This is a genomic window from Streptosporangium sp. NPDC002721, from assembly GCF_042888905.1.
Lineage (GTDB): Bacteria > Actinomycetota > Actinomycetes > Streptosporangiales > Streptosporangiaceae > Streptosporangium.
Genome location: NZ_JBIAQI010000032.1, coordinates 57,672 through 113,833 on the forward strand (window position 1 = coordinate 57,672; position 56,162 = coordinate 113,833).

The following is a 56,162-nucleotide window of genomic DNA, read 5'->3' on the forward strand; positions in this document are numbered from 1 at the left end:
CGTTGGTGAGAGGGACGAGACGCCGTGACGACCACGCTGTTCCTGGCGGGCGCGATCGTGGTGCTCCTCGCCGTCTACATCTCCTGGCGGGCCGGGCGGCTCGACCGGATGCACATCCGGCTGGAGCTGGCCCGCGAGTCCCTGGACGCCGCCCTGGTGCGGCGCACCGCCGTCAGCCTGGAGCTGGCGGCCTCCCGGCTGCTGGACCCGGCCACGAGCCTGGTGCTGGCCGCGGCCGCCCACGAGGCCCGTACCGCGGGGCCCGAGGAGCGCGAGCACGCCGAGAGCGACCTGTCGCGCGCCCTGCGCGCCGTCGTCGACCAGGAGCGCTTCCGCGACCGGCTGGCCGACACCCCGGCCGGGTCCGACCTGCTGGAGGAGCTGGACGCGGCGGTGGCCAAGGTCCTGTACTCCCGCCGGTTCTACAACAACGCGGTGGGCGTGACCCGGACGGCGCAGCGCCGCTGGCTGGCCCGCACGCTGCGGCTGGCCGGGCACACCGAGTACCCGGCCTTCTTCGAGATCGACGACGTCCCGCCGAAGGCTTTGGCCGCTGAATAAGGATGATTAAGGCGTATATGAAGCGGAGTATCTGACAAGTCGGACACCGGTAAGCTCTTGGCGATTCATGACTGAGTGGCCGAGTGACCGAGTGGCCGACTTGAGGAGATGAGCCGTGCGGGTGTCCCGGATGATCGCCGTCACGCTGGCGGGAGCCGCGATCCTGGCGCCCGCCGCCGCCTGCTCCTCCGACGACCCGGCCGCGCCGGGCAACCCCGCGGGCGCGGCCGGCGAGCCCAGCCTCGCCCCGACCCCCACGCCCGAGCCGACCCACCCCTTCACCGGCCTGCCCGGCGCGGCCCGCAAGGCGGTGCTCGCGGTGAAGATCGAGAACACCTCGGCCGGCAAGCCGCAGCTGGGCCTGAAGAGCGCCGACGTCGTCTACGTCGAGCAGGTCGAGGCGGGCCTGACCCGCCTGATGGCGATCTTCTCCTCGAAGATCCCGGCCAAGGTCGGCCCGGTCCGCAGCGCCCGCATCTCCGACCTGCACATCGTCCCGCAGTTCGGCAGGCCCGCCTTCGCCTACTCGGGCGCGCAGACCAAGATGCTCCCCTTCATCGCCGAGGCGCCACTCTACGACGTCTCCGACAGCAGGGAGCCGGGCGCGTACTTCCGCCAGCCGGGCCGTTTCGCCCCCTACAACCTGTTCGCCAACACCAGGCAGCTGCTGGCCGGGGCGCCCAAGGCGAGCAGGGCCAAGGACATCGGGTTCACCTTCGGCGACGCGCCCGCCGAGGGCGGCGTGCCGCGCAAGATGTACAGCGTGAAGTACCCGGCGGCGAGGTTCAGCTTCGGCTGGTCGGAGACCGCGGGCAAGTGGCTGATCTGGCAGGACGGCAAGAAGGACATGGCGGCCGAGGGCGGCCAGCTCGGCGCGCCCACGATCGTCGTGCAGTACACCAAGACCGAGCGCTCGCAGTTCCACGACAAGAACCAGAGCTACACCCCGTTGGTGCACAGCACCGGCAAGGGCAGGGCGATCGTGCTCCGCGACGGCCAGGCCTTCAAGGCCCGCTGGTCGCGCCCCAAGGAGAAGGACGGCACCGTCTTCACCACGGAGGCGGGGGAGCCGATGAACTTCGCCCCCGGGCAGGTCTGGGTCGTGCTCGCCTCCGCCAAGCCCGTCATCCCCTGACCCGCGACCCGTACATCCTGTCCAAGAAGATCGCCCGAGAGCGACAATGCGTCGTGCAAGGGGGCAGGCCGCCAGCGCCTACGATGGAAGCGTAGTGGCCGTCCCCCGGACGGCCCGTTGACCCGCAGCCAGCCGTCGTGAGGTAGAGACCGTGTCCAGCAGCACGCCCGAAGTCAGCGAGACGACCGTCACCGGAACCGCCCGGGTCAAGCGCGGCATGGCAGAGATGCTCAAGGGCGGCGTCATCATGGACGTCGTCAACGCCGAGCAGGCCAAGATCGCCGAAGACGCCGGCGCCGTCGCCGTCATGGCCCTTGAGCGAGTGCCCGCCGACATCCGCGCCCAGGGCGGCGTCTCCCGGATGAGCGACCCCGACATGATCGACGGCATCATCTCCGCCGTCTCGATCCCGGTCATGGCCAAGGCCCGCATCGGCCACTTCGTCGAGGCCCAGGTGCTCCAGTCGCTCGGCGTCGACTACATCGACGAGTCCGAGGTGCTCACCCCGGCCGACTACGCCAACCACATCGACAAGTGGAAGTTCACGGTGCCCTTCGTCTGCGGCGCGACCAACCTGGGTGAGGCGCTGCGCCGCCTCACCGAGGGCGCGGCGATGATCCGCTCCAAGGGCGAGGCCGGCACCGGCGACGTCTCCAACGCCACCACCCACATGCGCAAGATCAGGGGCGAGATCAAGCGCCTGGGCTCGCTGCCCGAGGACGAGCTCTACGTCGCGGCCAAGGAGCTCCAGGCGCCGTACGAGCTGGTCGCCGAGGTCGCCAGGACCGGCAAGCTGCCGGTCGTGCTGTTCACCGCCGGCGGCATCGCCACCCCTGCCGACGCGGCGATGATGATGCAGCTCGGCGCCGAGGGCGTGTTCGTCGGCTCGGGCATCTTCAAGTCCGGCAACCCGGCCGAGCGCGCCTCCGCGATCGTCAAGGCCACCACCTTCTACGATGACCCCGACGTCATCGCGAAGGTCTCCCGCGGTCTGGGTGAGGCCATGGTCGGCATCAACGTCGACGACATCCCGGCCCCGCACCGGCTGGCCGAGCGCGGCTGGTAGGGCGGACGGGCCCGCGAGGCCGGGCACAGGGCGATCTCCGTCACGGAGATCGCCTTTTTCCTGACAGGGGGAGTTAACTCCGCGGTCATGGTGCTCCGCGAGGCTGACGGGCGTTCGTGCCCGATCACCCGGGAGGTTTCCCTTGTCGAAGTTCACCCGCCGGTCCTTCCTCGTCACCGGTATCGCGGCCGGCGCGGCGGCGGGCATCCCCGCCACCGCCGCGTACGCCGGTCCCGAGCCGGCCCAGGAGAGCGCCGCCTCCCTGGCCTCCCGGGGCCTGCGCTCGGACCCCTTCACGCTCGGCGTCGCCTGCGGGGACCCCGACTCCGACGGCTTCGTGATCTGGACCCGCCTGGCGCCACAGCCGCTCGCCGAGGACGGCCTGGGCGGCATGCCCGCCCGCCCCTTCCCCGTGGAGTGGCACGTCTACGGCGACGAGAGGGGCCGCCGCGTGCTGCGCCGGGGCGTGGCCGTGGCCACCCCCGAGTGGGGCCACAGCGTCCACGTCGAGCTGAACGGGCTGCCCTCCGACAGGGACTACTGGTACCGCTTCAAGGTCGGCCCCTACCTCTCGCCGATCGGCAGGGCCAGGACGGCCCCGCACGCGTTCTCCTACGGCTCGGCCCTGGCGATGGCCTTCGTCTCCTGCGCCCAGTACGAGCACGGCTACTTCACCGCCTACCGCCGCCTGGCCGAGGAGCGGCCCGACCTGGTCCTGCACCTGGGCGACTACCAGTACGAGTACCGGCGCGACACCTACACCATCCCCGGCGGCAACATCCGCCACCACGAGGGGCCCGAGACCGAGAGCCTGGCCAACTACCGCCAGCGGCACGCCCAGTACAAGACCGACCCCGACCTGCAGGCCGCGCACGCCGCCGCCCCCTGGCTGGTCGTCTGGGACGACCACGAGCTGGACAACAACTGGGCCGACGAGGTGCCCGAGAAGCCCGAGGTGCCCCAGCCGAACTTCCTCGCCCGGCGTGAGGCGGCCTTCCGGGCCTACTACGAGAACATGCCGCTGCGGCGCGCCTCCATCCCCCGGGGCGTCGACATGCAGCTCTACCGGCGCGTCCGGTGGGGGAGGATGGCCACCTTCCACATGCTCGACACCCGCCAGTACCGCAGCGACCAGGGCTGCGGCGACGGCTACGACGACTGCCCGGCGGCGGTCGACCCCGCCCGCTCGATCACCGGAGACGCCCAGGAGCGCTGGCTGCTGGAGGGCATGCGCCACTCCGGGGCGCGCTGGGACGTGATCGGCCAGCAGGTCTTCTTCGCCCAGCGCGACAACAACGCCGGGCCCGCGAAGATCACCAGCCAGGACGCCTGGGACGGCTACGTCGCCTCGCGGCAGCGCATCACCCAGGGCTGGGTGGACGCCGAGGTGCGCAACCCCGTGGTGCTCACCGGCGACGTGCACGCCCACTGGGCGAGCGACCTCAAGCTCGACTACGACGACCCCACCACCCGCACGGTCGGCTCCGAGCTGGTCGCCTCGTCCATCACCACGGGCGGCGACGGCCTCGACTCGGACCCGGCGACCCACCCGTACCTGACGATCAACCCGCACCTGAAGTTCTACAACAACCAGCGCGGCTACGTGATGACCCGGATCGAGCGCGACCTGCTCACCGCCGACTTCAAGGTGCTGCCGCAGGTGACGCAGCCGGGCGCGGCGGCGCACACCAAGGCGACCTTCGTGGTCGAGGACCGGGTTCCCGGCGTGCAGCGGACCTACCTGCGCCCGGTCGACCCCTCGGCCGCCAGGACCCCGGCCGTCGACTGGATCCAGGAGACCGTGGACCTGGAGACCAAGCGCCCCTGACCCTCGCCCACCGCCACGGGCGCCCCGGCGGATCCTCGCCGGGGCGCCCGTGCCGCGTCCGGCCGGGATTTTGGGCCCCGCGAGCGGTGGCCATACGCTGAAGGGGCAATTCACCCGCACGGAAGGACCATCGGTGACCAGCGTCCCCACGATCGGAGTCTTCGCGCTGCAAGGAGACGTGCGCGAGCACGTGCGCTGCCTGGAGGCGGTGGGTGCCAGAGCGGTCACCGTACGGCGCCCCCGCGAGCTGGAGGCGGTCGACGGCCTCGTCGTCCCGGGCGGGGAGTCCACCACGATGTGGAAGCTCGCCGAGACCTTCGAGCTGCTCGAACCGCTCCGGATGCGGATCAAGGCGGGCATGCCCGCCTACGGCTCCTGCGCCGGGATGATCATGCTGGCCGACCGGATCGAGGGCGGGATCGAGGGCCAGCAGACGATCGGCGGCATCGACATGGTCGTGCGCCGAAACGCCTTCGGCCGCCAGGTCGACTCCTTCGAGGCCGACATCGACTTCGCCGGCCGCGGCGACATGCGGGCCGTGTTCATCCGCGCCCCCTGGGTCGAATCCGTGGGTTCGGACGTCGAAGTGCTGGCGCTGGCCGAACCTGGGGATAGGATCGTCGCGGTCCGCCAAGGACCGTTGCTCGCCACGTCCTTCCACCCGGAACTTACCGGGGATGTCGGTGTGCATTCATATTTCGCTGAGATGGTGAGGGAGCTCTAGGCGATGTCCGGCCACTCCAAATGGGCGACGACGAAGCACAAGAAGGCCGCGCTCGACTCCAAGCGCGGCAAGCTGTTCGCCAAGCTCATCAAGAACATCGAGGTCGCGGCCCGGACGGGCGGCCCCGATCCGGACGGCAACCCGACGCTGTACGACGCCATCACCAAGGCGCGCAAGAGCTCGGTCCCGATCGACAACATCGAGCGCGCCCGCAAGCGCGGCGGCGGCCTGGAGGCCGGCGGCGCCGACTGGCAGACGATCATGTACGAGGGGTACGCCCCCGGCGGCGTCGCGGTGCTGATCGAGTGCCTCACCGACAACCGCAACCGCGCGGCCTCCGAGGTCCGCGTCGCGCTGACCCGCAACGGCGGCTCGCTCGCCGACCCCGGCTCGGTGTCCTACATGTTCAACCGCAAGGGCGTCGTGCTCGTCCCCAAGGGTGAGCTGGGCGAGGACGACGTGCTGACCGCGGTCCTCGACGCGGGCGCCGAGGAGGTCAACGACCTGGGCGACCAGTTCGAGGTCGTCTCCGAGGCCACCGACCTCGTCCCGGTCCGCAAGGCCCTGCAGGAGGCCGGGATCGACTACGACTCGGCCGAGTCCAGCTTCATGCCGACGATGAACGTCCCGCTCGACGAGGACGGCGCGCGCAAGGTCTTCAGGCTGATCGACGCCCTGGAGGACAGCGACGACGTGCAGAACGTCTGGGCCAACTTCGACGTCTCCGACGAGGTCATGGAGAAGCTCGACGCCTGACCCAGGTGGTTACGGTGTGATCTCGTATTGTCCGCGAGGTTTGTCCGTGTGGTCACGGGCATATCACGCGGACAATGGGCAATCCTGACCTGATCTTTGCCGTGGCGGGCGTCGCCGCGCTGCTCGCGGCCACGCTGCCCCGGCTTCTCAACCGGCGTCCCTTCTCGCTCCCGCTGGCCTGCCTGCTGGGCGGCCTCCTCCTCTACGCGCTGCCCCTGGAGCTGCCGGACCCCGATCCGGTGGCCCACCGGGCGCTGATCGAGCACGCCACCGAGATCTGCGTGCTGATCTCGCTCATGGGCGCGGGGCTGGCCATCAACCGGCCCTTCGGGCGGCGCGACTGGTCCTCGACCTGGCGCCTGCTGGGCTGGACGCTCCCGCTGACCGTCCTCGCCGTGGCCGCCGCCGCGTACGGCCTGCTGGGCTGGCCCCTGGCGGCGGCGCTGCTGCTGGGCGCGGTGCTCGCGCCCACCGACCCGGTGCTCGCCTCCGACGTGCAGGTCGGCGAGCCCGTCGACTCGGAGAAGGCCGACGACGAGGTCCGCTTCACCCTCACCTCCGAGGCCGGTCTCAACGACGGCCTGGCCTTCCCCCTGGTGTACGCCGCGATCGCGCTCGCCGTCAGCGGGGGCGTCGGCTGGATCGCCGAGTGGACGCTGGTGGACCTGCTCTACCGGTGCGCCGCGGGCGTGGTGTGCGGCCTGCTGATCGGCAAGGGCCTGGGGCGGCTGTTCTTCCGCGCCCAGAAGTCCGACCTGCGGCTGGCCGAGCACCGCGACGGCTTCGTGGCGCTGGCCGCGACGTTCCTGGCCTACGGCCTCACCGAGCTGGTGCACGGGTACGGCTTCATCGCGGTGTTCGTGACCGCCTGCACCATCAGGGCCGCCGAGCGCAGCCACGGCTACAACGGGGTGCTGCACGGCTTCATCGAGCAGATCGAGCGGTTGTTCACCGCCTGGCTGATCGTGCTGCTCGGCGGCTTCGTCGCGGTGGGCGGCCTGTCCGCGCTCACCTGGCAGGGCGCCGCGGTCGGCCTGTTGCTGCTGCTGGTCATCCGGCCGCTGACCGGGTGGCTCGCCGAGCTGGGCGGCAGGGCGGGGCCGCGCGAGCGCGTCGCGACGGCGTTCTTCGGCATCCGCGGCATCGGCTCGCTGTTCTATCTCGCCTACGCCCTCGGCCAGGCCGACTTCGGCGTACCGGCCGAGGAGCTGTGGGCCGTGGTCGCCTTCACCGTGCTGGCCTCGCTGGCGATCCACGGCATCTCGGCCTCGCCGGTGATGAACCGCCTGGACCGGCTGCGGGACAGGAAGAGCGACGAGGACACCGAACCCGCCGCCCAGCACCTGTGACCCGGGAACCCGCCCCGGCCTGTCGAAGTGCCCGTCGGCGAGCCCGTCGAACGGGCCCTTCGACGGGCCGGGGGGAGAGCCGTGCGCGGGCCGCTCCCAAGCGGTAGAGTCTGCCACCGAACAGGTGTTCGGCGAGCGGAGGCGTGTCGGTGCGGTTGCCCGAGTTGCGGGTGATGGGGGTCGATCCCGGGCTTACCCGGTGCGGGCTCGGCGCCGTCGAGGGGCGGCCCGGCGCGCCGCTGAGCCTGGTCAAGGTCGGGGTCGTCCGCACCCCCGCCGACGACGAGATCGGCGCCCGGCTGGTGGCGATCGAGGCCGGCATCGAGCAGTGGCTCGACGAGGTCCGGCCCGACGCGGTGGCCGTGGAGCGGGTCTTCGCCCAGCACAACCTCAGGACCGTGATGGGCACCGCGCAGGCCTCCGCCGTGGCGATCCTGTGCGCGTCCCGCAGGGGCCTGCCGGTCGCGCTGCACACGCCCTCCGAGGTCAAGGCCGCGATCACCGGCAGCGGCACGGCCGACAAGCAGCAGGTCGGCACGATGGTGACCCGCCTGCTGCGGCTGGACGCCATGCCCAAGCCCGCCGACGCGGCCGACGCGCTCGCCCTCGCGATCTGCCACGTGTGGCGGGGCGGGGCCCAGAGCAGGCTGGCCGAGGCCGCCGCGAAGGCGGCGGGCGCCACCACGACCCCCGCCGCCTACTTCCGCGACCGCGGCAGGGCCGGACACCCGAGAGGAGGCGCCAGGTGATCGCCTCGGTGCGAGGACAGGTGACCGCGCTCACGCCCGGCGGGGCGGTCGTCGAGGTCGGCGGGGTGGGAGTCCTCGTGCACTGCACGCCGGGCACGCTGGCGACGCTCAGGACGGGCGAGGAGGCCAGGCTGGCCACCTCGCTGGTGGTCCGCGAGGAGTCGCTGACCCTGTTCGGCTTCTCCACCGACGACGAGCGCGGCATCTTCGAGATGCTGCAGACGGCCAGCGGGGTCGGCCCCAAGGTCGCCCTGGCGATGCTGGCCGTGCACACCCCCAACGCGCTCCGGGTGGCGGTGGCCTCCGCCGACGTCAAGGCGCTGACCAGGGTCCCCGGGGTGGGCCCGAAGGGCGCCCAGCGGATCATCGTCGACCTCAAGAACAAGCTCGGCACGCCCGAGGAGGCCGTCAGCGCCGCGCTCGACGGCCGCGCCGTCGCGCCCGCCTGGCGCACCCAGGTCCACTCCGGGCTCGTCGGCCTGGGCTACTCGGGGCGAGACGCCGACGAGGCGGTCGCCGCCGTCGAGCCGCAGGCCGACGCCGAGCTGGCCGAGGGCCGCACCCCGCAGGTGGGGGCCCTGCTCAAGGCCGCGCTGCGCGCGCTGAGCGTGCGATGAGGGGCCCTGCTCAAGGCCGCGCTGCGCGCGCCGAGCGTGCGATGAGGGACGAACGCGCCGCAGGGGGACGTACGCCGGGAGATGCCGGAAGGAGCCGTCGCGCGGTGCCCGAAGGGCTCGGGCGGTTCCGCGACGCGGCGAGCAGGGGAGGGGCGGCGTGAGTTCCGACCGTGATCTGGTGTCGCCGGACGCCGAGGGCGACGAGAGATACATCGAGGCGGCCCTGCGGCCCAAGCGGCTGGAGGAGTTCATCGGCCAGGCGCGGGTGCGCGAGCAGCTGTCGCTGGTGCTGCAGAGCGCGCTGCGGCGCGACCGGCCGCCGGACCACGTGCTGATGAGCGGCGGCCCCGGGCTGGGCAAGACCACCCTCGCGATGATCATCGCGACCGAGCTCTCGGTGCCCCTCCGGATCACCTCCGGGCCCGCGCTGGAGCGGGCCGGCGACCTCGCGGCGATCCTGTCGACCCTCTCCGAGGGCGAGGTCCTGTTCATCGACGAGATCCACCGGATGGCCAGGCCCGCCGAGGAGATGCTCTACCTCGCGATGGAGGACTTCCGCGTCGACATCGTGGTGGGCAAGGGGCCGGGGGCGACCGCCATCCCCCTGGAGATCGCCCCGTTCACCCTGGTCGGGGCCACCACCCGGGCCGGCATGCTCCCCGCGCCGCTGCGCGACCGCTTCGGTTTCGTCGCGCACATGGAGTTCTACGGGGTCGACGAGCTGGAGAAGGTGCTGCACCGCTCCTCGCGCCTGCTGGGCGTCACGCTCCCCGGCGACGCCGCCCGCGAGATCGCCGGCCGCTCCCGCGGCACCCCCCGCATCGCCAACCGGCTGCTGCGCCGGGTCCGCGACTTCGCCGAGGTACGCGCCGAGGGCGTCGTCACCAGGGACGTCGCCTCCGCGGCGCTCAACCTCTACGAGGTCGACGCCGAAGGGCTCGACCGGCTCGACCGGGCGGTGCTCGGGGCGCTGCTGCGCAAGTTCGGCGGCGGTCCGGTGGGCCTGTCGACGCTGGCGGTCGCGGTGGGGGAGGAGCCGGAGACGGTCGAGGTGGTCGCCGAGCCGTTCCTGGTGCGGCAGGGGCTGCTGGCCCGCACCCCCCGCGGCCGGGTGGCGACCGCGGCGGCCTGGACCCATCTGGGGCTGGTGCCCCCGCCGGACGCCTTCGGCGCCTCGTTCCTCATCGATCTTGAGGATGATCCCGGGCGCGTCTAACGTTGGGAGTCGGTAGGGAAGTCGTACAGGATTGATCACAGATCGATGACAACTGTATCGAAATGGGAACTTCCCTGCGCGCCTGAACGTGACTTCGTTGCCGCGCTCTTAACAGCTCGCCTAAACTCCCAGCCTTGGATGGCTGTGTAGGCTGACGTGCTGAGCGGCGTGGCCGTATGTGACGTCCGGCTTCCGCCGGTCAATCTCAAGAGAGGGAGCGGCCCTGTGGGCGGCAACTATTCGAGCCTGATCATGATCGCTCTCATGGTCGTGGTGTTCTACTTCCTGCTCATCCGGCCGCAGCGCAAGCGGCAGCAGGAGCAGGTCAAGATGCAGAACAGTCTCACGCCGGGCACCGGCGTCATGACCACGACGGGTCTCTTCGCGACCGTGGTGGCCATCGACGCCGACGACGTGATCCTGGAGATCGCCCCCGGCGTGGAGACCCGCTGGGTCAAGGCGGCCATCGGCCGTGTCCTGGTTCCGGTTGACGACGCGGAGGAGGAGAATGTCAAGGCTGTCGACCACGATGTCGTGGTGACGGCGGAACAGCAGGGTGCAGACCACGACACGACGAGCAAGAAGCCGTGAGTGGCCTCACCTCCAACCCCCTATAACCGAAAGAACTGACGACCAGTGGCCCGACCGACCAGCGGCCAGAGCAGACCGGGGCGCATGCTCCTGGTGCTTCTGGCGATCATTCTCGCCATGGGCGGGGCGATGCTCCTCAACAAGGCGTACACGCCGGAGTATGGCCTCGACCTCGCCGGCGGCACGACCGTGACGCTGCAGCCCGTCACGCCGAACGGGAGCGCTCCCTCGCAGGAGAGCCTCGACCTCGCCGTGAACATCATCCGTGAGCGGGTGAACGGCAGCGGCATCTCCGACGCCGAGGTCGCCAAATCCGGCGACAACATCGTCATCTCCGTTCCCGGAGCCGGCCAGGAGGAAGTCGTCAAGCTGGTCGGCACCACCGCGGAGCTGAGGTTCCGCCAAGTGCTGGCGATCGGGGCCGGGTCGCCTCCGCCCCCGGGGCAGCTCTCCACCCAGGCGCCGACGCCGACTCCCACGCCCAGCGCCTCCGGGCGCAAGGGGAACAAGGAGTCCAAGCCCGCCGGGTCGGAGACCCCGAGGCCGGACGCGACCGCCGCGCCCGACACGGGTGCCACCCCGGCCGGGCGCGCCCTGTCGTCGGCGCTCACCAACCCGAGCCCCGGCGCCACCACCGCGCCCTCCGCCGAGCCGAGCGGCGACAAGTCCGCCAAGCCGGGCAGCAGCGCGGCCCCCGACGCCAGCGCCCCGCCGACGGCCCCGCCCGCGGCGCCCGAGGACCCCATGGCGGGCGTCGACACCGCCGGGATCGACCCCGCGGCGCTCAAGCGGTTCGAGACGCTCGACTGCGCCAAGGACGCCGGCGTGGGTGCCCAGGACGCGCCCGACAAGCAGTACGTCGGCTGCAGCCAGGACGGCAGCACCAAGTTCGTGCTGGACAAGGCGGCCGTGACCGGCACCTCGATCGACAGCGCGTCCTCCGGCGTCGACCAGACCACCGGTGAGTGGCTCGTCCAGCTCGCCTTCAAGGGCCAGGGCCCCGACCAGTGGTCGAAGGTCACCACCACCGCCTTCAACTCGCAGGCCCCCCGCAACCAGGTCGCCATGGTCCTCGACGGCGTGGTCATCTCCGCGCCCGTCATCCAGGAGCCCATCACCGGCGGCCGGGCGCAGATCTCCGGCAGCTTCACCCAGGTGACGGCCGACGAGCTGGCCAACCAGCTCAAGTACGGCGCGCTGCCGCTGAAGTTCGAGAAGAGCTCCATCGAGGAGGTCTCCTCCACGCTGGGCGCCGACCAGCTGCGCGGCGGCCTCATCGCGGGTGCGATCGGCCTGCTGCTGGTCGTCATCTACTCGATGCTCTACTACCGCGGCCTGGGCGTCGTGTCGGTGCTGAGCCTCGTGGTGGCCACGATCGTCACCTACCAGTCCGTCGTGCTGCTCGGCGCGTTCGCGGGCTTCCGCCTCTCGCTGCCGCACATCATCGGACTGATCGTCTCGATCGGTATCACCGCGGACTCGTTCATCGTCTACTTCGAACGGATCCGCGACGAGATGAAGGAGGGCCGGCGCTCGCTGCGCACGGCCATCGAGGTCGCCTGGGTCCGCGCCCGGCGGACGATCCTCATCGCCGACGCCGTCATGTTCATCGCCGCCGTGGTCCTCTACTTCCTGGCGGTCGGCGGTGTGGCCGGGTTCGCCTTCGCCATGGGCCTGACCACGCTCATCGACATCGCGGTGGTCTTCATGTTCACCAAGCCGTTCGTCGCGATGCTGGCCAGGCTGAAGTTCTTCGCCAAGGGGCACAAGCTCTCCGGGCTCGACGCCGAGCGCATGAGCGAGGCCCCCGTCGCGTCCAAGACCGTTCCGCAGGAGGCCTGATGTCCGGCATCGCGCGCCGGCTGTACCGGGGCGAGGTCGACGTCGACTTCGTCGGCCGCAAGAAGCTCTGGTACTCCCTTTCCGCAGTTCTGCTGGTGATCTCCATCGCCGGTCTGGTCTTCAACGGCCTCAACCTGGGCGTGGAGTTCAAGGGCGGGTCCGTCTTCTCCTTCAAGGCGCCGACCGCCAACATCGAGCAGGTGCGCGCCACGTTCACCGACGCCGGTGCGCACCAGGTCATCGCGCAGACGACCCAGAACGGCTGGCGGGTGACCACGGAGAGCCTCCCGGCCGACCAGGTCACCGCGGTCCAGAAGGCGGTCGCCACCGAGTTCAAGCTGCCGGCCGACCAGGTCAACCTGCAGGTCATCGGCGCCTCGTGGGGCGGTCAGGTGGCCAACAAGGCCGTCATCGGACTGATCGTCTTCATGCTGGCGATCATCCTGTACCTGACGATGGCCTTCGAGTGGAAGATGGCGCTCGCCGCCGTCGTGGCGCTGCTGCACGACCTGGTGATCACCGCCGGCGTCTACGCCTGGTCCGGCTTCGAGGTCACCCCGGCCACCCTGCTGGGCTTCCTGACGATCCTCGGATACTCGCTGTACGACGCCGTCGTCGTCTTCGACATGATCAAGGAGGTCACCGCCAAGCTCGGCACGACCTCCAAGCTCACCTACACCGAGGCCGCCAACAACGCGCTGAACCACACGCTGATCCGGTCGCTGAACACCACCCTGGTGGCGATCCTGCCGGTCGCGGCGATCCTGTTCATCGGTACCACGCTGTTCGGCGCGGGAACGCTGAAGGACCTGTCGCTGTCGCTGTTCGTCGGCATGATCGTCGGCACCTACTCCTCGCTGTGCGTCGCGACGCCGCTGCTGGTCACGCTCAAGGAGCGCGAGCCGCGCTACCAGGCGCTCGCCCGCAGGCTCGCCGCCCACGGGGGGAGTTCCGGGGTCAAGACGGTGCGCCAGCCGGTCACCGCGGGAGCCTCCAACGGCGCCGCCACGGCCACGGCCGCCTCCGCCGGTGACAAACGGAAGAAGAAGTAAGCACGGGCACATCCGCGCCTCCGCTCCCCGTACCCGGGAGCGGAGGCGTTTTCCGTACCTCCCGGTTCCCTGCGCCTCCCGGTTCCCTGCGCCCTCCCCAGCCCTCCCCGGCCCTTCCCCCTCCCCAGCCCCTCCGCCGTCCCCAGACCTCCACAGGAGCGCCGACCATGACCGACCTGAGCAGCCTGATCCTCGACCGCATCCGCGACGTGCCCGACTACCCGCAGCCCGGGGTGCTGTTCAAGGACATCACCCCCCTGCTCGCCGACCCGGTGGCGTTCACCGCGGTGACCGAGGAACTGGCCGGGCTGCACCGGGTGGACAAGATCGTGGGAATCGAGGCGCGGGGCTTCATCCTGGCCGCCCCGGTCGCGATCCGGGCGGGCGCGGGCTTCGTCCCGGTACGGAAGAAAGGCAAACTGCCCTCTGAGACGCTTGAGGCGTCCTACGATCTGGAGTACGGCTCCGCCACCATCGAGGTTCACCGGGACGCCTTCACCCCCGGGGAGCGCGTCCTCATCGTCGACGACGTGCTCGCCACGGGAGGCACGGCACGCGCGGCGGTGGAGCTGGTCCGCAGGGCGGGCGCCGACGTCGTCGCGATCGCCGTGCTCATGGAGCTGGCCTTCCTCAAGGGCCGCGAGCGTCTGACCGACGTGGAGCTGCACACTCTCGTCGTCGTCTGATCGACCCCGCGGACAAAAGCACACAACCCCGTCTGGATACACTGAGGGATCTGGACTCGAACGTAGGGAGTCTGAGTGCCCCGTGATGTGGTCGTCCCCGACACGACCGTCGGCGGTGGCGGTCCCGAGACGGCCGTCCCAGCAGGCGACGCCGGTTCCGCCATGTCCGGAACCGCCGAGGAGAAGCCGGCGGTAAGGCGAAGGCTCGCACGTTTTGGGGGGCAATGGGGTGGCGGCATGAATCCGGTCCTGGAGCCGCTGTTCCGGACGGTCCGCGCGACCCATCCGAAGGCGGACCTCCGGCTCATCGAGCGCTCCTACGACGTGGCCGCCTACCACCACCGCGACCAGAAGCGTAAGAGCGGCGACCCGTACATCACCCACCCGCTGGCGGTGGCCACGATCCTGGCCGAGCTCGGCACCGACGACGAGACGCTGTGCGCGGCGCTGCTGCACGACACCGTCGAGGACACCGCCTACGGCCTCGACGAGCTGCGCTCGGACTTCGGCGACAACATCGCGCTGCTGGTCGACGGCGTCACCAAGCTCGACAAGGTCAAGTTCGGCGCCGCGGCCGAGGCCGAGACCGTGCGCAAGATGGTCGTGGCGATGTCCCGCGACATCCGGGTGCTGGTGATCAAGCTCGCCGACCGGCTGCACAACATGCGCACCATGCGCTACCTGCCCGAGCACAAGCGGCACCAGAAGTCGCGCGAGACGCTGGAGATCTTCGCGCCGCTCGCCCACCGGCTGGGCATGAACACCATCAAGTGGGAGCTGGAGGACCTCGCGTTCGCCATGCTCTACCCCAAGCGGTACGACGAGATCGCCCGGATGGTGTCGGAGCGGGCCCCGCGCAGGGACCTGTTCCTGCAGGAGGTCATCGAGAAGGTCTCCGGCGACCTGCGCGACGCCAAGATCCGCGCGGCCGTCAAGGGCCGTCCCAAGCACTACTACTCCGTCTACCAGAAGATGATCGCCCGCGACGTCGCCTTCGACGACATCTACGACCTGGTCGGCATCCGGGTGCTCGTCGACTCGGTCCGCGACTGCTACGCGGCGCTCGGCACGATCCACGCGCGATGGAACCCGGTCCCCGGCCGGTTCAAGGACTACATCGCGATGCCCAAGTTCAACATGTACCAGTCGCTGCACACCACGGTCATCGGCCCCGAGGGCAAGCCGGTGGAGCTGCAGATCCGCACCCACGGCATGCACCACAGGGCCGAGTACGGCGTGGCGGCGCACTGGAAGTACAAGGAGGACATGACCGTCGCGGGTCCTCCCGGGGCGAAGCTGAAGCCCGCCAGCGACATGGCGTGGCTGCGCCAGCTCCTCGACTGGCAGAAGGAGACCGCAGACCCGGGCGAGTTCCTGGAGTCGCTCAGGTTCGACCTGTCGGTCTCGGAGGTCTACGTCTTCACCCCCAGGGGCCAGGTCATCGCCCTGCCGGAGAACGCGACGCCCGTCGACTTCGCCTACGCCGTGCACACCGAGGTCGGCCACCGCTGCATCGGGGCGAGGGTGAACGGCCGCCTGGTGCCCCTGGAGTCGCGCCTGGGCAACGGCGACACCGTGGAGATCTTCACCTCCAAGTCGCCCGACGCGGGCCCCTCGCGCGACTGGCTGAAGTTCGTCAAGTCCGGCCGGGCCCGCAACAAGATCCGGCAGTGGTTCTCCAAGGAGCGCCGCGAGACCGCGATCGAGGCGGGCAAGGAGGCGATCGGCCGCGCCATGCGCAAGCAGGGCCTGCCGCTGCAGCGCCTGATGTCCGGAGAGTCCCTCCTGGCCCTCGCCAGGGACCTGCGCTACCCGGACGTCTCCGCGCTCTACGCGGCCGTCGGCGAGGGCCACGTGGCCGCGCAGACGGTCGTGCAGAAGCTCGTGACGTCCATCGGGGGCGTCGAGGGCGCCGAGGACGACATCGCCGAGACCTCCGTGCCGACCAAGCTGCGCGGGCGCCCCCGGGGCAGCGGCGGCGCGGGAGTGGTCGTCGCGGGCGACTCCGACGTCTGGGTGCGCCTGTCGCGATGTTGCACCCCGGTGCCCGGCGACGAGATCGTCGGCTTCGTCACCCGCGGGCACGGCGTGTCGGTGCACCGCACCAACTGTCCCAACATGGACCAGCTCCAGTCGGAGCCCGACCGCCTGGTCGAGGTCGCCTGGTCCGCCGCCGACGACTCGGTGTTCCTGGTCGCGCTGCAGGTCGAGGCGCTCGACCGGCCCCGGCTGCTCTCCGACGTGACCCGTACCCTCTCCGACCAGCACGTCAACATCCTGTCGGCGTCGGTGACGACGTCCAGGGACAGGGTGGCGATCAGCAAGTTCACCTTCGAGATGGGCGACCCCAAGCACCTGGGCCACGTCCTGAAGGCCGTCCGCAACATCCAGGGCGTCTACGACGTCTACCGGGTCAGCGGCGCCGGTTCCTGAGGCGTCCCCTCCCGCGGCCCCGTACGACCCTCTGGGATCTCCGCCACGAACGGCAGGGCCGCGGGGAGCACCGGGTGCTCCCCGCGGCCCTGAAGGCGCGTCAGCCGGGGGTCAGGAGAACTCGGCGAGCGTGCGCTCCGCCTCCTCCAGCCAGGAACGACGGGCGGCCAGGGCCTCCTCGGCGTCCTTGACGTCCTTGTCCTTGCCGGCGTCCCTGGCCTTGGCCAGGCGGCCCTCCAGCTGCGCGATCGACTTGAGCAGCTGGTCGACCGTGTTCTGGGCGCGGGCGCGGGCCTCGGGGTTGGAGCGCTTCCACTCCGTCTCCTCGGCCTTGCGGACCGCATCGTCGATCTTGCGCAGGCCACCTTCCAGGCGGTCACGCTGCTCGCGCGGGACCGGGCCCGCGGCCTCCCAGCGCTCCAGGAGATTGCGCAGGGCACTCCTGGCGGCGCGGGCGTCGGTGACCGGAAGGATCTTCTCCGCCTCGACCAGGAGCTGCTCCTTGATCTCGGCGTTGGCCGCCAGCGAGGCGTCGCGCTCGGCGAAGACGGCGGAGCGCGCCTGGAAGAACTGGTCCTGGGCGCCCTTGAAACGGCCCCAGAGCTCGTCCTCGACCTCGCGTGAGGCCCTGCCCGCCGTCTTCCACTCCTGCATCAGCTCGCGGTAGGCCGACGCGGTGGCGCCCCAGTCGGTGGACGAGGCCAGCGTCTCGGCCTCGGCCACGATGCGCTCCTTGGTGGAACGCACGCCCTCGCGCTGCTCGTCCAGGCCCGCGAAGTAGGCCTTGCGCCGCTTGGCGAAGGCCGTACGGGCCGCCGAGAGGCGCTTCCACAGCGCCGCCTCGGTCACCCGGTCGATGCGCTCGGCCGCCTTCCACTCCTCGATCAGCTGCCGCAACCGCTCGCCGCCGGTCTTCCAGTGGGTCGTGTCGTCGGCGATGCGCTCGGCCTCGGCGACGATCCGCTCCTTGACGCCCTTGGCCTCGGCCCTGGCCACGTCGCGGGCGGCCTTGACCTCCTCGCGGCGCTGGGCGACCAGCTCCGTGAGGGCGTTGAGGCGGCCCAGCAGCGCGTCGAGATCGCCGACCGCGTGCGCGTCGGTGATCGCCTCGCGCAGCTTGACGATCGTCGCCTCGGCCTGGGCGGGTGGCAGGTCGGTGCCACGAACCCGCTGTTCCAGCAGGGCGACCTGCCCGGCCAGCTCGTCGAACTTGCGATGGAAGTAGGCAAGCGCCTCCTCCGGTTCGCCGGCCTTCCAGGACCCGACGGCCCGCTCTCCCTCAGCCGTACGTACGTAGACGGTGCCGTCGTCGTCTACCCGGCCCCACGGGTCGGTGCTCACCGTGTCCTCCCGCACTTTCATCAGCCTTTCGGGACTTACCGCCCCTTGTATGTATTACGTCAGCTCTAACTGGACATTGTCACGTCTTTGATTTCGACGGTTTCCTTCGGTGCCCCCGTGCCGTCGGGGCCCGGGGTGATGACGCCGGCCTTGTTCACCTTGTCGAGGATCTCCAGACCCTTGGTGACCGTACCGAACGGTGTGTAGTCCGGGGTCAGCGGGGCGTCGCCGAAGACGATGAAGAACTGGCTGCCGTTGGTGTCGGGGCCGCTGTTGGCCATGGCCACGACACCGCGCGTGTATTTGGCGCCCTCCAGGTTCTCGTTCACGAAACGGTAGCCGGGACCACCCTGGCCGTCGGTCTGGCTCTTGCCGTCGGCCTTGGCCAGCGGGTCGCCGCACTGCAGCATCGGGAACTGGTCGGAACCCAGCCGGTGGCACTTGGAACCGTCGAAGTACTTCTTCTGCGCCAGGAAGGCGAAGGAGTTGACCGTGCACGGCGTCTTCTCGGCCGACACCTCGATGACGATGTCGCCCTGGTTGGTCTTCAGGGTCATCTTCTTGGGGGTCTTGTCGACCTTCTCCGGGGGCAGGCCCACGTTCTTGGCCGGGCCGCCACCGGCCTCCGCGGCGTAGCCGCAGGTGCCGCTCGCCGGGTCGAAGGCCTTCGGCTGCGGTCCGGCCGCCGCCGACGCGGCCGGGGAGGCGTTGTCGGACGGGGCCGGGTCGGTGGTCGCGGTCGCCGTCGTGTCGGAGCCCCCGAACATGGTCGTCGCGGCGATCACACCCGCCACCACGACCACACCGGCCACGGTGCTGCCGATGATCGCGTTGCGCTTGGCCTTGGCCTCGCGTTCGACGCGTCGCTGCGTCTGCCGCTCGTAGTGCTCGCGCGCCAACTGCTTCTGACGCTCCTTGCCGCTCACCGCTTCGCCCTCCCGAGTGCCGAGTAGTACTTAATGAGGTGGGCGAATCGTATCGGCCAATGGGTAATGGTTCGCAGCCCGCCGACCCGCACCGGTACCCTTCGGTTACATTCCCATCCGCATTCTTGACGAGATCAGCTGAGGCAGATGCTCATCGCCGGCTTTCCCGCAGGGTCCTTCCAGACCAACTGTTACGTCGTCGCTCCCGCCGCGGGCGAGGAGTGCGTGGTCGTCGATCCCGGTCAGAACGCCGTCGGCGACCTCGACGACCTGCTGCGCGAGCACCGGCTCAAGCCGGTCGCGGTGCTGGTCACCCACGGGCACATCGATCACATGTGGTCGGTCGCCCCGGTCTGCGGCGCGCGTGACGTTCCCGCGTGGATCCACCCGGAGGACCGCGACCTGCTCTCCGATCCCGGCAAGGGGCTGTCGCTGTCGACGAAACAGCAGATGTTCGGGGGGCTCACCTTCACCGAGCCCGACGACGTGCGCGAGCTCGCCGACGGCGAGGTGCTGCGGCTGGCGGGCCTGGAGCTCACCGTCGACCACACCCCCGGCCATACCAGGGGGTCGGTGACGTTCAGGCTGCCCAGCACCCCGGAGATCCCGGACGTGCTGTTCTCGGGCGACCTGCTGTTCGCCGGCTCCATCGGCCGCACAGACCTTCCGGGCGGCGACTACCCGACCATCCTGCGCAGCCTGGCGGCCAAGTGCCTGCCGCTGCCGGAGGACACGGTGGTCCTGCCCGGCCACGGACCACAGACCACGATCGGTCACGAGCGTGCCACCAACCCGTATCTCGCGGAGGCGAGGGCGGCCGCGAATCCCGTGGATCCCGCGGGCCCCGCGGGCGCCGGGCACGACCGCGGCCCCGGCAGGGGACTTTAGACAATGACTTTGCAGGCGCCCAAGGGCACCTTCGACTGGCTTCCGCCGCGCTCGGAGCGGGCGCTCGCCGTGCGCGAGGCCCTCACCGGACCCGCCCGCCGCGCGGGCTACGGCTACATCGAGACCCCGGTCTTCGAGGACACCGCGCTGTTCGTCCGCGGTGTCGGCGAGTCGACCGACATCGTCTCCAAGGAGATGTACACCTTCGAGGACAAGGGCGGGCGCTCCATCACGCTGCGCCCCGAGGGCACCGCGTCGGTGGTGCGGGCGGTCCTGCAGCACGGCCTGCACAACGGGCCGCTCCCGGTGAAGCTCTGGTACTCGGGAAGCCAGTTCCGCTACGAGCGGGCCCAGAAGGGCCGCTACCGCCACTTCTGGCAGGTCGGCGCCGAGGCGCTGGGCTCGGAGGACCCGGCGCTCGACGCCGAGCTGATCCTGCTCGCCGTCGACGGCTACGCCGCCCTGGGGCTCACCGGGGTCCGGCTGCTGATCAACACGCTGGGCGACAAGGAGTGCCGTCCCGTCTACCGGGCCGCGCTCCAGGACTTCCTGCGCGGCCTCGACCTCGACGAGGCCACCCGCGCGCGAATCGAGATCAATCCGTTGCGCGTGCTCGACGACAAGCGCCCCGAGGTGCAGGCTCAGCTGGCCGGCGCGCCGCTGGTCGTCGACCACCTGTGCGAGGCGTGCAAGGCCTACCACGAGGAGGTCCGCTCGCTGCTGACCGCCTCCGGCGTGGCCTACACCGACGACCCCCGGCTGGTACGCGGCCTCGACTACTACACGCGCACCACGTTCGAGTTCGTCCACGACGGGCTCGGCTCGCAGTCCGCGGTGGGCGGCGGCGGCCGCTACGACGGGCTGAGCGAGATGCTCGGCGGGCCCGCCCTGCCCAGCGTCGGCTGGGCGCTGGGCGTCGACCGCACGGTCCTGGCGATGGAGGCCGAGGGCCTGTTCGGGGACGAGAGCGACGAGGCACGCGTGCGGGTGTACGGTGTGCCGCTGGGCGAGGAGGCGCGCCGCCGGATGTTCCTGCTCGTCACCGAGCTGCGCCGGGCCGGCCTCGCCGCCGACATGGCGTTCGGCGGCAAGGGCGTCAAGGGCGCGATGAAGGGCGCCGACCGCTCGGGCGCGAGCCACGCGGTGATCCTCGGCGAGCGGGACATCGCCGCCGGGGTCGCCCAGGTCAAGGACCTGGCCAGCGGGGAGCAGACCGCCGTACCGCTCGACGGGATCGTCACGATGTTGAAGGAGAGACTGGACAAATGATCCGCACGCACGAAGCGGGATCACTGCGCGAGGAGCACGCCGGGCAGCGGGTGACGCTCGCCGGGTGGGTGGCGCGGCGCCGCGACCACGGCGGCGTGGTCTTCATCGACCTGCGTGACGCCTCGGGCTCGGCCCAGGTGGTCTTCCGCGAGGAGGACGACGCCCACGGCCTGCGCGCCGAATACTGCGTCAAGGTCGTCGGAGAGGTGCGGGTCCGCCCCGAGGGCAACGAGAACCCCGAGCTGCCGACCGGCGCGATCGAGGTCGTCGCCTCCGAGGTCGAGGTGCTCAGCGAGTCCGCGCCGCTGCCGTTCCCCATCGAGGGCACCGCGGGCATCTCGGAGGAGGCGCGGCTGAAGTACCGCTACCTCGACATCCGCCGCCAGCAGGTCGCGCACGCCATGCGCATCCGCTCCCGGGCCACCTACCTCGCCCACGAGGTGATGAACGAGCAGGGGTTCACCTACGTCGAGACCCCGACGCTGACCCGCTCGACCCCGGAGGGCGCCCGCGACTTCCTGGTCCCGGTCCGGCTCCAGCCCGGCAGCTGGTACGCCCTGCCCCAGTCGCCCCAGCTGTTCAAGCAGCTCCTCCAGGTCGCCGGCCTGGAGCGCTACTACCAGCTCGCCAAGTGCTACCGCGACGAGGACCTGCGCGCCGACCGGCAGCCGGAGTTCACCCAGATCGACGTCGAGATGTCCTTCGTGGACCAGGACGACGTCATCGCGCTGGGCGAGAGGCTCATCGGCCGCATCTGGAAGGAGACGGTCGGCTACGACCTGCCTGTGCCCCTGCCCCGGATGACCTACCGGGACGCCATGGCGCGCTACGGCTCCGACAAGCCCGACCTGCGCTTCGGCCAGGAGCTCGTCGAGATGACCGCCTTCTTCGCCGACACCACCTTCCGCGTGTTCCAGGCGCCGTACGTGGGTGCCGTGGTCATGCCGGGCGGCGCCTCGCAGACCCGCAAGGAGCTGGACGCCTGGCAGGAGTGGGCCAAGTCGCGCGGCGCCAGGGGCCTGGCCTACGTGCTGGTGGGCGAGGACGGCGCGCTCGGCGGGCCGGTCGCCAAGAACCTGTCGGAGACCGAGTCGGCCGGCCTGGCCGCCGAGGTCGGCGCGGCGCCCGGTGACGCGATCTTCTTCGCGGCCGGCGCGGCCTCCGCCTCCCGCGACCTGCTCGGCGCGGCCCGTCTGGAGATCGGCCGTCGCTGCGGCCTGATCGACGAGTCGGCCTGGAACTTCCTGTGGGTCGTCGACGCCCCCATGTTCGAGGAGGACGGCGAGGGCGGCTGGACCGCGGTCCACCACCCCTTCACCGGCCCCAAGCCCGAGTGGGCCGACACCTTCCAGGACCACCCCGGCGAGGCCCTGGCCTACGCCTACGACATGGTCTGCAACGGCATGGAGATCGGCGGCGGCTCGATCCGTATCCACCGGGCCGAGATGCAGCAGCGCGTCTTCGACGTGCTGGGCATCTCCAAGGAGGACGCGGAGAGCAAGTTCGGCTTCCTGCTGGAGGCGTTCAAGTACGGCCCGCCGCCGCACGGCGGCATCGCCTACGGCTGGGACCGGATCTGCATGCTCCTGGCGGGCACAGACTCCATCCGCGACGTCATCGCCTTCCCGAAGACGGCCTCCGGGTTCGACCCGCTGACCGGCGCACCCACCCCGATCACGGGGGAGCAGCGCAAGGAGGCCGGCGTCGACGCCAAGCCCAAGGCCGACGCCTGATCCCGGGGCCCGCTCCCGGGAACACGAGACAGAGGTGACGAGGGCCCCCGGACGGTGTTCCGGGGGCCCTCGCCGCGTTCCGGACCGGAGATCGCGGTGAGCCCGGCCCGTGACGCGCCCTCCGCGCGCCTCACGGGCCTCCTGCGCGGCCGGCGGGGGCTGCCGGGACTCGGGGGGGCGGGAAGGGCTCACGGCTCGCGTACGGCCATGCTGGGGTCCGTGGTGACCGCGCACCGGCCGCGAGACTTCCGGGGCGGGTGCGCGAGGTGCGGACATGGAAACGCCCCGGCGGTCGTGAGACCGGCGGGGCGTCCTGTGGCGGTTCTGTGGCGGTTCTGTTGCGGCGGGCCCGGCTAGGAGAGCCGCACGTTCTTGATGATCACCGGGATCTTGGGGGCGTTGGAGCCGCCGTCGCCGCTGATGTCCTCGGGGTTGGTGATCCACCCGCCCTTGGCGATCTTCTCCAGGATCTCCATGCCCTGGGAGACGACGCCGAAGGGCGTGTAGGCCGCCTCCACCTGCTGGGTCTCGTCGCCCAGCGAGATCCAGAACTGGCTGCCGTTCTGGTTCACGGCTTCGACCGCCTGGGCCACCGCGACCGTGCCCTTGCTGTACGGGATCCCGCCGAGGTTCTCGCTGTCGTAGACGTAGCCCGAGCTGCCCTGGCCGTCGGTGCGGTTCTTGCCGTCGGCCTTGGCCTGCGGGTCGCCGCACTGCAGCAGGCTCACGCCGGAGTTCTCGGGGGTGGCCAGGCGGTGGCATTTGGTGTTGTCGAAGAAGTTCTTCCTGGCCAGGAAGGCGAAGGAGTTGACCGTGCAGGGGGCCTGCGCGGTCGCCAGGTCGATCACGACGTTGCCGTGGTTGGTGGTGATCGTCATGGTCTTCAGCTTCAGGTTGGGCCTGCTCGGCGGCATGCCCACGTTCTTCTCGGGGCTGCCGCTGGTGTCCTTGCGGTAGGAGCATTTCGTGGTGACCGGATCGGCGGTGAAGGTCGGCTGGGGTGTCACGGCGGCGGTCTCGGAGGGGGCCGGTGAACTGGTGGCGGCGGCGTTGATCTTCGCGTCGTCACCGTTGTTCCCGAGAAGGGTGACCCCGGCGAACAGTCCTCCCGCGACGACGACCAGCGCGGCGACGGCTCCGATGACGACGTTGCGCTTGGACGCGGTCGTCTGCTCGGCACGCTTCGCCTGCCGCTCCTTGTGTTCCCGAGCCAGCTGGCTCTGGCGGTCCTCGGCGCTCACCGCTATGTCCTCCAAGATTGATGTTCCATGGTTACGGGCTGGCGAAAAGAGTACCGGCCCCTCCATGTGTTGTACGTAAGTGGAGGAATTCATCAGATGGGGACAGAGGGGAAGACGGTATCTCTTCACACTCCCCATAACCCGCTCATGGTGGGATTCGTACTTGCTGATGATGAACCACGCGCCACCGGAGTGCCCCCATGTTCGACGAGATCCTCGGTCTGCCCCTCCACCCCCTGATCGTTCACGCGGCCGTGGTCCTTACGCCGCTCCTCGCGCTCCTCGCGGCCGTGTACGCCCTGGCGCCCCGCACGCGGCCGGTGCTCACCTGGGCGGTGGTCGGTCTCGCCCCGGTCGTGCCGGTGAGCGTCTTCGCGGCACGGCAGAGCGGGGAGGCGCTGGAGGAGGGCCGCTTCTCCTCCGCCAGCGGGCAGCTCGGTGAGCGCATCGCCGAGCACGCGAGCTTCGGCACCCCCCTGATGCTCGTCACCTTCGCCCTCGGGGTGGTGTCGGCGGCCCTCGTCTACGTCACCCGCGGCGACAGGTTCGGCCGCCCGGCCGGGCTCGCGGTCTCGGCGCTGACCGTGGTCCTGGCCGTCGTGGCGCTCTACTACGTGGTGCGGACCGGGCACAGCGGGGCCGTCGCGGTCTGGGGGAACTGAGCCCGCGGGTCCCCCGGGCTCCATGGGCGTCCGGGAGGGCTGAGGCCCCCGCCGGGCGGCGGTACTGTCTCAGGCGTGGACAGCCTGTTCGATTCGGCGGCGGAGGAGGCCCATCGCGGCCAGGAGCCCCTGGCGGTGCGGATGCGCCCCCGGAGCCTGGACGAGGTGATCGGCCAGCGGCACCTGCTGGGCCCCGGCACGCCGCTGCGCCGCCTCGTCGAGGCCGAGGCGCCGATGTCGCTGTTCCTGTGGGGCCCTCCGGGCACCGGCAAGACCACCCTCGCCTACGTGGTGGCGGGTGTCACCAAGCGCCGGTTCGTGGAGGTCTCCGCGGTGTCGGCGGGCGTCAAGGAGGTTCGCGCGGCCATCGAGCAGGCCCGGCGCGAGCTGGGCATGTCCGGCCGCCAGACCGTCCTGTTCGTCGACGAGGTGCACCGCTTCAACAAGGCGCAGCAGGACGCCCTGCTGCCCGCCGTGGAGAACCGCTGGGTCACCTTCATCGGCGCCACCACCGAGAACCCCTTCTTCTCCGTCATCTCGCCCCTGCTGTCGCGCTCGCTGCTGCTGACACTGGAGTCGCTGGGCGAGGACGACATCCGGGTGGTGCTGGAGCGCGCCGTCACCGACCCGCGCGGCCTGGACGGCAGGGTGGGCCTGGCGCCGGAGGCCGCCGAGCACCTGGTGCGGCTGGCCGGCGGCGACGCCCGCAGGTCGCTCACCTACCTGGAGGCCGCCGCGCTGATCGCCGACGGCGAGGTCACCGTCGAGGTGGTGGAGCGGGCGGTGGACAAGGCGGCCGTGCGCTACGACCGCCAGGGCGACCAGCACTACGACGTGATCAGCGGTTTCATCAAGAGCATGCGGGGCTCCGACGCCGACGCCGCGCTGCACTACCTCGCCCGGATGATCGAGGCGGGGGAGGACCCCCGGTTCATCGCCCGCCGGATCGTCATCTTCGCCTCCGAGGACGTCGGCATGGCCGACCCCACCTGCCTGCAGATCGCGGTGGCCGCCGCCCAGGCGGTGGAGTTCATCGGCCTGCCCGAGGGACGGCTCAACCTGGCCCAGGCCGTCATCCACTGCGCGCTCGCCCCCAAGTCGAACGCGGTGATCAACGCCATCGGCGCGGCCTCCGAGGACGTGCGGCGCGGCAACATCGGCCACGTCCCCAACCATCTGCGCGACTCCCACTACGCCGGGGCCAAGCAGCTCGGCCATGGCAAGGGCTACAGGTATCCACACGAGTTCGAGCACGGCCTGGTGCGCCAGGAGTACGCCCCCGAGGAGCTCAGGGACCGGCGCTACTACCAGCCCACCCGCCACGGCGCCGAGGCGGGCTTCGCCGACCGCTGGTCCAGGATCCGCGCCTTCCTGCGCGGGGAGTGACGCGCCCGCCCCAGGTCCCGGTTTCGGAAGGCTCACCCCTCCGCGGGGCGCTGCTGTGGGGGGCGCTCTCCGTCCTGGTGGCGCCCAGGGCGCCGCTGCCGCTGACGGCCGCCGCGCCGGCCCGGCTGGACCTGGCGGTGATGCCGCTGGGCGAGCCCGTCGTCGTCCTCGGCGAGCACTGGCTCGCGGGCGAGGCCGTGGCGATCGCGGTGTGCCTGGTGCCGGGGCTGCCGCTCGGGGTGGCCGCGGCGCGCGAGTTCGCGGTCTCCGGGCGCGGCACGCCCCTGCCGTACGACCCCCCGACAAGGCTGGTGACCACGGGGCCCTACGGCTACGTGCGCAATCCCATGCAGGTCTCGATGGCCGGCGCCTATCTCGTCCTCGGCACGCTCGACGCGCGGTTCCTCGCCGCGGTGCCGGTCGTCGTCGCCTACGGCGCCGGCCTGGCGGCCTGGCACGAGGGGGAGCAGCCGGCCGGGCGGTTCGGCGCGGGGTGGGCGGACTACCGGCGGGCGGTGCGGCCCTGGGGGCCGCGCCTGCGGCCCGTCATGCCACCGGCCTCGGTGTACGTGGACGCCGGCTGCTCCACCTGCTCGGAGGTGGGGCGGTGGATCGCCGCCAGGAACCCCTCGGGGCTGCGCGTCCTGGAGGCCGGGGACCACCCGGGGGGACCCCGCAGGATCACCTACGAGCGCGCGGACGGGCAGGCGTTCCAGGGCATGGCCGCGGTCGCGCACGTCCTGACCCACATCCACCTCGGCCGGGCGCTGGCCGGATGGTTCCTCCTGATCCCCGGGATCACCCGGTTCGCGCAGCTGTGCGCGGACGCCTTCGGGTACGGCCCGCGCGCCGTACCGGCCGGGCCCGATCGTCCAGGTCCCGGGCAGGCCCGCGCCCCGGCGGAGCGCGGTAAGCGGGGATGAGTGGTATCGGGCACGGTAGGGTTTTGCAATCCGCCCGACCATGGCCGGGGTCACCTATGAACCTATGAGGGGAGCGGGTCCGCAGATGCTTACCGCAGGAGAGGTCGCGGGGCTGATCGCCGCGATGGCCTGGGCGATCCTGGTCTCCTTCACGGCCGTCGTCATGGTCAGGCTGGCCCGGCTGCTCACCGAGACCACCAAGATGGTCTCCCAGCTGGGCGACCGCGTCGTGCCGCTGCTGGAGGACGTGTCGGCCGCCGTCGGCGAGACCAACCGGCAACTGGTCGCCATCGAGGCCATCACCAAGGACGTCAAGCAGGTCAGCGGGCACGTGGCCAAGGTCAGCGACGTCACCCAGAACCTGGTCACCGGGCCGATGATCAAAGTCGCGGCCCTCACCCACGGCGTCCGCAGGGCGCTGGGCGCCCGCGGGCGTCCCAGGCCCGCCGCGCCGGAGCTGGAGAGGCGCCCGCGATGATCCGCAGGCTTTTCTACATGGGCCTGGGCGCGTTCGGCGCCGTGTGGGTCATGCGTAAGCTTCAGGCACTGCACCCGAACCATCTGGCCAGGAGGGCCGCGCACAACGCCGCCGGCGCCCTGGGACAGGCACGCGACCTCGCCTCCGACGCCCTGCGGGGCGCGGCCGAGCGGGAAATCGAGTTGCGGTCCAGGTTCGGGCTCGACACCGTTGAAAACACCTATCACTCCAACGTAAAGGATGGCCGCTGACATGGAGTCGGCAGAGATCGCCCGCCGCTTCCTGCGCTTCTTCGAGGAGCGTGGGCACACCGTCGTGCCCTCGGCCAGCCTCATCGCCGAGGACCCGACGCTGCTTCTGGTCAACGCGGGCATGGTCCCCTTCAAGCCCTACTTCCTGGGCCAGCAGAAGCCGCCCTACAAGCGGGCCGCCAGCGCGCAGAAGGTCGTACGGACCCTCGACATCGACGAGGTCGGCAAGACGACCAGGCACGCCAGCTTCTTCCAGATGCTCGGCAACTTCTCCTTCGGCGACTACTTCAAGGAGCAGGCGATCCCGTTCGCCTGGGAGCTGCTGACCAGGCCCGAGTCCGAGGGCGGGTTCGGCTTCCCCGAGGAGCGCCTCTGGGCCACCGTCTACCTCGACGACGACGAGGCCGCCGACATCTGGCGCAAGGCCGGGGTCCCGCAGGAGCGCATCCAGCGCCGCGACCTGGCCGACAACTACTGGCACATGGGCGTGCCGGGCCCCGGCGGCCCCTGCAGCGAGATCTACTACGACCGCGGCCCCGAGTACGGACGCGACGGCGGCCCGGTCGTCGACGAGAACCGCTACCTCGAGGTGTGGAACAACGTCTTCATGCAGTACCAGCTCAGCGCGGTACGCACCAAGATCGACTTCGACATCGCCGGCGAGCTGCCCGCCAAGAGCGTCGACACGGGCATGGGCCTGGAGCGCATGGCGGCGATCCTGCAGGGCGTCGACAACATCTACGAGATCGACACCACGTACAAGATCCTCGACCGGGCCGCCGACCTCACCAAGACGCGCTACGGCCGCGACGGGCGCGCCGACGTGTCGCTGCGGGTGGTCGCCGACCACGTCAGGACCGGCGTCATGCTCGTCGCCGACGGGGTGCTGCCCTCCAACGAGGGCAGGGGCTACGTGCTGCGCCGCATCCTGCGCCGCGCCATCCGCAACCTGCGCCTGCTGGGCGCGGGCGAGGAGCGCTACATGCACGAGCTCACCGCCGTGACCGTCGAGGTCATGGGCGAGCAGTACGCCGAGCTCAAGGCCGACGCCCCGCAGATCCACGGCGTCATCGACGCCGAGGAGGAGTCCTTCCTGCGCACCCTCCGCACCGGCAGTGCGATCTTCGACGTGGCGGCCGAGGAGACCAAGCGCAAGGGGCAGGCCACGCTCGCCGCGGCCCAGGCCTTCCAGCTCCACGACACCTACGGCTTCCCGATCGACCTCACCCTGGAGATGGCCTCCGAGCAGGGGCTGCAGGTCGACGAGGAGGGCTTCCGCCGGCTGATGAAGGAGCAGAAGGACCTCGCCAAGGCCGACGCCGCCTCCAAGAAGACCGGCAACGCCGACATCTCGATCTTCGGCACGCTCCTGGAGAAGACCGGCAAGGTCGAGTTCCTCGGCTACGACCACGTGACGGCCGAGGCCGAGGTGGTCGGCCTCCTCGTCGACGGCGCCTCCGTGCCCGCCGCGGGCGCGGGCACGCCGGTCGAGGTCGTGCTGGGCCGCACCCCCTTCTACGCCGAGGGCGGCGGCCAGCTCTCCGACCAGGGCGTCATCCGCACCGGCGGGGCCGAGGTGGAGATCGTGGACGTGCAGTCCCCGGTCTCCGGCGTCGTCGTGCACCGGGGCAAGGTCCGCTCCGGGGAGATCAGGGTGGGCGACCAGGCCCAGGCCGAGATCGACGTCGAGCGGCGCCGGGCCATCTCCCGCAGCCACACCGCCACCCACCTGGTGCACCGCGGCTTCCGCAACGCGCTGGGCGAGACCGCGGCGCAGGCCGGTTCGGAGAACTCGCCGGGACGCTTCCGGTTCGACTTCACCGCCGCCGGAGCCGTGCCGCCCAGCGTGCTGCGCGACGTCGAGGACGAGGTCAACGCCGTCCTCATCAACGACCTGCGGGTCAACGCCTTCCACACCTCCCAGGCGGAGGCCCGCGCGATGGGCGCGCTGGCCCTGTTCGGCGAGAAGTACGGCGACACCGTCCGCATCGTCGAGGTCGGCGAATACTCCCGCGAGCTCTGCGGCGGCACCCACGTCGCCAGCTCCGGGCAGCTGGGCCTGGTCAAGGTGCTCGGCGAGGCCTCGATCGGCGCCGGCGTGCGCCGGGTGGAGGCCCTGGTCGGCCTCGACGCCTTCCGCTTCCTGGCCAGGGAGAGCGTGCTCGTCGCCCAGCTGTCGGAGCAGCTCAAGGCCCGCAGGGAGGAGCTGCCCGAGCGCATCGAGGGCATCGTCTCCCGGCTGCGCGCCGCGGAGAAGGAGCTGGGCGCGCTGCGCTCGGCCCAGGTGCTCGCCGGTGCGGGGCAGATGGCGGAAAGCGCCGTCGACCTGCACGGGGTGTCCGTCGTGACACACCGCGCGCCTGATGGCACCTCCCCCGACGACCTGCGTAAGCTCGCGCTTGACGTGCGCGGCCGGTTCCCGGGTGATCGCGCCGCGGTGGTCGTCGTCGCCGGTGTCCCCGGCGACCGGCCGGTCGTGGTGGCCGCGGTCAACGAGGCGGGACGCGGCCGCGGCCTGAAGGCGGGCCGCCTGGTCGGTGTCGCCGCGAAGGCGCTCGGAGGTGGCGGTGGCGGCAAGGATGACGTCGCTCAGGGAGGCGGTGTGCGTCCCGAGGCGATCGGCGAGGCCCTCGCCGCCGTCGAGCAGGCGATCGCGCAGACGCTCACCTGACGACGAACGACGCCCGCGCGCCGCGTCCGGCGCGCCGGCGGAGACGGGAACGATGAGAAACGGCATTCGGCTCGGCGTCGACGTCGGCTCGGTCCGCATCGGTGTGGCCCGCAGCGACCCCTCGGGGCTGCTGGCCACACCGGTGGAGACCGTCCGGCGCGGCAAGGGCGACCTCGACCGGCTCGCGGAGATCGCGGCCGAGTACGAGGTCGTCGAGGTGGTGGTCGGCCTGCCGACCTCGCTCTCCGGGCGCGAGGGGCAGGCGGCGGAGATCGCCCGCGACTTCGCGAACCGGATCTCGCTGCGGCTGGCACCCGTCCCGGTGCGGCTGTTCGACGAGCGGCTGACGACCGTCACCGCCCAGCAGGGCCTGAGGGCCAGCGGGGTGAAGGCGAAGAACCAGCGCGGCGTGGTGGACCAGGCCGCGGCGATCGTGCTGCTGCAGGCCGCGCTGGACGCCGAGCGCGCCACCGGCAGGCCTCCCGGCGTTCCCGCCGGGCCTCCCCCGGGCGGAGGGACCGCGGAGAGGCCGGGTGGCGGGACCGTTCGGTGAGCCGCCCGCGGCCTATACGGCTGCCGGTGACCGGGATGGCCGGGCTCGTCGTGGTCCGTCCCCACCTCGTGCCCGCCCCGCTCGTCGCGGCGGTGGAACGTTACAGGCGGGTGACCGCCCGGCCAAACCTTGAGGAACCGGCCGCGAAGACGCGAAGAAAGGGCCGCCGTCCCCGGGGGCCGTCACGGTGCTGATCGCGGCACTCCAGCCAGACCAAGGTGATTGGTTCGGGTTTGTCACTACCGGCTCGGAGCATAGAATCACGAAATTCACTGACAAAGAGAGTGAGTTTGTGAAAAACCGGGAAGAGCTGAACAGATACCTCGGGAAGCGTTGATGCCCGGCGGAATACCTCCCGTTCCGCCGCAGGCGGCGACCCGCACCCGTGGTTCGGACGACGGCTCCCGGAGCACCGGGACGTCCGGCCGGGTGTCCTTCTTCGGTTCGGCACACCCGCTTGACGCCAGGCCGTCTCTAGCGGGAGATTGGCCAGCGACGCTATGAACGATCTCGATATGGACTTCCTGGTCGGTTCCGACGACGAAGGTCGGTCGCGCCGAGGATCCAACACGTCCCCGGGCCGCGACTCCGGCGGCCGGCGCGGCCGCCGCAGGAAGCGCCGCCGCAACCGGGGCGGCTTCCTCGCCCCCATGCTCGCGATCATCGTCCTGATCGGCGGCGTCGGCGCCGCCGGCTTCTACGGCTACACCTGGGTCCAGGACGTGATGACCCCCGACGACTACACCGGCCAGGGGTCCGGCGAGATCGTCGTGGAGATCAAGAACGGCCAGAGCGCCTCCGACATCGCGCAGACCCTGCAGGAGCAGGACGTGGTGAAGAGCGTCAAGGCCTTCGTCAACGCCGTCGGCGCGGCGGGCAAGAGCGCCTCCCTGCAGCCGGGCGAGTACGCCATGCGCAAGCAGATGTCGGCCGCGGAGGCCGTCAAGCTCCTCGACCCGGGCAAGCGGCTGCACGAGAAGGTCACCCTCAAGGAGGGGCTGCGCCTGGCCGACACCCTCAAGCAGCTCGCCAAGCAGACAGGCAAGCCGCTGCGGGAGTTCCAGCAGGCCGCCAGGGACGTCCGGGAGCTCGGCCTGCCTCCCTACGCCAGGGGCAGGCTGGAGGGGTACGCCTTCCCGGCCACCTACGAGATCACGCCCAAGATGACGGCCGGGGAGATCCTGACCAAGATGGTCGACCGCTTCAACCAGACCGCCGACAAGGATGATCTCCAGAGCAAGGCCAAGGCGCTCGGGCACAGCCCGCACGAGATCATGACGATCGCCAGCATCGTCCAAGCCGAGTCGGGCACCGAGGAGGACATGGGCAAGGTGGCCCGCGTCATCTACAACCGGCTCGACGGCAACCCGCCTCGCGAGCTGGCGATGGACAGCACGGTGATGTACGCGCTGAACAAGTACGGCATCGAGGCCTCCCACAAGGACCTCGAGAGCAAGTCGCCCTACAACACCTACGAGCACATGGGGCTGCCCCCGGGGCCGATCGCCAACCCGGGCGACGACGCCATCCAGGCGGCGCTCAACCCCACCAAGGGTGACTGGATCTGGTTCGTGACCACCTGCCCGGAGAAGCGCATCACCAAGTTCGCCTCGGTGGAGTCCGACTTCCTCACGCTCAAGGCCGAGTACGAGAGGAACAAGGTGAACGGGTGCTGAGGGCGGCGGTCCTGGGATCGCCGATCGTCCACTCGCTCTCCCCGCACCTGCACCGCGCCGCCCACCGGGCGATGGGGCTGCACGACTGGAACTACGAGGCGATCGAGTGCGACGAGGCCGGTCTCCCCGGCCTCCTCGCCGGGCTGGACGGCGACTGGGCGGGCCTGTCGCTCACGATGCCGCTCAAGCGGGCGGTGATGCCGCTGCTCGACACCGTCTCCGAGCTCGCGGTCCAGGTGGGCGGGGTCAACACGGTGATCCTGCGCGACGGCGCCCGGCACGGGCACAACACCGACGTGTACGGCGTCGTCCAGGCGCTCGCCGAGGCGGGCGTGCCCCCGCCGCGGGCGGCGACCGTCCTCGGCGGAGGCGCGACGGCGGCCTCCGCGCTGGCCGCCCTGCGTGAGCTCGGCCTCCGCGAGGCGATCCTCGTGGTCCGCGACCCCGCCAGGGCGGGGGAGACCGCGGAGGTCGCCGAGCGGCTGGGCATGGACCTGTCGCTGCGGACCCTCGACAAGCTCGACACCGCGCTGGAGGTCGACCTGGTCGTCTCGACCCTGCCCTCCGGGGCGGCCGACGACCACGCCGGGACGCTGGCGGGCGTGCCCGCCCTCTTCGACGTGGTCTACGCGCCCTGGCCCACCCGGCCGGCCATGGCCGTGGCCGAGCGGGGCGGGATCGTCGTCGGCGGCTTCCCGATGCTCCTGCACCAGGCGGTCCGGCAGGTCGAGATGATGACCGGCCGCGCGGACGTGCCGGTGGAGGCGATGCGCGCGGCGGGAAAGGCCGAGATCGTCAGGCGTGCCGCCCCGGCGGGATGATTCTGCGTGAGTGAGCCGTTGTGGTAGAGTAACGACTCGATCGGTCCGGCGTGCCTGCTGGACGCGCAAGCGGAGGTCGTCCTCCCACCTCGTCGGCCGCAAGGCTGACAGGTCAGGATCACAACCGGGGGTAAGTCCCCGGAGAGCTTACGGCGTCAAGCCTTCGAGTTCTTGTGGCCCCGCATGCGTGACGTGCGGGGCATCTTGCGTTCGAACGCCCTCGAAGGGTGTGCGTTCTACGACCTCCCGGCACGATCGAGCATGTTGCGGCCCCCTCCCGGGATGGCCGCGGATCGCAACCTAGGAGGCCCCATCAGCGCCGAGCCCCGCATCAATGACCGCATTCGCGTGCCCGAGGTCCGCCTCGTCGGCCCGAACGGCGAGCAGGTGGGCATCGTCTCCATCGGCGATGCCTTGAAGCTGGCTCAAGAATCCGACCTCGACCTGGTCGAGGTCGCGGCAACGGCCCGCCCGCCGGTGTGCAAGCTCATGGACTACGGCAAGTTCAAGTACGAGTCCGCGATGAAGGCACGCGAGGCGCGCCGTAACCAGGCGTACACCATCATCAAGGAGATCAAGCTTCGGCCGAAGATCGACCCGCACGACTACGAGACCAAGAAGGGTCACGTGGTGCGGTTCCTCAAGGCCGGCGACAAGGTCAAGGTCACCATCATGTTCCGCGGCCGGGAGCAGTCCCGGCCCGAGCTGGGCTTCCGGCTCCTGCAGCGGCTGGCGGAGGACGTGACGGAGCTCGGCTTCGTCGAGTCCCAGCCCAAGCAGGACGGCCGAAACATGATCATGGTGATCGGCCCGCACAAGAAGAAGGCCGAGGCCAAGGCCGAGAAGGCGGCGGCCAAGGCGCGGCATGACGAGAACGCTCCTGGTGAAGGGTCACCGGCCGCGGGCGAGACGCGCGTCGACGACGAGGTGTCCGTCAGCGGAGCGGTGGCGGCTCCGCAGGAGTAACTCGCATAGCCTGGATCGTCAGGTAGTCGCGAGATCAGTCCGAGACCGGGTCCGGTCTCGTAGTCAGGCACGCCCTTGACTTGGGTTACCGGCCCGGGACATCGGCACGATTGAGGGAGAGACGGCTGAGATGCCGAAGATGAAGACGCACAGCGGTGCGAAGAAGCGGTTCAGGCTCACGGGTTCCGGCAAGCTTGTGCGCCGTCGCGCCAACCGTGCGCACTACAACGAGCACAAGCCGTCCACCTTGACGCGTCGTCTCAAGCCCGAGGTCGTGCTCTCCGACGCCGACTCCAAGAAGATCAAGAAGCTGCTCGCTAAGTAACCGCCCCCGGGGAGATAGATACACATGGCACGCGTGAAGCGGGCGATCAACGCCAAGAAGAAGCGCAAGGTCGTTCTCGAGCGGGCGAAGGGCTACCGGGGTCAGCGATCCAGGCTGTACCGCAAGGCCAAGGAGCAGATGCTCCACTCGATGACGTACGCCTACCGCGACCGCAAGGACCGCAAGGGCACCTTCCGCCGTCTCTGGATCCAGCGCATCAACGCCGCTGCCCGCCAGAACGGCATCACCTACAACAGGCTCATCCAGGGCCTGCGGCTCGCCTCCATCGAGGTCGACCGCAAGATCCTCGCCGACCTCGCGGTCAACGACGCCGCCACGTTCGCGACGCTGGTCGAGGCCGCCAAGAAGGCGCTCCCGGCCGACGTGAACGCGCCGGTCGCCGGCTGAGCGAGGCACTGACGACCGTGCGGCCCGCAGCGATCACGCTGCGGGCCGCATTCGCATTCTTGGGGTTCTTGGGGGACGGGCATGGCCGGGTCTGAGCTGACCAACATCAAGTCGCCGCGGGTCAAGGCCGCGCGCAGGCTGACGAAGCGGGCCTTCAGGGACCGCGACCGTTCCTTCCTGGCGGAGGGGCCGCAGGCGGTCCGCGAGGCGCTGGCGCTGGAGGGCGTCGTGGTCGAGTTGTTCGCCACGGCCGAGGCCGAGCTGCGCCACGCCGACGTCGTCACCGCCGCCACCGCCGCGGGGGTGCCGCTCTTCCGGGCCAGCGGCGAGGTCATGTCCGAGCTGGCCCAGACCGTCACCCCCCAGGGGCTGCTGGCCGTGTGCCGCTTCGTGCACGTGCCGCTGGACGCCTCCGTCGTCCCCGGCTCCAGGCTGGTGGCGGTGCTGGCCCACGTCCGCGATCCCGGAAACGCGGGCACCGTGCTGCGTACGGCCGACGCCGCGGGCGCCGACTCCGTCGTCTTCACCGACGCCTCGGTCGACCCCTACAACGGCAAGTGCGTGCGGGCCAGCGCCGGCAGCCTGTTCCACCTCCCGGTCACCACCGGCGTCCCGGTGGCGCGGGCCGTGGAGCACATCAAGGGGGCGGGGCTGCGGGTGCTCGCCGCCGACGGCGCGGGCAGGCAGACCCTGGACGACGTGGACCTGTCCGGGCCGACGGCCTGGATCTTCGGCAACGAGGCGTGGGGGCTCCCCGAGGAGATCCTCAAGCTCGCCGACGAGGTCGTCCGGGTCCCCATCCACGGGCGGGCCGAGAGCCTGAACCTCGCGACCGCCGCCGCGGTCTGTCTGTACGCATCTGCCCGGTCTCAGCGCACCGGCGCCGGCTCCAGGTGAGGCTCCCCGCCCGGCGAGGCTGCCGTACGGTGCGGGAAACCCGCTATTGTCGGCCATGTAGCGTCTAGGAGGCGGGGTCGTGCACGGCGAACACACCGGCGAGCGGAGCACCGATTCCGTTTCCGTGATCGACGTCGACGAGCTTCCCGACGGCCTCGTGGTGACCGACGGCGACGGCCATGTGCTCACCGTCAACCGGGCCGCCGCCCTCCTGACCGGCGTCACCCGTGAGCGGGCCGCGGGGCGGCACCTACGTGACGTGTTCTCCTTCCACGACCACGACGGGCGCGACTGGTGGAAGTGGCTCGACACCTACGGCGGGCTCTCCAGCCGCGCCCGCCAGCCCGAGCTGCCGCTGCGCACCCCCGGCGGCCAGGAGCTGCTGGTGGCCGCCCGGCTGGTGCGCGAGCCCCGGCGGGGCGGGGAGGTCGTCCGGGTGGTCATCACGCTGCGTGACGCCGGGGCCCGCGCCCGCCTGGAACGCAGCCGCGCCGACCTGGTCTCCACCGTCGCCCACGAACTCCGCTCCCCGCTCACCAGCGTCAAGGGGTTCACCGCGACCCTGCTGGCCAAGTGGACCCGCTTCACCGACGACCAGAAGCTCGTCATGCTGGAGACCGTCAACGCCGACGCCGACCGGGTGACCCGGCTGATCACCGAGCTGCTCGACGTCTCGCGCATCGAGTCGGGGCGGCTGGAGATCCACCGCCAGGTGGTCGACATCCCGGCCAGGATCGCAAGGATCATCGCGGGACGGATGGCGGCGGGCGAGCCGGAGGGCCGCTTCGTGCTCCAGGTGCGCGGCGAGCTGCCCGAGACCTGGCTCGACCAGGACAAGATCGACCAGGTGCTCGCCAATCTGATGGAAAACGCGGTGCGTCACGGGCGCGGTACGGTGACAATAGTCGTCGAGCCGAGCGAATGGGGAGTGACCGTGTCCGTCCGCGACCAGGGGGAGGGCATCCCGCCCGAGCTGGTCACGCGCGTCTTCCGGCAGTTCTGGCGGGGCAACGCCCGCCGCCGCGGCGGCACCGGGCTCGGCCTGTTCATCGTCAAGGGGCTGATCGAGGCGCATGGCGGCACCATCTCCGTGCAGCGCGGGCCCGAGGGCGGCGCCGAGTTTCGATTTATGGTGCCCACCGGCACCCCCGACTTCGCCTGATCGCGAATGTCGGCCCGGTGGGCTCATCCGACTAGACTCATGGCCGCTCAAGCCCTGGATTCGGAGCTCTCTCTTGTCAAACTACGACCCGGTCGAGGTGACCCCGCTGCACGCCGACGAGATGGCGCGCATGCAGGCCGACGCGCTCGACGCCGTCAAGGCGGCGCGCGACCTCGAAGAACTCAAGCAGGTGCGCCTCGCGCACGCCGGTGACCGCTCACCGATCGCCCTGGCCAACCGCGAGATCGGCGCCCTGCCCCCGGCGGCCCGTTCCGAGGCGGGCAAGCGCATCGGCGGCGCCCGCAAGGCGGTCGCCGACGCCCTCGCCGAGCGGCAGGCGCAGCTGGAGGCCGAGCGCGACGAGAGGGTCCTCGTCGAGGAGACCGTCGACGTCACGCTGCCCTCCGCCCGCGCCCCCCGCGGCGCCAGGCACCCCCTGACCACCCTCCAGGAGCGCATCGCCGACGCCTTCGTCGCGATGGGCTACGAGGTGGCCGAGGGTCCCGAGCTGGAGGGGGAGTGGTTCAACTTCGACGCGCTGAACATCTCCGCCGACCACCCGGCGCGCTCGGAGCACGACACCTTCTTCGTGGAGTCCGTCGACTCCGGCAAGGTGCTGCGCACCCAGACCTCTCCGGTCCAGATCCGGGCGCTGCTCGGCAGGGAGCTCCCGGTCTACGTGATCTCGCCGGGCAAGGTGTTCCGCACCGACGAGCTCGACGCCACCCACACCCCCGTCTTCCACCAGGTCGAGGGGCTCGCGATCGACGAGGGCCTGACCATGGCCCACCTCAAGGGCACCCTCGACCGGTTCGCCGAGGTCATGTTCGGCGAGGGGATCACCACCCGTTTCCGGCCCAACTACTTCCCCTTCACCGAGCCCTCCGCCGAGATGGACCTGAAGTGCTTCGTCTGCCGGGGCGCCTCCGCGGTGCCCGGCAACCCGCCCTGCCGTACCTGCAAGTCCGAGGGCTGGATCGAGTGGGGCGGCTGCGGCATGGTCAACCCGCGGGTGCTCATCGCCTGCGGCGTCGACCCCGCCCGCTACAGCGGCTTCGCCTTCGGCATGGGCGTCGAGCGCACCCTGATGTTCCGCCACAACGCCGAGGACATGCGCGACATGGTCGAGGGAGACGTCCGCTTCACCCTTCCGTTCGGAATGGAGGTCTGATGAAGGTCCCGCTTTCATGGCTGCGGGAGTACGTCGATCTCCCCGCCGTCACGGCGCACGAGATCGCCGAGAAGCTCACCGCCGCCGGGCTCAAGCTCGAGTCCGTCATCTCCTACGGCCACGACATCAAGAACGTCGTCGTGGGCGAGGTGCTCTCCATCGAGACGCTGGAGGGGTTCAAGAAGCCCATCCGCCACTGCCAGGTCGAGGTGGGGGAGGCCGCGCCGCGCGAGATCGTCTGCGGCGCGACCAACTTCGAGGCCGGTGACCGCGTCCCGGTCGCGCTGCCCGGCGCCGTGCTGCCCGGCGGGTTCGAGATCGCCTCGCGCAAGACCTACGGGCGGCTGTCCGACGGCATGATCTGCTCGGAGGCGGAGCTCGGCGTGGCCGACTCCTCGCCCGGCATCCTCGTGTTGCCCGCCGGCACCCCGATCGGCGCCGACGTGGTCGAGCTGCTCGGCCTGCGCGACGACGTGATCGAGCTGGAGATCACCCCCGACATCGGCTACGCCCTCTCCATCCGGGGCGTGGCCCGCGAGGCGGCCACCGCCTTCGACTCGGCGTTCATCGACCCCTCCGACGTCTCCCCGCCCGCCCCGGCGGGCCCGTCCTACCCGGCCTCGATCGCCGACCCGTCGGCCTGCGACCGCTTCGTGCTCCGCGAGGTCCGCGGGTTCGACCCGTCGGCGCCGAGTCCGCTGTGGATGCGCGCGCGGCTCGCCCGTGCCGGCATGCGCCCGGTCTCGCTCGCCGTCGACGTCACCAACTACGTCATGCTGGAGCTGGGCCAGCCGCTGCACGCCTTCGACGCGGCCAAGCTGACCGGCGAGATCGTGGTGCGCAGGGCCGAGCCGGGCGAGACGCTGGAGACGCTGGACCACGTGGTCCGCAAGCTCCACCCGGACGACATCCTGATCACCGACGGGTCGGGCGCGATCTCGATGGCCGGCACCATGGGCGGCCTGCACACCGAGATCTCCGACGCCTCCGCCGACATCGTGATCGAGGCGGCCCACTTCTCCGCCAGCGGCACCGCGCGCATGTCGCGCCGGCACAACCTGGTCAGCGAGGCCTCCAAGCGCTTCGAGCGGGGCGTCGACAGGGAGCTTCCGCTGTACGCCTCCTGGCGCGCGGCCCGCCTGCTGGCCGAGCTCGGCGGCGGCACGATCCAGCCGGGCGTCACCCACGCCGAGGTGGAGGTCGCACCGGTTCACATCGCCATCCCGAGTGACTACCCCGGCCGGGTCGCGGGCACCGCCTACGACCGCGAGACGGTGATCCGCCGCCTGGAGCAGGTCGGCTGCGCGGTGGAGGCGGCCACCGGCGCGACCGCCCCGGCCACGGGCGGCACGGTGGCCGGCACCGCGGCCACCGGCGACCCCGCCTCCGCCGGGATCGCCGCGAGGCTCGCGGTCACCGGTGACGACATGCTGGCGGTCACCCCGCCCTCGTGGCGGCCCGACCTGACCGACCCGAACGACCTCGCCGAGGAGGTCATCAGGCTGGAGGGCTACGAGAACCTGCCCTCGATCCTGCCCGCCGCCCCGGCGGGCGCCGGTCTCAGCGAGAGCCAGCGCCTGCGCCGCCGGGTCGGCCGCGCCCTCGCCGCCGCGGGCTACGTCGAGATCCTCGCCTACCCGTTCAACGGGGAGCGCGACTTCGACAACCTGCAGCTGCCCGCCAGCGACGCGCGCCGCCTGGCCGTGCGGCTGGCCAACCCGCTCAGCGAGGACGAGCCGCTGATGCGGACGACCCTGCTGCCCGGCCTGCTCAAGACGCTGGTCCGCAACGTGGGCCGGGGCTTCGGCGACGTGGCGCTGTTCGAGGCGGGCCTGGTCTACCGGCCCTCGTCCGACGCGCCCGCCGTCGCTCCCGTACTGGGTGTCGACCGCAGGCCGAGCCCGGAGGAGCTCGCCTCGATCGAGTCCGCGCTGCCGGCCCAGCCGCTCCGGGTCGGGGCGGTGCTGGCCGGGGAGTTCGAGCCGTCCGGCTGGTGGGGCAGGGGCCGCGCGGCCGGTTGGGCGGACGCCGTCGAAGCGGCCCGGGTGGTGGCCGCCGAGGCCGGGGTCACCCTCGACGTCCGCGCCGACCGGCACGAGCCCTGGCACCCGGGCCGCTGCGCCGCGCTGTACGCCGGTGACGTGCTCGTCGGTCACGCCGGTGAGCTGCACCCGCGTGTCGTCGAGGCGTACGGCCTGCCGCCACGCACCTGCGCGATGGAGCTGGAGCTGACCCGGCTGGAGCCGCTGACCGCGGGTCCGCCGCAGGCCCCGGCCATCTCCGCGTACCCCGTCGCGGGTCAGGATGTCGCGCTCATCGTCGACGCGGCGACCCCGGTGGCCACCGTGGAGGCGGCGCTGCGCGAGGGCGCGGGCCCGCTGCTGGAGTCGATCCGGCTGTTCGACGTCTACACCGGCGCCCAGGCGGGCGAGGGCAAGAAGTCCCTCGCCTACTCGCTGCGCTTCCGGGCGCCCGACCGGACGCTCACCGTGGAGGAGACCACCGCGGCCCGCGACGCGGCCGTGGCCCTCGCCGGGGAGCGCGCCGGGGCGCGGCTGCGCGGCGTCTGACCGGTTCACGAGGGGCCCGGGGCGTGTCCCGGGCCCCTTCTCCCTGTCCCGGGCCGGGGTGATCCGGGTCCCGGGTGGGTTCTCCTTCAGGAGGCGACGATGACGTACCCGCCGCTCGCTCAGGGCGGATCGAAGCCCTTCCCCGGGAGGGGGCGATGAGGCATCTGCTGGTGTTCGCCGAGCGCGACGCCGCCGAGGAGGTCGCCGAGACCGTGGCCGGGGAGTTTCCGGTGGTCGGCGTGCCCACGGTGGTCAGGGAGACCCTCGCGGGCGAGGACGACGCCGAGGACGCCCAGTGGCTGGTGGTGGTCGAGGACCCCTCCGGGGCACTGCCGCCGGAGGGTGTGGCCCGCCTGGAGGCACTGGCCGAGGAGTACGAGGGCTGGCGCGAGAACGGGTGAGGCAGGACCCCGTCCGGGGACTCCCGTGCGAAGAGGCGGGGCACGTGCCGGTCGACGGGACGTCCGGACGGAGCGGTGGACGGGATGCTCGGGCGATGTGACGGAGCCCGCCCCGGGCGGTGAACACACCGGGGCCGGATCCTAGAGCCGGTCGATCCCCGTCAGGTCGATGTCGATGTCGAACGGCGCCGAGATCTTGAGCCGGTCGTGGTGGATGCCGGTGAGAACATACGACCTGGCGACCGGGTCGAGCTCATAGACGTAGATCGTGGGTCTCCCCGACTGGTTCTCGACCAGCCAGAAGTGCGCGATGCCCGCCTCGGCGTACAACACCGGCTTGCGGTCGCGGTCGCGCGCCCTGGAGTCGGGGGAGATGACCTCCACGGCCAGCACGACGTCCTCGGCCCGGTAGAAGGTCTGCTCCGGGCTGTGCTCGGCGGAGGCGTGGATGACGCTGACGTCGGGCTCGGGCCGCTGCCGTTCGCCCAGGATGACGCTCATCTCCCGACGCGCTCGAAGATCGGTGGGCGCGGCGTGGCGAAGGGCGTCGACCAGCAGATCCACCGCTCGCATGTGAAAAGAAGCCTGAGGACTCACGAAGACAAGGCTTCCATCGATTAACTCTGTGTGTGCGGGCAATTGCGGAATGCGATCGAGGTCCTCCGCGACGAACCCCTCCGGCGGGGGGAAGGCCCAGTCGGGCAGCGAGGACTCCGTCATCTCGGGGCTCCGTACGTCGACCGTCATAATCTCACAGTAGCAAGGAGGTTCCGTTCCGTGAGGATACTTGCCGGTGCCCGCCGTCAAGTGCGGGCGGCCTCCTCGCGACGGATGCGCTCCCTGATCGCGTGCTCGTCGACGCGGGCGTCGTAGGTGCGGAAGCTCGGCAGCAGCGCGGCCATCGCCGCCACCGCGCCGACGCACAGCAGGCCGCCGACGCCCAGGGAGAAGCGGGTGCCGCCGATGCCGGCCATCAGGCCGGCCCTGGCGTTGCCGAGCATCGGGCCGCTGGTGTAGGAGAGCAGCTCGATGCCCGCCAGGCGGCCGCGGAACTCGTCGGGGATGGTCTGGTTCCAGATGGTCGAGCGGAAGACGCCGCTGATCATGTCGGCGGCCCCGGCCACGGCGAGGAAGGCGAAGATGCCCCAGACGTTGGGCATCAGCGCCGCCAGTGCCACCGCCACTCCCCACACGGCCGCCGCGATGATCACGCCGAGGCCGTGCCGGTGCACGCGCGCGGTCCAGCCGGAGGTGACCGAGGCGATCAGCGAGCCGATGGCCGAGGCCGAGAAGAAGAGCCCCAGGGCCTCGTGGGCGCCCAGCTCGTCGGCGAGGAAGGGGTAGAGGGCGGTGGAGAACGCGAAGATCATCGCGGCGATGTCGACCAGGTAGGTGCCCATCAGGTCGGAGCGGCCCACGGCGTAGCGGACCCCCTGGACGAGAGACCTGATCGAGGCCGAGGGGGCGTCCTCCGGGCGGGGCTGGGCCCGGACCATCCAGAGCAGGACCAGGGACGCCAGGAAGGTCACGACGTTGACGCCGTACGCGACGGCGACGCCGTACCAGGCCGCGATCAGGCCGCTGAGGCCCGGGGCGACGATGGCGCCCAGGTTCCACCGGAAGGCGCCGAGGGCGGCGGCCGCGGTCAGCTGGTCGTGCCTGACCACGCGCGGCATCAGCGACTCCAGGCTGGGCCGCTGCAGGCTGCCCAGCCCGGCCGAGAGCGCGCCGACGACGTACAGCACCCAGACCTGCGGTTCCGGGAGCAGCGCGTTGACGGTCAGGATCGTGACCGTGAGGCAGAGGCCCACCTCGGTGAGAAGAATGATCTTGCGCCGGTCGAGGGCGTCGGCGATCGCCCCGCCCCAGAGCCCGCACACCACCATCGGGACGAACTCGGCGACGCTGACCAGGCCGACCGCCAGGTAGGAGCCGGTGAGCTCCTTCATCTGCAGGGGCACCGCGACCAGGGTCAGGAAGGTGCCGAACATCGTGATGACGCCGGAGGCGAAGAGCAGCCGGAAGTCGCGTGAGTCGCGGAGAGGGCTGAGATCCATCGCCAGGCGGCGGAGCAGGCCTGTGGTCGATCGGTCGGCGTTTTCGGGCACGAGAAGCTAGTTTCAGTGGTGACCCACGCGATGGCAAATCATTTTCGGCAGGTCACCGAGGGGGCGGGGAGGCCGCTCCCCTCGACCTTCGACGCCGGGCCGGGCGTGGGGGGTGGGGGGCCCCCCCCGCGGGGGGGGCCCCCCCCCCCGGGGCCCCCCCGGGGGGGGGGGGGGGGGGCCCCCCCCCGGGGGGGGGGGGCCCCCACCCCTCGGCGGGCCTCAGGGGCCCAGCACCTCCTGGCGCAGCCGGGTCTTGAGGATCTTGCCGCCGGGGTTGCGGGGGAGTTCCGTCTCGCGTGCCCAGAACCTGACCGGGACCTTGAAGGGGGCGATCCGCTCGCGCAGGAAGGCCCGCAGCTCCTCGTCGGTGACCGGGGCCGACAGCCGGAGCACCGCGCCGACCTCCTCGCCCAGCTCGTCGTGGGGGATCCCGATCACCGCGGCGTCCTCGACCGCCGGGTGCTCGAACAGGGCGGCCTCGACCTCGGCGCAGTAGACGTTCTCGCCGCCGCGGATGACCATGTCCTTGGCCCGGTCCACGATGAACACGAACCCATCCTCGTCCACCCTGGCCAGGTCGCCGGTGTGCAGCCAGCCGCCCACGAAGGTCTCCGCGGTGGCCTCGGGCCGGTTCCAGTAGCCCAGGATGACGTTCGGGCCGCGCAGGCAGAGCTCGCCGACCGTGCCGACCGGCAGCTCGCCGCCGAGCGGGTCGGCGATCTTCACCTCGACCACGGCCATCGGCAGGCCGATGCTGTCGGGCTTGGCCAGGTAGTCGGCCCCGGCGTTGCTGATGGCGAGCGCGGTGGTCTCGGTCATGCCGTACCCGTTGGAGGGGGCGCGGTTGGGCAGCTGCTCGGTGATGCGCTCCAGCAGCTTCGGCGGGGCGGGGGCGCCGCCGTACCCGAGGCCACTGAGGCTGGAGATGTCGTACTTGTCCAGGTCGGGGTGGGACAGGAGCTGCCACACGTTGGTGGGCACGCCGGTGAGGCCGGTGATCCTCTCGCGCTCGATCAGCTCCAGCGCGCGGCCCGGGTCCCACTTGTACATCAGCACCAGGCCGCCCCCGGTGAACATGGTGGTGGTCATCACCGCGAAGCAGCCGGTGACGTGGAAGAGCGGCACGGTGAGCAGGGTGACCCGCCGCTGCCCGGCCGCGTCGCCCGGGTCCTTGCCCGCCTTGATCACGCTGCGGTACAGGCCGTAGGCGACGGTCATCGGCGACTGGCCGAGGTTGCGGTGGCTGCCGAGCGCGCCCTTGGGGCGGCCCGTGGTGCCGGAGGTGTAGAAGATCGTCGCCGGGTCCTCGGGGGAGAGCTCGACCGGCGGCAGCGTGACGTCGGCCCTCACCTCGCCCATCACGTCGTCGAAGGAGCGGGCGCCCTCGGGCGCCTCGCCGCGGGTCACGATCAGCGCCGGAGCCAGGCCGGCGAGCCCGGCCGCCCGCTCGCCGTCGGCGATCAGCACCTTGGCCCCGGAGTCCGACAGCCCGTACTCCAGCTCCTGCGGCGTCCACCACGCGTTGAGCGGCACGGCTATCGCCCCGGCGGCCAGCGCGGCCGAGAAGGAGACCACCCACTCGGGGTAGTTGCGCATGGCGATGGCCACCCGGTCGCCCTTGACCACGCCGTACTCGTCCACCAGGCGCCGCGCGAGCGTGGCGGCCCGCCGGAAGTGCTCCTCGTAGGTGATGTGCTCGTCCTCGTAGGTCAGGAACACCTTGTCGCCGTGGAACCTGCTCGTCTCCAGGAGGGCCCGGAAGTCGCGAGGCGCGTGCTTCCAGGTCTTCACGGTCCCGCCGTGGCTTTGGATCTCTTCCGTCTCGAAAAGCTGCCCCGGGCCGGTGAGCCGGGCCTGGACCTGGGCGTGGGTGACAGTCATTCGTTCGCACTCCTGGAGGTGGAGGGGCCGGGAAGGTCACGATACCGACCGGTAGGTACGTGCAACAGTGCCGAAACATGGCCGATGCTTTCGTGCCCGCCTTCGCGAGCCGGTAAAGCGGTACCCCTTGGTTTTTCCGCCCCGGCGGGTTACCTCTGAGTGGGCGGCCCGCGTCATAACCGGCTTGCATGACAATCCCTCACGATGCATAATCTTTCCAGTAAGTCCATGAGTAGCAATGCATGAACATGCAGACGGTGGGGGGACGGATGAGAGCGGCGATCGCGGGTGCCAGCGGTTATGCCGGAGGTGAGCTCCTGCGCCTGCTGCTGTCCCACCCCGGCATCGAGATCGGCGCGCTGACCGCGGCGTCGAGCGCGGGCACCGCCCTCGGCGCCCACCAGCCACACCTGGCCCCGCTGGCCGACAGGATCCTGCTGGAGACCAGCGTCGAGACCCTCGGCGGCCACGACCTCGTCTTCCTCGCCCTGCCGCACGGCCAGTCGGCCGCCGTCGCCGAGCAGCTCGGCGACGGCACCCTCGTGGTCGACTGCGGCGCCGACTTCCGTCTCTCCGACCCCGCCGCCTGGGAGCACTTCTACGGCGGCGTCCACGCCGGCACCTGGCCGTACGGGCTGCCCGAGCTGCCGGGACGGCGCGAGGAGCTGCGCGCCACCCGCAGGATCGCGGTGCCCGGCTGCTACCCGACGGCCGTCACCCTGGCCCTCTTCCCCGCCTTCGCCGCCGGTCTCGTCGAGCCCGACGTGGTGGTGGTCGCCGCCAGCGGCACCAGCGGGGCCGGCCGGGCCCCCAAACCGAACCTCCTGGGCAGCGAGGTGATGGGCTCCGCCAGCGCGTACGGCGTCGGCGGCGTCCACCGGCACACCCCGGAGATGGAGCAGAACCTCTCCTCGCTGGCCGGCGGGCCGGTCACCGTCTCCTTCACGCCCGTGCTGGCGCCGATGAGCCGCGGCATCCTCGCCACCTGCACCGCCCCCGCCAGGCCCGGCCTCACCCCCGCGGCCCTGCGCGAGGCCTACGAGGTCGCCACCAAGGACGAGCCGTTCCTGCGGCTGCTGCCCGAGGGCCAGTGGCCCGCCACCTCGATGACCCTCGGCGCCAACACCGCCGCCCTCCAGGTCGTCCTGGACGAGCGCGCGGGCCGCGTCGTCGCCGTCGTCGCCATCGACAACCTCACCAAGGGCACGGCCGGAGGGGCGATCCAGAGCGCCAACCTCGCCCTCGGCCTGCCGGAAGAGCTCGGCCTTCCTCTCAACGGAGTCGCCCCATGAGCGTGACCGCCCCTCTCGGCTTCCGCGCGGCGGGTGTCGCCGCCGGCATCAAGTCCAGCGCCGACCGCGACCTGGCGCTGGTCGTCAACGACGGCCCCTCGCGCGCCGCCGCCGGGGTCTTCACCAGGAACCGGGTGAAGGCCGCGCCGGTCCTGTGGTCCGCCCAGGTGCTGGCCGGGGGCCGCGTCCACGCCGTCGTCCTCAACTCCGGCGGCGCCAACGCCTGCACCGGGCCGCTCGGCTTCCAGGACACCCACGCCACCGCCGAGAAGGTCGCCGCCGCCCTGGGAGACTCGGCCGGGGAGGTCGCGGTCTGCTCCACCGGCCTGATCGGCGAGCGGCTGCCGATGGACCCGCTGCTGGCCGGGGTCGACCTCGCGGTCTCCCAGCTCGCCAGGGACGGCGGCCTGGCCGCCGCCGACGCCATCCGCACCACCGACACCATCTCGAAGATCTCCTTCAGGAAGGGCGCGGGCGGCTACATGGTCGGCGGCATGGCCAAGGGCGCGGGCATGCTCGCCCCCGGCCTCGCCACCATGCTGTCGGTGATCACCACCGACGCCGACCTGTCCGCCGAGCAGCTCGACGCGGTGCTGCGCAAGGTGACGCGGGTCACCTTCGACCGGCTCGACGCCGACGGCTGCATGTCCACCAACGACACCGTGCTGCTGCTGGCCAGCGGCGCCTCGGAGGTCGTCCCCGATCTCGCCGAGTTCGAGCAGGTCCTGCTGGCGGTCTGCGCCGACCTCGCCCGCCAGCTGCTGATGGACGCCGAGGGCGCCTCCAAGGCGATCGCCATCGAGGTCGTCGGCGCCGCCTCCGAGGACGACGCGGTCACCGTCGGCCGCGCCGTTTCTCGTTCCAACCTCTTCAAGTGCGCCATCTTCGGCGAGGACCCCAACTGGGGCCGGGTGCTGTCGGCCGTCGGCACCACCGACGCCGTCTTCGAGCCCGACCGGCTCAACGTGGCCATCAACGGCATCTGGATCTGCCGGGGCGGAGCCGCGGGCGACGACCGCTCCAAGGTCGACCTCACCCCGCGCGAGGTGACGGTCATCATCGACCTGTCGGCGGGACCGCACGCGGCGACGATCCACACCACCGACCTCACCACGGCCTACGTCCACGAGAACTCGGCGTACTCCTCATGATGAGACGCGCCGAGGCCCTGGCGAAGGCCACCACGCTGATCGAGGCGCTGCCCTGGCTCGCGAGCTTCCACGGCGCGACCGTCGTCATCAAGTACGGCGGCAACGCGATGACCGAGGAGCACCTGCGCGAGAAGTTCGCCGCCGACGTCGTCTTCCTGCGCTACGCCGGGCTCAAGCCGGTGATCGTGCACGGGGGAGGGCCGCAGATCAACGCCCAGCTCGACCTGCTCGGCATCGAGTCCACCTTCACCGCCGGGCTCAGGGTCACCACCCCCGAGGCCATGCAGGTCGTCAGGATGGTCCTCGTCGGCCAGGTCAACCGCGACGTGGTCGGCCTGGTCAACCGGCACGGGCCGTTCGCGATCGGGATGTCCGGCGAGGACGCCCACCTGTTCACCGCCGTGCGCAAGCACGCCGTCGTCGACGGCGTCGGCGTCGACATCGGCCAGGTCGGCGACATCGTCAAGGTCGAGGCCGGAGCCGTGCGGGCGCTGCTGGACGACGGGCGGATCCCGGTGATCTCCTCCATCGCGCGCAGCGACGACGGCACCGTCTACAACGTCAACGCCGACACCGCCGCCGCCGCGCTCGCCGTGGAGCTCCAGGCGTCAAAGCTGATCATCCTGACCGACGTCGAGGGCCTGTACCGTGACTGGCGCCCAGACGCCGACGAGAACGAGATCATCGAACGGCTGTCGGCCACCGAGCTGGAGAAGCTCCTGCCGGGCCTGTCCAGCGGCATGATCCCCAAGATGGAGGCGTGCCTGACCGCCATCCGCGGCGGCGTGCCACGGGCCCACGTGCTCGACGGCAGGGTGCCTCACTCGGTGCTGCTGGAGATCTTCACCGACGAGGGCATAGGAACCATGGTGCTGCCCGACGCCCCCGAGGCGGCGGCCGCGCCCGATCCGGTCAGGCGGCGGCCCGAGGCCCCCGCCCAGCTGAAGGGGAACGACCAGTGAGCCCGCAGGAACGACCCGCAGGAGAGGCACTCGCCAGGCGCTTCGAGGCCGCCTTCATGCCCAACTACGGCGTGCCCCCGGTGGCACTGGCCCGGGGCGAGGGCAGCAGGGTCTGGGACGTCGACGGCCGCGAGTACCTCGACCTGATCGGCGGCATCGCGGTCAGCTCGCTCGGCCACGCCCACCCCGCCCTGGTGGAGGCCGTCTCCCGGCAGGTCGCCACGCTCGCCCACACCAGCAACCTCTTCCTGCACGAGCCCGAGGTGCTGCTCGCCGAGCGCCTGCTCGGCCTGCTCGGCGTCCCGGCCAGGGTGTTCCTCACCAACTCCGGGACCGAGGCCAACGAGGCCGCCCTGAAGCTCTCCCTCAAGTACGGCAAGACCAACGGCCGCACCTACTTCGTGGCCGCGGAGAACGGCTTCCACGGCCGTAGCCTGGGCGCGCTCGCCCTGACCGGCAAGCCCTCCATCCGCGACCAGTTCGGGCCCTTCTCGATCGACGTCCGCTTCGTCCCGTACGGTGACGCCGACGCGCTCAAGAACGCGGTCACCGGCGAGTGCGCCGCGGTCTTCCTCGAACCCACCCAGGGCGAGGCGGGGGTCGTGCCCCCGCCCGAGGGCTACTTCACGGCCGCCAGGCAGATCTGCGACGCCACCGGCGCGCTGCTGGTCGCCGACGAGATCCAGTCGGCGATCGGCCGCACCGGGCACTGGTTCGCCCACCAGCACGAGGGCGTCCTGCCCGACGTCCTCACCCTGGCCAAGGGCCTCGGCGGCGGCATGCCGATCGGCGCCTGCGTCGGCTTCGGCGCGGCGGGCACCGTCTTCGCCCAGGGCGACCACGGGTCCACCTTCGGCGGGAACCCCGTCTCGGCCGCCGCCGCGCTCGCCGTGCTCGACACCATCGACGGCGACGGCCTGCTGGAACACGCCCGCACCGTCGGCGCCGAGCTCGCCGAGGGCGTCGCCGCGATCGACCACCCGCTGCTCGCCGGCGTCCGCGGCCGGGGCCTGTGGCGGGCCGTCGTGCTGACCGGCGCCCGCTCCGCCCAGGTCCAGGCCGCCGCCCAGCGCGCCGGCTTCCTGGTCAACGCCCTCCAGCCCGACGCCGTACGGCTCGCGCCCCCGCTGGTGATCACCTCCGCCCAGGTCGCGACCTTCGTGGCCGCGCTCCCCGCCATCCTCGACGAGGCCGCAGATGCCCAGTAACCTCGCCGGAAACGCGCACGTCAGGCACTTCCTCAGGGACGACGACCTCTCTCCCGCGGAGCAGGCCCAGGTGCTCGACCTGGCCGAGGCCGTGAAGAAGGACCGCTACGCCTACCGTCCCTTCGAGGGGCCGCAGACCGTCGCCGTCCTCTTCGACAAGCACTCCACCCGCACCCGCGTCTCCTTCGCGGTCGGCATCGGCGAGCTCGGCGGCCTCCCGCTGATCCTCGACGCCGGGTCCTCCCAGATGGGCCGGGGCGAGTCGATCGAGGACACCGCCCGGGTCCTGGAGCGCCAGGTGGGCGCCATCGTGTGGCGCACCTCGGGCCAGGAGAGGATCGAGGCCATGGCCTCGGCGTCCTCGGTGCCGGTGGTCAACGCCCTCACCGACGAGTTCCACCCCTGCCAGATCCTCGCCGACCTGCAGACCGTCAGGGAGCACTTCGGCAGGACCGCGGGGCTCACGCTGGCCTACTTCGGCGACGGGGCCAACAACATGGCCCACTCCTACCTGCTCGGCGGGGCCGTCGCGGGCATGCACGTGCGGGTCTCCGCCCCCGCCGGATACCTGCCCGACCCGGAGATCCTGCGGCGGGCCGCCGAGGTCGCCGCGGGGACCGGCGGCTCGGTCGCCGTCCTCGCCGACCCGGCCGAGGCCGCCGAGGGCGCGGACGTGCTCGCCACCGACACCTGGGTCTCCATGGGCCAGGAGGGCAAGGAGCAGCGGATCGCCGACCTCATGCCGTACCAGGTCAACGCCGCGCTGGTGAGCCTGGCCGCCCCCGGAGCCGTCGTCCTGCACTGCCTGCCCGCCTACCGCGACCTGGAGATCACCGCAGAGGTCCTCGACGGCCCGCGGAGCCTGGTGTGGGACCAGGCGGAGAACCGGCTGCACGCCCAGAAGGCCCTGCTGCACTGGCTGGTCGCCGTGGCGGGCCGGGAGGCGTCCCCCGGCACCGGGTACGGCTCCTCGCGCGGCGACGCGTCCGGAGGCGGGTGACCCGCATGACGATCCCGATGACCAAGGTCGCCCGCCAGGCACGGATCACCGACCTCCTGCAGCGGCAGCCGGTCAGATCCCAGCCCGAGCTGGCCAAACTCCTGCTGGAGAGCGGTGTCGAGGTCACCCAGGCCACCCTCTCCCGCGACCTGGACGAGCTCGGCGCGCTCAAGCTGCGCGCCGAGGACGGCTCCCTGGTCTACGCCCTGCCGGGGGAGGGCGGCGGCCGGATAAGGCTCGCCAGGCTCGGTACCGGCGAGTCCCCCGACGCCCGGCTCGGCAGGCTCGCGGAGGAACTCCTGGTCTCCGCCGAGGCCTCCGCCAACCTGGTCATCGTCCGCACGCCGCCGGGGGCCGCGCAGTTCCTCGCCTCCGCCATCGACCACGCCGACTGGGAGTCCATCCTCGGCACGGTCGCGGGGGACGACACGATCCTCGTCATCAGCCGCGACCCGATGGGCGGGGCGGCGGTCGCGGAAGGGCTGCTCCGGCACGCCGACCGACGTATCTAGCCCGCTCCGGCGGGCTGTTCGACGGCATCCGACAGACACCTGTGACCGACAAAGATCTTGGAGATACCCCATCATGACCGATCGAGTGATGTTCGCGTTCCCCGGAAGCCCGGACGCCTCCGTCGCCGAGGCTCCGAAACACGTCATCGGCGAGATCCGGACGACCCCGCACGGCGGCCGGGCCACCGTCATCGGGCGCCGCTCCGAGGTCTCCCTGTACGACTTCGGCCTCGCGGCCCACGACACCGGCGAAACCCTCGGCCGGCCCCTGGCAAAGGGCTTCGCCGGGCCGTGGAGCCTGCCCGCCAGGATTGCCTCCGCCCGGGACGCCCGGCTGAGCTGATTGGGCTAAGGTCGCGGATTGAATGGGGAGGGAGAACAACGGTGACTGATGGTGGCAAGCCCATGAGGCTGTGGGGCGGCCGGTTCGAGGGAGGTCCGGCCGACGCGCTGACCAGGCTCTCGGTGAGCGTCCACTTCGACTGGCGGCTGGTGCCGTACGACCTGCTGGCCTCGCGCGCGCACGCCAGGGTGCTGCACCGCGCGAACCTGCTGAGCGACGACGAGCTGGCGCGCATGATCGGCGCCCTGGACGACCTGGAGCGCGCCTGCAAGGAGGGCGAGTTCCGGCCGACCGTCGCCGACGAGGACGTCCACACCGCGCTGGAGCGCGGCCTGCTGGAACGCCTCGGCACGCTCGGCGGCAAGCTGCGGGCCGGTCGCAGCCGCAACGACCAGGTCGCCACCGACCTGCGGCTCTACCTCCGTGACCACGTCAGGCACATCGTGTCCCGGCTGGTGGAGCTGGAGACCGCGCTGATGAGCCAGGCCGAGGAGCACGCCGAGACGGCCGCCCCCGGCATGACCCACCTGCAGCACGCCCAGCCGGTCTCCTTCGGGCACCAACTGCTGGCGCACGTGCACGCCTTCGCCCGCGACATCGACCGCCTGCGCGACTGGGACCGGCGCGCGGCCGTCTCCCCGCTGGGCTCGGGGGCGCTGGCCGGGTCCTCCCTGCCGCTCGACCCGCAGGCCGTGGCCAGGGAGCTGGGCTTCGACTCCGCCGCGCCCAACTCGATGGACGCCGTCGCCGACCGCGACTTCGCCGCCGAGTTCCTGTTCGACGCGGCGATGATCGGCGTGCACCTGTCGAGGCTGGGCGAGGAGATCGTCCTGTGGGCCTCCCAGGAGTTCCGCTGGATCGAGATGGACGACGCCTACTCCACCGGCTCGTCGATCATGCCGCAGAAGAAGAACCCCGACGTGGCCGAGCTCGCCCGGGGCAAGAGCGGCCGTCTCATCGGCAACCTCATGACGCTGCTGACGACGCTCAAGGGCCTGCCGCTGACCTACAACCGCGACCTGCAGGAGGACAAGGAGCCGGTGTTCGACTCCGTCGACAGCCTGCTGCTCGTCCTTCCCGCCATGGCCGGGCTGGTCGCGACCATGCGGGTCAACACCGCGAAACTGGAGGCCTCGGCCCCCGACGGGTTCGCGCTCGCCACCGACCTGGCCGAGCTGCTGGTCCGCAGGGGCGTCGCCTTCCGCGAGGCCCACGAGGCGGTCGGGCACCTGGTCGTGTGGTGCCAGGTCAACGACAAGGACTTCGGCGAGCTCACCGACGAGGAGCTGGCCAAGGTCTCCCCGCACTTCACGCCCGACTCCCGCGAGGTCCTCTCGGTGCCCGGCGCGCTGGCCGCCCGCAAGGCCCACGGCGGTACGGCACCCGACCGGGTCCGTGACCAGCTCATCGCGCTGCGTGAGACCGTCGACGCCCAGGCCGCCTGGGCGAGCGGAAGCTGATGCCCGGGGCCGCGGGGGTGCCGGGTCACGCTCGCGGGGGCGGCGTCCGGGAAACGGGCGACTCCCTCGCCGTACGTATACCGAGCGATTCCCGGCCGCTCGTCAAGGGCCCGGGCGATGACCGCTGACGAGCACGGCGGGCGACCGCCCGCCGCGTCCGCGCCGCTGGCACGCGACTTCTTCGACCGGCCCGCCCACGAGGTCGCCCCCGACCTGCTCGGACGGGTGCTCATGCACGGGCCGGTCGCGTTGCGCCTCACCGAGGTCGAGGCGTACGGGCTGCCGGGCGAGGATCCCGCGTCGCACACCTACCGGGGCCGGACGCCGCGCAACGCGGTGATGTTCGGCCCGCCGGGCCACCTGTACGTCTACTTCACGTACGGCATGCACTTCTGCGCCAACCTCACCTGCCTGCCCGAGGGGGTCGGCTCCGGGGTGCTGCTGCGGGCCGGAGAGGTGGTCTCCGGTGTCGAGACCGCCCTGGCCCGCCGGAACGCGGGAGGCGCCCGTCCCGTCAGGGAGACCGACCTCGCCAGGGGACCGGCACGACTGGCGGTGGCGCTCGGCTTCACCCGCGAGCACGACGGGCTCGACGCCTGCGGCCCCGGATCACTCTCCGTGGTCGAGGGCGAGCCGGCCAAGGCGTCGTCCGTCCTGTCGGGGCCGCGCACCGGGGTCTCGGCGGGCAAGGAGACGCCGTGGCGCTTCTGGATCGACGGCGAGCCCACGGTCTCCCCGCACCGCCCGCATGTCCCGCGCCGCCGGTAGATCGCTTGCCTTCGGCAGATCGCGCACCGTCGGCAGATCGCGTACATCCGGTAGGTCACGCTCTGTGAGTAGGTTGCGTATCTCCGGTAGATCGCATGTTTTCGGTGGAAACGCGTACATCCGGTAGCGCCGCGCCTGTCGTGCCCTCGTTCCCCAGCCCGCCCCTCTCTCGCTGGTCGCCTCGAGCGGGGGGAGGGTTTCGAGTGGCGCGACAGTGCCGTGATCGGGCAGGGTGTACGAGAGCGCTACATGTCACTTCGAGCATTGGAAAGCAAGGATCGTGACCGACATTCTGGATGACCTCGCCTGGCGCGGCCTGATCGCGCAGTCCACCGACATCGACGCCCTGCGCGCGGCGATGGCCGAGGGTCCGATCACGGTCTATTGCGGCTTCGACCCGACCGCCCCCTCCCTGCACGTCGGCAACCTGGTCCCGCTGCTGACCCTCACCCGCCTGCAGCGGGCGGGCCACCGGGCCATCGGCCTGGTGGGCGGTGCGACGGGCCTGATCGGAGACCCCAGCGGCCGGAGCACCGAGCGCTCGCTCAACTCCTCCGACGTCGTGGCCGAGTGGGTGGCGCGGATCCGCGTCCAGGTGGAGAAGTTCCTCGACTTCTCGGACGAGAAGGCCGGGATCCTCGTCAGCAACCTCGACTGGACGGAGGGCATGTCCGCGATCGACTTCCTGCGCGACGTCGGCAAGCACTTCCCGGTCAACCGCATGCTCGCCCGCGAGTCGGTCTCGGCCCGGCTGGGCGGGGAAGGGCTCAGCTACACCGAGTTCAGCTACCAGATCCTGCAGGCCAACGACTACCTGGAGCTGAACAGGCGCCACGGCTGCACGCTCCAGATCGGCGGCAGCGACCAGTGGGGCAACATCACCGCGGGAACCGACCTCATCCGCCGGGTGACGGGCGGCCACGTGCACGCCCTCACCGTGCCGCTGATCACCAAGGCCGACGGGACCAAGTTCGGCAAGACGGCCGGCGGCGCGGTCTGGCTCAACCCGGAGATGACCTCCCCGTACGCGTTCTACCAGTTCTGGCTGAACGCGGACGACCGTGACGTGGTGAAGTTTCTCAAGATCTACAGCTTCCGGTCCCGCGAGGAGATCGAGGGACTGGAGAAGGCGGCCGCCGAGCGGCCCGCCGGGCGCGAGGCGCAGCGGGCGCTCGCCGAGGAGTTCACCACGCTGCTGCACGGCGCCGACGAATGCGCCGCGGTGATCGCCGCCTCGGCGGCGTTGTTCGGCCAGGGGTCCCTGGAGGAGCTGCCCGCGCGCACGCTGGGGGAGGCCCTCGCCGAGGTGCCGCGTGCGGAGGTGTCCGCTCTGGGGGCGTCCTTCGTCGACCTGCTCGCCGAGAGTGGCCTGGTGAAGTCGAAGTCGGAGGCTCGCCGCGCGGTGAAGGAGGGTGGCGCCTACCTCAACAACGTCAAGGTCACCGACGAGGCGTACGTGCCGTCCGCCGACGACCTGCTCCACGGACGCTTCCTGGTGCTGCGCCGCGGCAAGCGTTCCGTCGGCGGTGTCGAGATCGTCGCGCCCTGATCCCTCCTTCGCCCATCGTTCTGCCCCGCGCGGTTCTCCGCATCGCTCGGGTTCTCCCCGCCATCCTGGTGTTCCGCCAGGTCAGCGGGACGATTCAAGGCAACCGACGCCCCGGCCCGGGCCGGGGCGTCAACCGTCTCACCGCGTAACATTCCGGTAGCAAACGCTCCTGGTTTCCTTAAGGAACCGCTCTGACCTGCGGTTTTGTCGAGCGCGGCTGATTTGACGATGTTCCGAGAGGCGCATAATCTTTCCAATGCCCCGGAGCGAGCCGGACGCCGATCGGCGGACGGGCCCAGGGCCACTCCACCTGAACGAACCTGAGCGTTCGGACTCCGCGTAGGTCACCGGAAAATTGGTTGATTCGCTGTGTCCCGGATGGCACGGTAGCTTCAGGGGGTCGCCTCGGAAGCGAGGCAGCGGAAATCCTAGCAAGTTTGCAGGTTTTGTGACAAACGGCTGATAGCTAGCAATTTGACACAATCTTGACAGGCCTGTACGGTTTAAATACGAAATGGAACGCCCCGGAGTTCGGGCCTGGCTGATCGGCTGGGTTTGGGTGATGGTGTACGCGTCCGTTTCTTGAGAACTCAACAGTGTGTTA

Annotated in this window: 51 protein-coding genes and 1 pseudogene (1 of these 52 only partly in view); 46 read left to right on the top strand and 6 right to left on the bottom strand. The window is 71.2% G+C overall.

Features of this window, described 5'->3' with window-relative positions; genetic code table 11:
- The 16 genes from ACFYWM_RS36820 to ACFYWM_RS36895 form a co-directional block, all read left to right on the top strand.
- Nucleotides 1-28 carry the final stretch of a glycosyltransferase family 4 protein gene (locus ACFYWM_RS36820; protein WP_389923844.1) on the top strand. Its footprint begins 1,151 nt before the window's first position, so 28 of the gene's 1,179 nt are visible here — the last part of the coding sequence; its start codon lies off the left edge, out of view; its stop codon occupies nucleotides 26-28.
- Nucleotides 25-561 (top strand): hypothetical protein, encoded by a 537-nt coding sequence (locus ACFYWM_RS36825; RefSeq protein ID WP_389923846.1) that lies wholly within the window; start codon nucleotides 25-27, stop codon nucleotides 559-561. Before ACFYWM_RS36820 ends, ACFYWM_RS36825 begins: the two co-directional genes overlap by 4 nt.
- A 115-nt stretch (nucleotides 562-676) precedes the next feature.
- Complete coding sequence (locus ACFYWM_RS36830) at nucleotides 677-1,696, top strand: DUF3048 domain-containing protein (RefSeq protein WP_389923849.1); 1,020 nt, start codon at nucleotides 677-679, stop codon at nucleotides 1,694-1,696.
- A gap of 151 nt (nucleotides 1,697-1,847) precedes the next feature.
- Complete coding sequence (gene pdxS / locus ACFYWM_RS36835; RefSeq protein ID WP_389923852.1) at nucleotides 1,848-2,762, top strand: pyridoxal 5'-phosphate synthase lyase subunit PdxS; 915 nt, start codon at nucleotides 1,848-1,850, stop codon at nucleotides 2,760-2,762.
- 142 nt (nucleotides 2,763-2,904) lie between these two features.
- On the top strand, nucleotides 2,905-4,590 hold the full coding sequence (locus ACFYWM_RS36840) for an alkaline phosphatase D family protein (protein ID WP_389923855.1): 1,686 nt from the start codon (nucleotides 2,905-2,907) through the stop codon (nucleotides 4,588-4,590).
- Nucleotides 4,591-4,723: 133 nt separating this feature from the next.
- Nucleotides 4,724-5,314 carry a pyridoxal 5'-phosphate synthase glutaminase subunit PdxT gene (gene pdxT, locus ACFYWM_RS36845; RefSeq protein ID WP_389923858.1) on the top strand — a complete coding sequence of 197 codons (591 nt, stop codon included), beginning with the start codon at nucleotides 4,724-4,726 and terminating at the stop codon, nucleotides 5,312-5,314.
- 3 nt (nucleotides 5,315-5,317) lie between these two features.
- On the top strand, nucleotides 5,318-6,070 hold the full coding sequence (locus tag ACFYWM_RS36850) for a YebC/PmpR family DNA-binding transcriptional regulator (protein WP_362874724.1): 753 nt from the start codon (nucleotides 5,318-5,320) through the stop codon (nucleotides 6,068-6,070).
- A gap of 74 nt (nucleotides 6,071-6,144) precedes the next feature.
- On the top strand, nucleotides 6,145-7,419 hold the full coding sequence (locus ACFYWM_RS36855; protein ID WP_389923863.1) for a cation:proton antiporter: 1,275 nt from the start codon (nucleotides 6,145-6,147) through the stop codon (nucleotides 7,417-7,419).
- Between the two features lie 164 nt (nucleotides 7,420-7,583).
- On the top strand, nucleotides 7,584-8,168 hold the full coding sequence (gene ruvC, locus ACFYWM_RS36860) for a crossover junction endodeoxyribonuclease RuvC (RefSeq protein ID WP_389923968.1): 585 nt from the start codon (nucleotides 7,584-7,586) through the stop codon (nucleotides 8,166-8,168).
- Nucleotides 8,165-8,785, top strand: a complete 621-nt coding sequence (gene ruvA, locus ACFYWM_RS36865) for a Holliday junction branch migration protein RuvA (RefSeq protein ID WP_389923866.1) — start codon at nucleotides 8,165-8,167, stop codon at nucleotides 8,783-8,785. Before ruvC ends, ruvA begins: the two co-directional genes overlap by 4 nt.
- Nucleotides 8,786-8,942: 157 nt before the next feature.
- On the top strand, nucleotides 8,943-10,001 hold the full coding sequence (gene ruvB, locus ACFYWM_RS36870; protein ID WP_389923869.1) for a Holliday junction branch migration DNA helicase RuvB: 1,059 nt from the start codon (nucleotides 8,943-8,945) through the stop codon (nucleotides 9,999-10,001).
- A gap of 225 nt (nucleotides 10,002-10,226) precedes the next feature.
- Nucleotides 10,227-10,592, top strand: a complete 366-nt coding sequence (yajC, locus tag ACFYWM_RS36875; protein ID WP_389923872.1) for a preprotein translocase subunit YajC — start codon at nucleotides 10,227-10,229, stop codon at nucleotides 10,590-10,592.
- An 84-nt stretch (nucleotides 10,593-10,676) separates the two neighbouring features.
- Entirely contained in the window at nucleotides 10,677-12,434 is a 1,758-nt protein-coding gene (secD, locus tag ACFYWM_RS36880) for a protein translocase subunit SecD (RefSeq protein WP_389923875.1), read from the top strand.
- Nucleotides 12,434-13,486: a protein translocase subunit SecF gene (gene secF, locus ACFYWM_RS36885; RefSeq protein ID WP_389923877.1), complete on the top strand. Its 1,053-nt coding sequence runs from the start codon at nucleotides 12,434-12,436 to the stop codon at nucleotides 13,484-13,486. Before secD ends, secF begins: the two co-directional genes overlap by 1 nt.
- 167 nt (nucleotides 13,487-13,653) lie before the next feature.
- Nucleotides 13,654-14,172 (top strand): adenine phosphoribosyltransferase, encoded by a 519-nt coding sequence (locus ACFYWM_RS36890; protein WP_389923878.1) that lies wholly within the window; start codon nucleotides 13,654-13,656, stop codon nucleotides 14,170-14,172.
- 237 nt (nucleotides 14,173-14,409) lie between these two features.
- A complete protein-coding gene (locus ACFYWM_RS36895; protein WP_389923880.1) occupies nucleotides 14,410-16,605 on the top strand; it encodes a RelA/SpoT family protein in 2,196 nt (731 codons plus the stop codon).
- Between the two features lie 111 nt (nucleotides 16,606-16,716).
- Here ACFYWM_RS36895 and ACFYWM_RS36900 read toward each other — a convergent pair whose 3' ends face one another.
- A complete protein-coding gene (locus tag ACFYWM_RS36900) occupies nucleotides 16,717-17,946 on the bottom strand; it encodes a DUF349 domain-containing protein (protein ID WP_389923883.1) in 1,230 nt (409 codons plus the stop codon).
- A 65-nt stretch (nucleotides 17,947-18,011) separates the two neighbouring features.
- Entirely contained in the window at nucleotides 18,012-18,872 is an 861-nt protein-coding gene (locus ACFYWM_RS36905; protein WP_389923885.1) for a peptidylprolyl isomerase, read from the bottom strand.
- A 147-nt stretch (nucleotides 18,873-19,019) separates the two neighbouring features.
- On the opposite strand from ACFYWM_RS36905, the gene ACFYWM_RS36910 reads away from it, so the two are divergent.
- From ACFYWM_RS36910 to aspS, 3 genes are read left to right on the top strand one after another with little or no spacing between them, the layout of a single operon-like run.
- On the top strand, nucleotides 19,020-19,760 hold the full coding sequence (locus ACFYWM_RS36910; protein WP_389923888.1) for an MBL fold metallo-hydrolase: 741 nt from the start codon (nucleotides 19,020-19,022) through the stop codon (nucleotides 19,758-19,760).
- A 3-nt stretch (nucleotides 19,761-19,763) separates the two neighbouring features.
- Complete coding sequence (gene hisS / locus ACFYWM_RS36915) at nucleotides 19,764-21,029, top strand: histidine--tRNA ligase (protein ID WP_389923891.1); 1,266 nt, start codon at nucleotides 19,764-19,766, stop codon at nucleotides 21,027-21,029.
- Nucleotides 21,026-22,762, top strand: a complete 1,737-nt coding sequence (aspS, locus tag ACFYWM_RS36920; RefSeq protein ID WP_389923894.1) for an aspartate--tRNA ligase — start codon at nucleotides 21,026-21,028, stop codon at nucleotides 22,760-22,762. The genes hisS and aspS overlap by 4 nt, the downstream gene beginning before the upstream one ends.
- A 353-nt stretch (nucleotides 22,763-23,115) precedes the next feature.
- On the opposite strand, the gene ACFYWM_RS36925 is transcribed toward aspS, so the two are convergent.
- Entirely contained in the window at nucleotides 23,116-24,003 is an 888-nt protein-coding gene (locus ACFYWM_RS36925) for a peptidylprolyl isomerase (RefSeq protein ID WP_389923897.1), read from the bottom strand.
- Nucleotides 24,004-24,203: 200 nt separating this feature from the next.
- Between ACFYWM_RS36925 and ACFYWM_RS36930 the strand changes: the two genes are divergently transcribed.
- The 17 genes and pseudogenes from ACFYWM_RS36930 to ACFYWM_RS37010 all read left to right on the top strand — a co-directional run bounded on the left by ACFYWM_RS36930 (nucleotide 24,204) and on the right by ACFYWM_RS37010 (nucleotide 41,324).
- Entirely contained in the window at nucleotides 24,204-24,665 is a 462-nt protein-coding gene (locus tag ACFYWM_RS36930) for a hypothetical protein (protein ID WP_389923899.1), read from the top strand.
- A 75-nt stretch (nucleotides 24,666-24,740) separates the two neighbouring features.
- A complete protein-coding gene (locus ACFYWM_RS36935; RefSeq protein ID WP_389923902.1) occupies nucleotides 24,741-26,051 on the top strand; it encodes a replication-associated recombination protein A in 1,311 nt (436 codons plus the stop codon).
- The gene (locus tag ACFYWM_RS36940; RefSeq protein ID WP_389923905.1) at nucleotides 26,048-26,974 is read left to right on the top strand and encodes a hypothetical protein; all 927 of its coding nucleotides are present in this window, start codon (nucleotides 26,048-26,050) and stop codon (nucleotides 26,972-26,974) included. The genes ACFYWM_RS36935 and ACFYWM_RS36940 overlap by 4 nt, the downstream gene beginning before the upstream one ends.
- Before the next feature lie 85 nt (nucleotides 26,975-27,059).
- The gene (locus ACFYWM_RS36945; protein WP_389923907.1) at nucleotides 27,060-27,452 is read left to right on the top strand and encodes a DUF948 domain-containing protein; all 393 of its coding nucleotides are present in this window, start codon (nucleotides 27,060-27,062) and stop codon (nucleotides 27,450-27,452) included.
- Nucleotides 27,449-27,703 carry a hypothetical protein gene (locus tag ACFYWM_RS36950; RefSeq protein WP_389923910.1) on the top strand — a complete coding sequence of 85 codons (255 nt, stop codon included), beginning with the start codon at nucleotides 27,449-27,451 and terminating at the stop codon, nucleotides 27,701-27,703. The genes ACFYWM_RS36945 and ACFYWM_RS36950 overlap by 4 nt, the downstream gene beginning before the upstream one ends.
- A gap of 1 nt (nucleotide 27,704) precedes the next feature.
- A complete protein-coding gene (alaS, locus tag ACFYWM_RS36955) occupies nucleotides 27,705-30,374 on the top strand; it encodes an alanine--tRNA ligase (RefSeq protein WP_389923913.1) in 2,670 nt (889 codons plus the stop codon).
- A gap of 52 nt (nucleotides 30,375-30,426) precedes the next feature.
- The gene (gene ruvX / locus ACFYWM_RS36960; RefSeq protein WP_389923915.1) at nucleotides 30,427-30,927 is read left to right on the top strand and encodes a Holliday junction resolvase RuvX; all 501 of its coding nucleotides are present in this window, start codon (nucleotides 30,427-30,429) and stop codon (nucleotides 30,925-30,927) included.
- 500 nt (nucleotides 30,928-31,427) lie between these two features.
- A complete protein-coding gene (gene mltG / locus ACFYWM_RS36965) occupies nucleotides 31,428-32,603 on the top strand; it encodes an endolytic transglycosylase MltG (RefSeq protein WP_389923918.1) in 1,176 nt (391 codons plus the stop codon).
- A complete protein-coding gene (locus tag ACFYWM_RS36970) occupies nucleotides 32,600-33,424 on the top strand; it encodes a shikimate dehydrogenase (protein WP_389923971.1) in 825 nt (274 codons plus the stop codon). Before mltG ends, ACFYWM_RS36970 begins: the two co-directional genes overlap by 4 nt.
- A 282-nt stretch (nucleotides 33,425-33,706) precedes the next feature.
- Nucleotides 33,707-34,249, top strand: a pseudogene (gene infC, locus ACFYWM_RS36975) (translation initiation factor IF-3); the annotation flags it as partial.
- 271 nt (nucleotides 34,250-34,520) lie between these two features.
- A complete protein-coding gene (gene rpmI / locus ACFYWM_RS36980) occupies nucleotides 34,521-34,715 on the top strand; it encodes a 50S ribosomal protein L35 (RefSeq protein ID WP_030920046.1) in 195 nt (64 codons plus the stop codon).
- A gap of 24 nt (nucleotides 34,716-34,739) precedes the next feature.
- A complete protein-coding gene (rplT, locus tag ACFYWM_RS36985) occupies nucleotides 34,740-35,123 on the top strand; it encodes a 50S ribosomal protein L20 (protein WP_012892552.1) in 384 nt (127 codons plus the stop codon).
- Between the two features lie 81 nt (nucleotides 35,124-35,204).
- Nucleotides 35,205-36,020, top strand: a complete 816-nt coding sequence (locus tag ACFYWM_RS36990; RefSeq protein ID WP_389923922.1) for a TrmH family RNA methyltransferase — start codon at nucleotides 35,205-35,207, stop codon at nucleotides 36,018-36,020.
- 79 nt (nucleotides 36,021-36,099) lie between these two features.
- The gene (locus ACFYWM_RS36995; RefSeq protein ID WP_389923925.1) at nucleotides 36,100-37,182 is read left to right on the top strand and encodes an ATP-binding protein; all 1,083 of its coding nucleotides are present in this window, start codon (nucleotides 36,100-36,102) and stop codon (nucleotides 37,180-37,182) included.
- A 121-nt stretch (nucleotides 37,183-37,303) separates the two neighbouring features.
- Nucleotides 37,304-38,353, top strand: coding sequence for a phenylalanine--tRNA ligase subunit alpha (gene pheS / locus ACFYWM_RS37000; protein ID WP_389923974.1), 1,050 nt, complete (start codon nucleotides 37,304-37,306; stop codon nucleotides 38,351-38,353).
- Nucleotides 38,353-40,923 (top strand): phenylalanine--tRNA ligase subunit beta, encoded by a 2,571-nt coding sequence (locus ACFYWM_RS37005; protein ID WP_389923928.1) that lies wholly within the window; start codon nucleotides 38,353-38,355, stop codon nucleotides 40,921-40,923. The genes pheS and ACFYWM_RS37005 overlap by 1 nt, the downstream gene beginning before the upstream one ends.
- 155 nt (nucleotides 40,924-41,078) lie before the next feature.
- Nucleotides 41,079-41,324, top strand: a complete 246-nt coding sequence (locus ACFYWM_RS37010; RefSeq protein WP_389923931.1) for a hypothetical protein — start codon at nucleotides 41,079-41,081, stop codon at nucleotides 41,322-41,324.
- Nucleotides 41,325-41,465: 141 nt separating this feature from the next.
- Here ACFYWM_RS37010 and ACFYWM_RS37015 read toward each other — a convergent pair whose 3' ends face one another.
- The 3 genes from ACFYWM_RS37015 to ACFYWM_RS37025 form a co-directional block, all read right to left on the bottom strand.
- The gene (locus tag ACFYWM_RS37015; protein ID WP_389923934.1) at nucleotides 41,466-42,071 is read right to left on the bottom strand and encodes a Uma2 family endonuclease; all 606 of its coding nucleotides are present in this window, start codon (nucleotides 42,069-42,071) and stop codon (nucleotides 41,466-41,468) included.
- A gap of 56 nt (nucleotides 42,072-42,127) precedes the next feature.
- Complete coding sequence (locus ACFYWM_RS37020) at nucleotides 42,128-43,432, bottom strand: MFS transporter (RefSeq protein ID WP_389923937.1); 1,305 nt, start codon at nucleotides 43,430-43,432, stop codon at nucleotides 42,128-42,130.
- 219 nt (nucleotides 43,433-43,651) lie between these two features.
- Nucleotides 43,652-45,313, bottom strand: coding sequence for a class I adenylate-forming enzyme family protein (locus ACFYWM_RS37025; protein WP_389923940.1), 1,662 nt, complete (start codon nucleotides 45,311-45,313; stop codon nucleotides 43,652-43,654).
- A 269-nt stretch (nucleotides 45,314-45,582) separates the two neighbouring features.
- On the opposite strand from ACFYWM_RS37025, the gene argC reads away from it, so the two are divergent.
- The 10 genes from argC to tyrS all read left to right on the top strand — a co-directional run bounded on the left by argC (nucleotide 45,583) and on the right by tyrS (nucleotide 55,558).
- Nucleotides 45,583-46,605, top strand: coding sequence for an N-acetyl-gamma-glutamyl-phosphate reductase (gene argC / locus ACFYWM_RS37030; RefSeq protein WP_389923977.1), 1,023 nt, complete (start codon nucleotides 45,583-45,585; stop codon nucleotides 46,603-46,605).
- On the top strand, nucleotides 46,602-47,756 hold the full coding sequence (gene argJ / locus ACFYWM_RS37035; RefSeq protein WP_389923944.1) for a bifunctional glutamate N-acetyltransferase/amino-acid acetyltransferase ArgJ: 1,155 nt from the start codon (nucleotides 46,602-46,604) through the stop codon (nucleotides 47,754-47,756). Before argC ends, argJ begins: the two co-directional genes overlap by 4 nt.
- Entirely contained in the window at nucleotides 47,753-48,718 is a 966-nt protein-coding gene (gene argB / locus ACFYWM_RS37040) for an acetylglutamate kinase (RefSeq protein ID WP_389923947.1), read from the top strand. The genes argJ and argB overlap by 4 nt, the downstream gene beginning before the upstream one ends.
- 56 nt (nucleotides 48,719-48,774) lie before the next feature.
- On the top strand, nucleotides 48,775-49,926 hold the full coding sequence (locus tag ACFYWM_RS37045; protein ID WP_389923980.1) for an acetylornithine transaminase: 1,152 nt from the start codon (nucleotides 48,775-48,777) through the stop codon (nucleotides 49,924-49,926).
- Nucleotides 49,916-50,926: an ornithine carbamoyltransferase gene (gene argF, locus ACFYWM_RS37050; RefSeq protein ID WP_389923950.1), complete on the top strand. Its 1,011-nt coding sequence runs from the start codon at nucleotides 49,916-49,918 to the stop codon at nucleotides 50,924-50,926. Before ACFYWM_RS37045 ends, argF begins: the two co-directional genes overlap by 11 nt.
- Nucleotides 50,927-50,931: 5 nt before the next feature.
- Nucleotides 50,932-51,438, top strand: coding sequence for an arginine repressor (locus ACFYWM_RS37055; RefSeq protein ID WP_389923953.1), 507 nt, complete (start codon nucleotides 50,932-50,934; stop codon nucleotides 51,436-51,438).
- Nucleotides 51,439-51,511: 73 nt separating this feature from the next.
- Complete coding sequence (locus ACFYWM_RS37060) at nucleotides 51,512-51,781, top strand: hypothetical protein (RefSeq protein ID WP_389923956.1); 270 nt, start codon at nucleotides 51,512-51,514, stop codon at nucleotides 51,779-51,781.
- A gap of 41 nt (nucleotides 51,782-51,822) precedes the next feature.
- Nucleotides 51,823-53,241 (top strand): argininosuccinate lyase, encoded by a 1,419-nt coding sequence (gene argH / locus ACFYWM_RS37065; RefSeq protein ID WP_389923959.1) that lies wholly within the window; start codon nucleotides 51,823-51,825, stop codon nucleotides 53,239-53,241.
- A 117-nt stretch (nucleotides 53,242-53,358) separates the two neighbouring features.
- A complete protein-coding gene (locus ACFYWM_RS37070; protein WP_389923962.1) occupies nucleotides 53,359-54,009 on the top strand; it encodes a DNA-3-methyladenine glycosylase in 651 nt (216 codons plus the stop codon).
- A 280-nt stretch (nucleotides 54,010-54,289) separates the two neighbouring features.
- A complete protein-coding gene (gene tyrS, locus ACFYWM_RS37075; RefSeq protein ID WP_389923965.1) occupies nucleotides 54,290-55,558 on the top strand; it encodes a tyrosine--tRNA ligase in 1,269 nt (422 codons plus the stop codon).
- The last annotated feature ends 604 nt before the right edge of the window (nucleotides 55,559-56,162 follow it).

Excerpts from the sequence above, each read along its gene's own strand:
- ACFYWM_RS36850 (WP_362874724.1), top strand. The coding sequence starts at position 5,318 with ATGTCCGGCCACTCCAAATGGGCGACGACGAAGCACAAGAAGGCCGCG.
- ACFYWM_RS36855 (WP_389923863.1), top strand. The coding sequence starts at position 6,145 with ATGGGCAATCCTGACCTGATCTTTGCCGTGGCGGGCGTCGCCGCGCTG.
- secD (WP_389923875.1), top strand. The coding sequence starts at position 10,677 with ATGCTCCTGGTGCTTCTGGCGATCATTCTCGCCATGGGCGGGGCGATG.
- secF (WP_389923877.1), top strand. The coding sequence starts at position 12,434 with ATGTCCGGCATCGCGCGCCGGCTGTACCGGGGCGAGGTCGACGTCGAC.
- ACFYWM_RS36890 (WP_389923878.1), top strand. The coding sequence starts at position 13,654 with ATGACCGACCTGAGCAGCCTGATCCTCGACCGCATCCGCGACGTGCCC.
- ACFYWM_RS36895 (WP_389923880.1), top strand. The coding sequence starts at position 14,410 with ATGAATCCGGTCCTGGAGCCGCTGTTCCGGACGGTCCGCGCGACCCAT.
- ACFYWM_RS36910 (WP_389923888.1), top strand. The coding sequence starts at position 19,020 with ATGCTCATCGCCGGCTTTCCCGCAGGGTCCTTCCAGACCAACTGTTAC.
- hisS (WP_389923891.1), top strand. The coding sequence starts at position 19,764 with ATGACTTTGCAGGCGCCCAAGGGCACCTTCGACTGGCTTCCGCCGCGC.
- aspS (WP_389923894.1), top strand. The coding sequence starts at position 21,026 with ATGATCCGCACGCACGAAGCGGGATCACTGCGCGAGGAGCACGCCGGG.
- ACFYWM_RS36930 (WP_389923899.1), top strand. The coding sequence starts at position 24,204 with ATGTTCGACGAGATCCTCGGTCTGCCCCTCCACCCCCTGATCGTTCAC.
- ACFYWM_RS36945 (WP_389923907.1), top strand. The coding sequence starts at position 27,060 with ATGCTTACCGCAGGAGAGGTCGCGGGGCTGATCGCCGCGATGGCCTGG.
- ACFYWM_RS36950 (WP_389923910.1), top strand. The coding sequence starts at position 27,449 with ATGATCCGCAGGCTTTTCTACATGGGCCTGGGCGCGTTCGGCGCCGTG.
- alaS (WP_389923913.1), top strand. The coding sequence starts at position 27,705 with ATGGAGTCGGCAGAGATCGCCCGCCGCTTCCTGCGCTTCTTCGAGGAG.
- ruvX (WP_389923915.1), top strand. The coding sequence starts at position 30,427 with ATGAGAAACGGCATTCGGCTCGGCGTCGACGTCGGCTCGGTCCGCATC.
- mltG (WP_389923918.1), top strand. The coding sequence starts at position 31,428 with ATGAACGATCTCGATATGGACTTCCTGGTCGGTTCCGACGACGAAGGT.
- rpmI (WP_030920046.1), top strand. The coding sequence starts at position 34,521 with ATGCCGAAGATGAAGACGCACAGCGGTGCGAAGAAGCGGTTCAGGCTC.
- rplT (WP_012892552.1), top strand. The coding sequence starts at position 34,740 with ATGGCACGCGTGAAGCGGGCGATCAACGCCAAGAAGAAGCGCAAGGTC.
- ACFYWM_RS36990 (WP_389923922.1), top strand. The coding sequence starts at position 35,205 with ATGGCCGGGTCTGAGCTGACCAACATCAAGTCGCCGCGGGTCAAGGCC.
- pheS (WP_389923974.1), top strand. The coding sequence starts at position 37,304 with ATGGCGCGCATGCAGGCCGACGCGCTCGACGCCGTCAAGGCGGCGCGC.
- ACFYWM_RS37005 (WP_389923928.1), top strand. The coding sequence starts at position 38,353 with ATGAAGGTCCCGCTTTCATGGCTGCGGGAGTACGTCGATCTCCCCGCC.
- ACFYWM_RS37010 (WP_389923931.1), top strand. The coding sequence starts at position 41,079 with ATGAGGCATCTGCTGGTGTTCGCCGAGCGCGACGCCGCCGAGGAGGTC.
- ACFYWM_RS37015 (WP_389923934.1), bottom strand. The coding sequence starts at position 42,071 with ATGACGGTCGACGTACGGAGCCCCGAGATGACGGAGTCCTCGCTGCCC.
- ACFYWM_RS37025 (WP_389923940.1), bottom strand. The coding sequence starts at position 45,313 with ATGACTGTCACCCACGCCCAGGTCCAGGCCCGGCTCACCGGCCCGGGG.
- argC (WP_389923977.1), top strand. The coding sequence starts at position 45,583 with ATGAGAGCGGCGATCGCGGGTGCCAGCGGTTATGCCGGAGGTGAGCTC.
- argJ (WP_389923944.1), top strand. The coding sequence starts at position 46,602 with ATGAGCGTGACCGCCCCTCTCGGCTTCCGCGCGGCGGGTGTCGCCGCC.
- argB (WP_389923947.1), top strand. The coding sequence starts at position 47,753 with ATGATGAGACGCGCCGAGGCCCTGGCGAAGGCCACCACGCTGATCGAG.
- ACFYWM_RS37045 (WP_389923980.1), top strand. The coding sequence starts at position 48,775 with ATGCCCAACTACGGCGTGCCCCCGGTGGCACTGGCCCGGGGCGAGGGC.
- argF (WP_389923950.1), top strand. The coding sequence starts at position 49,916 with ATGCCCAGTAACCTCGCCGGAAACGCGCACGTCAGGCACTTCCTCAGG.
- ACFYWM_RS37055 (WP_389923953.1), top strand. The coding sequence starts at position 50,932 with ATGACGATCCCGATGACCAAGGTCGCCCGCCAGGCACGGATCACCGAC.
- ACFYWM_RS37060 (WP_389923956.1), top strand. The coding sequence starts at position 51,512 with ATGACCGATCGAGTGATGTTCGCGTTCCCCGGAAGCCCGGACGCCTCC.
- ACFYWM_RS37070 (WP_389923962.1), top strand. The coding sequence starts at position 53,359 with ATGACCGCTGACGAGCACGGCGGGCGACCGCCCGCCGCGTCCGCGCCG.